The sequence below is a fragment of the Candidatus Thiosymbion oneisti genome, from assembly GCF_004359955.1.
Classification (GTDB): Bacteria; Pseudomonadota; Gammaproteobacteria; order Chromatiales; family Chromatiaceae; genus Thiosymbion; species Thiosymbion oneisti.
Genome location: NZ_SMSC01000015.1, coordinates 1 through 56,867, shown reverse-complemented (window position 1 = coordinate 56,867; position 56,867 = coordinate 1). Strand labels below are relative to the sequence as shown.

The window sequence follows — 56,867 nt, the reverse complement described above, 5'->3', positions numbered from 1 at the left end:
TTTGTTACCATCCGCTGGATTCAAGGACTTTTCGTGCTTCCCAAGATGCTTCAGATCTACAACAGCCGGACCGGAAAGAAAGCGGAGTTCGTACCTATCGACCCCGGTCGGGTACGCATGTATGTATGCGGCATGACCGTCTACGACCTGTGCCATCTGGGCCACGCCCGGGTCATGGTGGTGTTCGACCTGGTCTACCGTTATCTGCGCGCGCGCGGGTACGAGGTCGAGTACGTTCGCAATATCACCGACATCGACGACAAGATCATCGACCGGGCTAACGAGCGGGGGGAGTCCTGCGGCGCGCTCACGGAGCGCTTTATTGCCGCTATGCATGAGGATGCGGACGCCTTGGGCATCCTGCCGCCGACCCAGGAGCCCAGGGCCACCGCCCATATGGAGGAGATCCTGGCCATGATCCGGGTCCTGGTGGACAAGGGCCATGCCTATGTGGCCGCTAACGGCGATGTCTACTATGCGGTGGCCAGCTTTGACGGCTACGGCAGGCTCTCGGGCAAGGACCCGCGGGAGCTGCGCGCGGGGGCCCGGGTCGAGGTGGGCGAGGCCAAGCGTGATCCGCTGGATTTCGCCCTGTGGAAGGCATCCAAGCCGGGGGAGCCGACCTGGGACTCCCCCTGGGGCGCGGGCCGGCCCGGCTGGCATATCGAATGCTCGGCCATGTCCACGGCCTGCCTCGGCAACCACTTCGATATCCACGGCGGCGGCGCGGACTTGCAGTTTCCCCATCATGAGAACGAGATCGCCCAGTCCGAGGGCGCCACCGGCGAGCCCTTTGTCAATTGCTGGATGCACAATGGCTTCGTGCGGGTGAACGAGGAGAAGATGTCCAAATCCTTGGGCAACTTCTTTACGGTGCGCGAGATCCTGTCCCGCTACCGCCCCGAGGAGGTGCGTTACTTTATCCTCACCAGCCATTACCGCAGCCCGCTCAACTATGACGACGAGCACTTGGACCATGCCCGCGCTGCACTCACCCGCTTCTATACGGCGCTGCGGGGCCTGCCGGAGGCAGCTCCCGCCGGTGGCGGGGGCTTCCGCGCGCGTTTCTACGCCGCCATGGACGACGATTTCAACACCCCGGAGGCCCTGGCGGTGCTGTTCGACCTGGCGCGGGAGATCAATCGGGTGCGGACCAAGGACGTGCAATCGGCCGCAGCCTTGGGCGCAGAACTCAGGGCCTTAGGCGGGGTTTTGGGTATCCTCCAGGACGACCCGGAGGCCTACTTGCGCGGGGAGAATTCCGACGCAGGTCTGACCGATGGACAGATCCAAGCGCTGATCGACCGGCGCGTCGCGGCCCGCCAGGCGAAGGATTGGACCACGGCCGATCGCATTCGCGACGAGCTCCAGGCCGCCGGCATCTTGCTGGAGGATGGGGCAGATGGAACCATCTGGCGGCGGGCCTGATTCCGCATCGATACCTAAAGGTAGTGGTAAATTTTTAAACCACTTGAAAAATTACCACTACCTAGCGTCTCGAAAGGCTCCCAACCATGAATCCCACGCACACGAAATTTCCCTATGGCATCGCCGATTTCCAGGCCATTCGAGAGGAAGGCTACCTGTATATCGACCGGACCGACCGCATCCCGCTCTTAGAGGAAATCGGCAAGCAGATCCTTTTCCTTCGCCCCCGTCGCTTCGGCAAGAGCCTGTGGTTATCGACCCTGGAAAACTACTATGATCTGGCGCGTAGCGAGCGCTTCGACGGAATCTTCGGGGGACTGAAGATCGGCCCAAACCCCACGCCCCGACGTAACGGCTATATCGTCATGGTCTGGGATTTCTCCACCGTGGATACCCAGGGGGATATCGATTACATCCGGGGTGCACTCTACCGTCATATCAATGTTTGCATCAGCCGGGTTCTTGGTCGTTACCCCGAGCTCGAACGGTTCTCCCTGAGCGACGATGCCATCGCCAACTTCCAGGCCCTGGTGAGCGCGATAGACCGGACCGGACACAAGCTCTATCTCTTTATCGACGAATATGACAGTTTCGCCAATGAGGTATTGGTGAGCCGGTTGCGGGGGGCCGATCGGTATCGGGACCTGGTTTCCGGGGAAGGGGTACTGAAGAGTCTGTTCAAGGCCATCAAGAGCGTCGCCCGCGGCCAGGGGCTGGATCGGGTGTTCATGACCGGCGTCTCGCCGGTGGTGATGAGCGACATCAGCAGCGGTTATAACACCATAAAGACCATTTCCGATCACCCGGAATACAATGATCTGTGTGGCTTCACCACCGACGAGCTGCGCGGCATCCTCGACCGGGTGGCCGCTGAATGCGGGTTGTCCCCGGAGCAGGCCGATGAGGCCATGGAGACCATGCGCACCTTTTATAACGGTTATCGCTTCTCGTCGAAGAAGGCTTCCTCGACGCACGATTCCCTGATCTACAACCCGACCCTGGCCATCTATTTCCTCGAAGAGTTAGCGAAATATTGCGAGTACCCGGCCAGGATCCTGGACAGCAACCTGGCCATGGACCGCAACCGCATCCAGTTCGTCGCAGGATTGCCCCACGGCGAGCGGCTGGTCACCCAAGCCCTGGCCGCCAATGAGGCCAACCCGGACCAGAGTATCTTTATCGACCGACCGGCCGACCGCTTCGGGGTCGAGGATATGTTAAATGCCCCCCGCGACGACACCTTCCTGGCCTCGCTGCTCTATTACCTGGGGGTGCTCACCCTGGCCGGGCGCGATGAGCAAGGCAGATTGCGCCTGACCATCCCAAATCTGGTAGTGCGCAGCCTCTACGCCGAGCGCCTGTACGATGCCCTGGTGCCCGAGTACGAGGACCGAGAGACGCGGCGGGCGGCGGCGGATCGCTTCTACGCCTACGCCGATCCGGAACCCCTGTGCGATTTCATCGAACAGCGGTTCTTCAAGGTATTCGACAACCGGGATCTCCGCTGGAGCAATGAGCTCACCGTCAAGACCGCCTTTCTTACCCTGCTCTTCAACGATACCTTCTACATTATGGACTCGGAAACGGCTATCGACCGAGGTTACAGCGATTTGAGCCTCATCCTCCGCCCGGACATGCGCAAATACAAGCTCCTCGATCACCTGCTGGAATTCAAGTATCTCCCATGGAAGGCATTGGGAAGGAACAGCGAGGCGGTGCGGGGTATGACCCGCGAGGAATTGCGGGAACTGCCGCCCGTGACGGAACAGCTGAATCGTGCCGGGGCGCAACTGGCCCGCTATCGGGAGACCCTGGAACGGGTCTATGGTAAAAAACTGAGACTACACACCCATGCGGTGGTCTGCATCGGATTGGAGCGGTTGGTGTGGTAAAAGTCCTTTCGAACCACAGAGGACACAGAGAACACCGAGAAGGGCACAGGCCAATTCTCTGCGTTCTCTGTGGTTTAGGGGCGTTCTCAATTAACAAATTGTCTAAGTGCTGTAGGCTGGGTTGAGGAACGAACCCCGGCTTTTCCGGTCCGCAATGCTGGGTGCTGGGTTTAGCCGTCCCTGGCCGCAACCCAGCCTACGGGCTTGTGAACAGGACCGGTTCACAGAATGACTATCGGCAAACCTACTCGGATACTCCTGCATCTGTTTACGGGCGGGATAGTGTCGCTTACGGCCATCCTGATAATGCTGAGGCAAATTCCTGGTTGGGAACCAGTGCAAACGCTGGTTCTGGCGGCTGGATCAGGGATCATTGCATTGGGCTTCGTACCTAACTTAGGGTTTGTCTCTCGTGCTTCAACGGATATCTGCCTGTCAATACTGAGCCTATTCACAATCCTTACACTCTGTGAAGGATTCTTTAGAATCATCGAGTTCGACTTTGCTCCTAGTCGGGAACGCGCCTGGCGAAAGACTCCTACCTATTACCGGAAGCCAACCGTACCAACTGGAGAGGTCTTCTTCAGGCGCCCTGGTCCACAAACCTGGACCGGTCAGGTTCGAAATACAGTCCTGATTCAAAATAACATCGAACCTAATCCCTACAACAATGAGCCCGTGATAACCGTCAAATACAATAAACTAGGATTCAGAAACCCGGATGACCTTTCGGACTGGGAGATTGCTGTAGCGGGTGACTCATTTGTTGAATTGGGTTATCTGCGATACGAAGAATTGTTCACAACGATACTCGGCAACATCCTCAATAAGAGAGTTTTGAACCTGGGCACAAGCTACACCGGCCCTCTCACTCAGTTGAGCTACCTCCGAGATTATGGTATCTCCTCAAGTACAAAGCATACTGTTATCGTTTTTTTTGAAGGTAATGATTTAGGTGGGCTTGCTAGAGAATATGCAGCGCTAACCGGCCGGCAAGCGAGTGGTCAACGTAGCTATCGTGAGTTCAAAAGACAAACTTCCTTAGCGAAAGCGTTTTATGAACTACTCAGAAACTCGGTTAGATCCTGGCCCGGACCAATCGATCTTGCGAATGCTCACTTCAAATCCCCACACGGCGATATACCAGTCACACTGACGTACACGCCGCCGGCTAAATCCGAAATATCCGCAGAGAACATTCAACAGCTCAACTATTTTTTTAGCGGATACGCCAGCTTTGGAATAGAACGGCAAACTATCGGCTGGATTGCGTACATGCCAAGCAAGCGGAGAATTCTTGATGGGCAGCTTCGCTTTAATCGTCTAACAGACGAAAGGTTCAGGAGCTGGCAGCCAAGTGACCTTCCTGAATTGATCTCCGAGTTGTGTGATCAATATGGAATTAGATTCATTGACTTGACGCCGGACCTGGTTGAGGAAACCAGAAACAAGGGACATCTTGTTTATAACTCAATCTACGACACTCACCTTAACTCGGTCGGCTCTCTAGTCGTCGCGCGAGTGATGGCAAAACATCTGGCAACGCAGGGTCCACGGTCACCGAACAAGGCCCTGCAGCCGACACGGTAACCCGCGCGGCTAATCGCTACCGTTCGGAGAATTTGCTTACTGCATACCGCGGATCAGCCGCATTGGCATAGATGCCACCACTCGGAGCCACGCTTTAGCCAATGGAACATGCTAATCTACGCAGGCCGTAATGCAGGCATCTTCTCTCATTTCAACCTAATGGCAATGGCCTGCAAGCCATTGCTGCTCAACAAGGTGCGAGTCTTGTTCACTTCCTGCCTGCCCCGGTACGGACCGGCGCGCACCCGATGGTAGTCCTTACCCTTTACCGTCACCTGCTGGATGCTGGAGCGGATGCCGAGCAGGGCAAGCCTGGCCTTGAGTTGTTCCGCATCGGACGCCTTGCGTAAAGAGGCGACCTGCACCAGATAGGAGGCGCCGTCTCCGGTAGACCTTTTCGGTTTCTCCGTTTTGGCCGTCTTCCGAGGTTTGGGGGGCGTTGCCGCTCGCGATGATTCTTTTTGCTGCCGAGATTTCGGTGCGGGCCGCGGCGGGGGTGATGCGGTGCCACCCACCTCCTCGTTGGGGACTTGCACCTTCAGCTCCGGGAGGAGCCGGTGGAAGACGAAGCGGGGTTTAGTAGGCGGTTTCGCTTGAGCCTGGGCTTGGGCTCGGGGGCTCGCGGCGGCCGGCGGAGGCCTCTGGTCCTGCAGGGTCCAGGCCAGACCGACCCCGAAGGCGCCGACCACCGCGCCGGTGACGAACCAGAAGAACCCGGAGCCTCCGCGCCGGGCGGGGCGGGGCCTGAGTCTCTCCTTGGTCTTGTAGTCTCTCGTTGCCATGTCACATACTCTCCGGGGCCGATACCCCGATCAGATCGAGCCCGTTGCGCAGCACCTGTCGCACGGCCAGGATCAGTTTAATACGGGCGTCACGTAGGCCCTCATCCTCCACCAAAAACTGGTGAGCGTTGTAGTAGGTATGGAAGTCGTTGGCCAGCTCCCGTAGGTAATGAGCAAGTTGGTGGGGTTCCAGGGCGAGCGCCGCCGCCTCCACTACCTCCGGATAACGGGACAGGACCTTGAGCAGGGCCTGCTCATGGGCCGCCGTAAGCCGCTCCAGGTTGACCTCCCCCGGGCTCGGGTCCACTGCCATACCCCGTTCCGCCGCCTGGCGCAGCACGCTACAGATCCGGGCATGGGCATACTGGACATAGTAGACCGGATTATCCGCGGACTGGGACTTGGCGAGATCCAGGTCGAAATCCAGGTGCTGCTCGCAACGGCGCATGATGTAGAAGAAGCGGGCCGCGTCCCGCCCCACCTCCTTGCGCAGCTGGTGCAGGGTAACGAACTTCCCGGAACGGGTAGACATCTGGGCCCGCTCGCCCCCACGATAGAGGATAGCGAACTGCACCAGCAGCACGTCCAACCGATCGGGGTCGTCTCCCAGGGCCGCCAGGGCCGCCTTGACCCGGGGCACATAGCCGTGATGGTCTGCCCCCCAGATATCGACCACCCGCTCGAAGCCACGTTCCAGCTTGTCCAGGTGATAGGCGATGTCCGAGGTGAAATAGGTCGTCTGGCCGTTGTCGCGTACCACCACCCGGTCTTTCTGGTCCCCGAAGGCGCTGGAGCGGAACCAGAGCGCGCCGTCCCGTTCGTAGAGATGCCCGGCCGCGCGCAGGCGCTCGATGGCCCGCTCGATAGCACCGCGCTCGGTCAGGGAACGCTCGGAGAACCACTCGTCATAGTCCACCCCGAACCGGGACAGGTCGTCGCGGATATCATCCAAGATATGCTTGAGTCCTCGGTCGAACACCAGCCGGTAACGATCGTCACCCAGTAAGCGGCGGGCACGTGCGATCAAGGCATCGATGTGGACCTCCTTGTCGCCCCCGGCCGGCTCGTCGGGGGGCAGACCGGCGCAGACCTGGTCGCTGGCATAACGGTAGTCGTCCCCGTGCTCCCGATGCAGAGAGGCCGCGATGTCCCAAACATAGTCGCCGCGGTAGCCGTTACTCGGGAAGGGGAGGTCCTCCCCACACAGCTCCAGATAGCGCAGCCACACGGAGATGGTCAAGATATCCATCTGCCGGCCGGCATCGTTGACATAATACTCGCGGTGGACCCGGAAACCTACGGCCGCCAACAGATCCGCCACCACTGCGCCGTAGGCGGCACCACGGCCATGGCCCACATGCAGGGGACCGGTGGGGTTGGCGGAGACGAACTCCACCTGGACCCGTTTGCCGGCGCCGACATCGCTGCGCCCGTAGGCCGAGCCGGTCGCCAGGATTTCGGGGACCCGGGCCTGGTAGGCGGCAGGGGCGAGGAAGATATTGACAAAACCGGGGCCGGCGATCTCCACCCGCTCGATCAAGGGGGACGGGGGTAGCACCTCTACCAGGCGTGCGGCCAGGTCCCGCGGCTTGGTACGGGCTTGCCTGGCCAGGACCATTGCCGCATTGGAGGAGAAATCACCATGGCGCTGGTCGCGGGTGCGCTCCACCTGGACATCCGGGAGTCCGTCTCCCGGAAGGAGGCCGTCAGCAGTGAGCCGCGCCAAGGCGCCAGCGAAAAGATCCTCGACCTGTTGCTTCATGGGTTTCTAAAGAGAGCCGAAAAACCGATGCAGAATACCAGGAAATCCCGGTTCAGAGCATTTCCTGATGATTCGCGTCCAAGGACCAGCGCATCTTTCGAGTCGCCCTTGAGGACCCGCACCCTGGCCAGCCAAGCCGTCAGGAACGCTCGCAGTCGGGTAGGTCAGGCAGAGGTGCGTACTACTTCCCTTGCGGATCGGACTAACGGAGGTCTCCATTATCCATGTTGCGCTTGCGGTATGCAGCGAGATCATCTTCGTCGATCTCTTCAGGCGGGACAAGGCGGTAATGCTTCTCCGAAGCAATCACAACGCTGTCTTTGCCGTCCTCGAACTCAAACAGGACAATCAACTGATCCGGCATGAACTGAGCAGCAATCGGCCTGCATATCAACTTTGGAAATTTATGCTTACACATCGCTACATCCTGCTCGATCTGGACGATGCTCAGTCGGTCCGTTTTGCCTTTGGCTTGTACTGGAAACACATAGTGCACCCCGCGCCGGTCGACACCGATGTAAATCTCATCGGTCTCGACCTGACCCAGTGACGGTACAGACGTGCGCAGATGACTCTGCAACGGATAACAGGTTACTCGAGTAAAGATGTCCACAAGCCGGTTGTAGCGCAGTTTAGCCAGCAGCGCCTGTTCGTCATTGAGGGCATACATCGAGGTCATTGAGGGCATACATCGAGATCACACCCGGCGTGGCATCCGGCACTTTTGTCTCTGCCATCCAATGCGTCGGTTCAATCTTTGCTACTTTCGTGGCCACGAAGCAATACTTGCTTCTGCCGGCAGGACGAATGATCCATTCTTCGCCCTTCGGCGCATGCCGTTGAATCGTCTCCGGTAGGGGAACGCGATAACGGAAGCTGTAAATCACATCGCCCAGGTTCTTCGGCAATGTGATGCCCAGTTCCCCGGCTACCTGTTCGATATCAGCTCTGTCGAACTGGACTTCTCGGGAGCCCTGCTTGTATCCCGACAGGAATAGCTTCTCTATGATCTTCGTGTACCTGTTTGCTTCCGCCATCCGTTCAATCCTTGCGCGAGATTGTTACTTCCCAGGCCATCGCAGCCGGACGACTTCTTCTCTTAGTTGTTCTTTCGTTGCCGTTGCCAGCCGTGTGCGAAACAGGTCGATATCATCGACCTCGTATCCCAGCGATTCGGCAATGTCCGCCAGCAATTGGCCGGTCCGAATCATTACCCGTAAATAGGATGCCTGGTCGCCCACTACATAAGCAAGTTGTGCTCCCGGTCGCAATGCTTTTCGCAACACGGCCAGATGCCGCGCCATACCGCCGAAATACAACTTGGTTACCCTGTGATACAAACGTTCAAAACCCGATGTCTTGCCGAGCTCAATGCGACGTTCTTCGATCTCCCCGGCAATCCGTTGAATCTCCGCATGGTTCTCGATCCATGCGTCATCGTCATCGGCCTTGTACACACTTCGCGTGTTCGATCTGACTAGAGACTTTTTCAAAGCCCGCAGGTCCACCTTGTCTTTTACAAAGCCCAACAGCACCGTCTCAAGCCGCGTGGTACGTGTATAGTCCTTTTCATTCGGATAAGGAGGAGACGTGAACACTGCATCAATCGAGTTCGGCTTCAATAGTTCGATGACATCGCGGGCATCGCCGCGATGCACCATTGTGCTTGCGCCATTTACCTCCGGCAAATGTTCCAGGTCTTCCGCTATCGCCTGGATCCTGCTCAGCCATGGCGCAACCACCGGGGCATCCTCTTTCTTCTTGCCAACGCCGATCTCCGGGCCGAAACGCAGGTTGCTTATGTCATCCACCAAGGCATTGGCGAGTGCAAGACGCTCGTGTTCATAGTAGCGTTTATCCCGGTTTTCTTCGATAGTCTCCATGAGCACGAGCGTCTTGTGCATCGGTAGCGGGCTCACCGAACCTTTTAGAAGAAGCGTCCCTATGTCTTCCGGCAACCGTCTCAACTTCTCAGTCTCGTCGGGTTGTTCCGCAAAGAAGGGGATGTCCTGAATGCCGCTTGCTTCAAGCTTAGCAATCGTCTTTTCGGCTATCTTCTTTGCGTGGTCGAGAAGACGCCGAGGCATTGGTGACCAGTCCGTCTTAACCTGACTTGCGAAATGGGCCATCGGCAGGGCTTCGATCCCGATACTGGAAATGCCCATCTTCTGGCATTCGACAATCGTTGTGCCGGTTCCGCAGAATGGATCAAGAACGATTTTCCCATTCTCGATCCCGAAGTCTTCCAAGTAATCACGGACCAGGTGGGGTGGGAACGACAGCACAAAGCGGTACCATCGATGCGCTGCGCTGTCATCATCCTGCAGCCTGTTGGCAACCTCGTTTCGGTAAACTACCGGAGCTTCCTTGCATACCGTCTCCACTACTCGTGTCATTGCTTCACAACCCGGTTCTGATTTCTGATCAGCGATATCCGCCGCCGCACGCGTGGCCCACTCTGGAAACGCCAGGGCCGCCTTCGTCTCGCCCGGTTTTTGGTTCTTATCTGTCAAGTCCCGCCAGATTATAGACACGTTTTTTGAACAGATTGGGTTGTTTTTGGTACCAGCTTTTCATGGCCTGGAGGGGAAGCATGTGGCCCAAGGCCTTTTGTGGAAGGTGTTGATTATAGACCTGGACGTAGCGTTTGATGGTGTCGGTCAAGTGCTGGGCTGAGTCGAAGCGGGTGGTGGCCAAGACGTCAGCGATGCGGCCGTTGAAGCGCTCGATCATGCCGTTGGTTTGGGGGGTTCTAGGTTTGATCAAGCGGTGTTCGACGTGGTTGGCAGCGCAGACCTGATCGAAGGCATGGGCACCGGTGGGCTGGCGTTCACCGGTGGCACAGAAGCGGTCGGTGAATTCCTTGCCATTGTCGGTGAGAACCTTGGTGATGGTGAACGGCGCCTGCTCGATCAAGCGCTTGAGAAAACCGCTGGCGGAGGCGGCTGACTTGTCCTTGAGGAGTTCCACGTAAACCCAGCGCGTGGCGCGGTCGATGGCGGCGAAGAGATACTGCCGCTGGTCCTCATCCGGCATTTGGGGCAGGTACTTCACGTCCACGTGCACAAAGCCGGGCGCGTAATCCTTGAAGCTCTTCACCGGCGGCTTGGCGCCGTCCTCCTGGGGCATCAGCGCCTTGAGGTTCGACACGCCATGGCGGCGCAGACAGCGGTCCAGGCCCGAGCGCGAGACCTCGCCGTGGATGAACTCGCGGGTCACCGCCAGCAGGTCATCCAGGGGCAACAGCAGGCTCTCACGCAAGGCCACGACCACCGCTTCCTGGGCCGCGCTGAGGGTCGCCTGGAGCCGGTGCGGGCGGTGGGAGGCATCATCTGTCCCTTCGCGTCGGCGCCATTTCGCAACCGTGTGGCGATTGAGGTGGTAGACTGCTGCCAATTCCCGGTTGCTCACTGACGCGGGCTGAGCCTGGAGTTCCAGACGGATGGCCGGGGTGGTGCGGGCGTGCTGGTGCACGTGGATGTTCATCAGGGTAATCGCTCGACTCAGGATTCGGGTGATGTGAGGATCAGATCAGGCGCTCCTGATCAGCCCCGCGGCTACCTTGCCGGTTCCTTCCGCTCCCTCTCCCGCAAGCAGCTGTAAGACTGCTCTTGCCTGCAACAAACGGATAGCTCCTCCTTGGTATATAATCACACGGGACCTGACAGTTCTTCTGGCCGGGCCATTAGCAACTCGTTGATAGAGATATTCATAAGTTCGACGAAGAAGTGATCGTTATGGTATAGAAGGCGTTTCGACGTATTTAAACACGGCGACTCGCCGTCTACTACCTGTTAGAAGCCTAAATTTACAGGAGAACGAAATGTATATATCTGAGTTAGGGAAAGCCGCTATTGAAGGAATCATATCGATACCAATGGATTTGGCATACGGGGTAAGGAGAACGTATGAAGATGTTGCTGGTGGAAAAGCTGTCCAAGCAGAGAATCGCGCTGAGCGAGAAAGAGGTATGCGTGCAATAAAGATGGCAATTAATTTCGGTTCTTCGGAAGCAGGCCCTATTAGTAAGATGGTAAAAATAATTCTTACGGAATTTTACGACTTACTACCAGATTCCACTGTTGAAGCAATTGCCAAAAAGGCCGGGGTTGGCGTGAGTTTCATGATAAGCAGAGTATCTACACAAGTTGCTTTGACAACTCTTGTATCCCAAAAACTAGCCAAAGAAATTGCCGCTAAAGCTGTTGCTCGTCGCGCGATCAAATTCGGAGTAGGCGTGGCAGCGTCCGCACTGTTGATTCAAGGCTTTATAGAAAAAGTATCGGAAGCAAGCAAACGATTGCAACGGATGCATCCTAAAATTTACAGCTTATTCAAGAAAAATAATTTAGACATGGCTTATATAATAGTTGAGGATAGCATGGCGCCAATCCTAAAAGCTATTCAAGTTCATGATCAAAATATTGATGAGTTTACTCAACCACTATGCACTAAAGTGCATAGGTTGCCCCCTGGACTGAAAGTCCTAAATCATTCCAGGATCATGTTTCCTGTATCCATGTTGGGTGGGTGACGGTGAGGCTCCAAGTATTCTTGAACCATTTCGTCTGTTACATTCCCTGTTGTCCAGGCAACATATCCTATCGCCTAAAAACACTTTCCCCAATATCGTTTTTTTAGCTCGGGGAATTCGCTTTGAAGAAACGCTATGGTTACTGCATCTTTGATCGCTCATTAGCTCATTATAGAATACCTGTGTAGCAGCTAAAGCCTTGCACTAAAGTGCATAGTTTTGGACTAGCGTGCTGGGACAATAAATTAATTGAGAACATTATCAATGATTACTAAAAAAATAATCTCACTGTTGTTTGATTCAATATTTTTTTTCTTAACGGCAGCAATTAGTATATTTTTGTTCTTTTTTGTAAGTGAAGGGCTGGCTAAGGACACTTCTTCACCAGCTATATACGGAGGGATATCTGCTATTACAGCGTTGGTATCAATGTATTTAGTTTATTCTTTTATCTCTAAGATACTAGAGAAATAGTAAGCGGGCTTCTAACAAAGCCATAAACTCGGATCGCAAAAAGCGCCGCTCGTTCCTCGCTCTGCTTTTTGCTCCCGGTTATGGCTGGCGTTAGGCGGTTTGACACTGTTGCGCAACATGCTACACTTACTGAATGATCAAGTCCTTCAAGCACAAGGGCCTAGAGAAATTCTATGTTTCTGGCAGTACTAAAGGCATTCAGGCAAAACAAGCAAATAAGCTTCGTATGCAGCTTGCTGCCTTAGATACTGCCCACCACATTGAAGACCTTGATATCCCTGGCTATCGGCTACACCAGCTCAAAGGCAGCCTCAAAGGACTATGGTCTATTACTGTAAATGCCAACTGGCGCATCACTTTCGAGTTCTCCGATGGTAATGTATATATTGTTAATTATGAGGATTATCACTAATGGCTATGCACAACCCTCCGCACCCCGGCGAGTTCATTCAGGCCACTTATATGCAGCCATTTAATTTAAGTTGCCGCTATTTAGCTGAACAACTGAACGTAGCCGCTTCCACCCTTAACAGGGTATTAAAAACTCAGAGTAGTATTAGCCCTGAAATGGCAATACGCCTTTCAAAAGCTTTAGGCCGTAGCCCTGAAAGCTGGCTTGCCATGCAGGATGCATATGATCTTTGGCAGGCAAAAAAGCGGGTCAAGCTTGGCAGTGTCCACAAAGTTAAAGTAAACGCCGCATAATAAGCCATTTCAGCTGACTGGCTATGCCGGCGGCTGAATTCAGTCGTTAGCGTTTCAATCACTCAATACCAGTTGATCATTTGATTATTTCTACTGAAGGCTACTACAGTTATGTAAAAAACGGATTGTTTGAGAAAATTCATGGTAGCAAAAAATTTATGATTCGCGCAATTGCTGAAGAAATATATCGGAATGAAGGCAAAAAAGAGGGTAAAGAAGAGGGGTTAAATGAAGGGATTCAACTAGGACGAAGAGAGGAAAAAATTGAAATGGCAAAGGTAATGAAGCAAGAAAAAGTCAGTATAACGATTATTGCTAAAGCTTCAGGGCTTTCAATCGAAGAGATTAAAAAACTATAAGGCCGAGAGAGAAAAGGAGCTAGGCTCAATTGATAGGTCGTTTTTCACAGCTCATTCGCCTAACATTCGGCTGCAAGCGACCCAATGCCGCGGTCCGGCTCCTCAGCAACTTTCAAGCTCAGTGCCAATGCCATTTGGGCTTAGAATAGCTCAAATCAGGCCAGTAATGCCATTACGAAGGGGGAGACCAAATCAATGTCTAATCACAGCGGTAGCTATATGCTAAACGATGTACTTAACACGCTCCAACGATATTCGGTATTCGATGCCTTGGGCAAAGAAAAAACACAAAAAACCGCCTTAGTTGAAAGGATAATTAAAGATATGCAACAATACTGGTTTACAACCCAGGAGAAATATTGGAAAATATGGATGTGACGAAAATCGTATTTCTCAAGGCAACAGTGTCCGGTTCCAACTTGTTGATATGCATGGATTTCTTTCTCATAGTGTCATGCGGGTGCCATTAAGCAAAAAAAGTCAACTAAAAATTCAACATCATCAATAGGTTAGAACTGGACACCGTTGTTCTCAAGGTGCCCATATTTATAATTGTTCAGCCCCCTACTGTTTTGCCATCCCCTTTCTTGCCATCAAGGGCGCCTGGATTCCGGCAACACTTACCGGAATCACGAGGTGGGGGCTGAACGGTTACGATGCGGTTCGCTACGGGCGTCCTTGCCAGCTTAGCTCACCGCATCCTACGGCTCTGCCCAGTCTACTCGCTTCTTCTTTTCCCGGTAGGCCCGTTTACCAGGAACTACTCATAGGCTGACCTCTTCCATCATTCATCATTCATCACAGAGGCATCGGCTCACATCCCCCACACCCCGATCCGGTGTTCCCCATACTGCTCTTGCCGAACGAAGCTCTTCTCTTCCCACGGCAGCTCCGGGGTGCGATCAAAGACGACCAGATAGCCCTCGTCGGTGCCGACCCGGTCCATATAGTCGGCGGTCTGCGCCAGGCCCTCTGCAATCGTTGTCGCCAGGGATTTGTGTAGGATCTTGAGCTCGATGACCGCCCGTTGGACTGGGCCATGGAAGCCCTGAGTCTCATCCAGAGGCCACTGCACCAACAGATCGGTGCGGCGACGTCCTAGCCCATACTCCCGATCGATGCGCCCGCCGCTGTTGACGATGCGCTGCAGGAACGACTGCATCAAGAGCTGCGGTCCGGCCTCTTTGTAGTCGAAACGATTGGCCCAGCTATCACCGTTCTCCCGGAAGAACTGTTGGAAGGCATCGAGCAGCTTGGGGAGGTCGAGCCGCCTGCCTTCCTTGAGATACCAAGCGGTCTCCTGCGGGATCAGGACCTGGGTGGTCCAGGTCAGGGTACGGGGGATCACCTCCCGGTAGATGGGGTTGGCGACGGCAAGTTGGGGGCGAACCCGGATGAGGCCGAGGTCTTCCACATATTGCAGGTCGTCCTCCGGAATCACGGCGTCTGCTGCCAACGTATCGGCCAGCAACCTGCCGATGACTCGCTGGACCCGTGCCTCTTTGAGTTTGTCCCCTAACTGATCGAGATGGGTATCCCGCCGCTCGATGAGCCGCTCCCGGGCATCGAGCATGTCTGTCAGGGTGATGGGACAACTGCGATCCCGTGCCGCTTTGGCCCTGAAACAGGCCTCGTAGCCCATGGCATTGACCAGCCAAGGCTGACCGGTTGTCTGCTCGAAGACATAATCGATCACCCCGGCTTCGAACAGCTGTCCGGTCGCCTCGGTATGTTGGGTGTAGAGAAGGGCAACCTCCTCGTGACTGAAGTTCCCCAACCGAAGCGACTCGGATTTGATGTTGAAGGCGCTGCCGCCGGTGATGATCTGGTGGTCGCCGTCATGGATACGATAATCCCGCACATCCCGCACCCCGCACAAGAGCACTGTCTGCGGGAAGGAGCGAGGACGATCCGGATAGCCGGCGCGGATCTGGCGCAGCAGGGAGATCAGGGTATCTCCCACCAGGCTATCCACCTCGTCCAGGAGTAAAACCAGGGGGTTTTCGAGCCGTCGACACCAGCGACGCAGCCCTTCCCGAAGCAGACTGCCGGCGGCCTGAGTGGTAAGGATTTCCCGGGCAATTTCCGGCAGAAGCCGATCGGCCAGGTATTCATCGGCACCGGCCACCAAAGCGTCCAGGATGATCCGCATTCCCGACGCCATGTCTCCCCGCGCCGCTTGGGCCGGCTCCAGGTTTACATAGAGGGCCCTGTAATCCGCTTCCGCGTTGAGCTGCTCCATCAAGGCCAACAGGCAACTGGTCTTGCCGGTCTGGCGCGGGGCGTGGAGGACGAAATAACGCTTCTCCCCGATCAAACGCCGAATATCATCCATATCCCAACGTGATAATGCAGGGATCGTGTAATGTTCGTCCGACCTTGTAGGGCCTGCGGTATTGAAGGTCTTCATGGAGCCTCCTGCGGGTACGACTTCTGACGGTCAGGAACCGGCAATCCACTCATGGTATTCCTGCTCGATATTGATGCTCCACAGGTCGTGGTGTTCACCGAACAGGAGCATGCGGACGGCATACATCCCGGTCAGCATGGAATGGTCCATGTTGTTGTAACGATGGAGACCGTTGCGGCCCACGGTGCGCAGGTTTTCCAGTCCGTCACAGAAGTTTCGCACCTGGGCAAGATTGGCCGTATAGTTGTTGTCGTAGACAGGATAGGCATCGGCGATGCGATAGACCTGACCGTCGATTACCTGGCCGGGCGGTAGCAGGCCGATGGTCTCGAGCTCGCGACCAGCCAGGGCGATCAGCTCGGTATCGTCCATGCACCAAAGTTCATCACCCTCATTGCAGAAGTACTCGAGACCCAGGCCGGACTTGGTCTCGTCTGCTACCATAGCCTTGCTCCAGTTCGTGTAATTTTGGATGCGGGCCACCCGGACCCCAGGTTCGTGCACATAGATCCAGTTGTCGGGAAACAGGTCAGTCGCGTCCACGATCAGGCAGACAGTAAGAAACCCCCGGTGCCTGAGGTTCCCGGCAGCCGCCAGCACCGGCGGCGGTGGCAGCGGGTCTAGTTTTCCTACCAGCTCGGACAGCGGCATGCTGGATACGAACAGCTCGGCGGCGATCGAATACTCACGTTCCCCTTCGCGCACCACAATCCTGTCGATGTGCATCCTGTTCCTATGCACACGAATCACATCCGCATTCATGCGCACCTCTCCGCCCCCGCCGTGGATCCGCCGACGTGCCGCCTCCCACATCATGCCCGGACCGAAGCGCGGATAGTGAAACCGGTCGATGAGCGTAGTGACCCTGGTGCCGGTCTTGCGGACCAGGTTTTTCATCATCACCCCCAGCGACAGATCCTGGATCCGTTGCGCCGCCCATTCGGCGCGCAGATCGCTACAGGGGATACCCCAGACCTTTTCCGTATAGGTCTTGAAAAAGTGCTCGAACAGACGCTTGCCGAAGGCATTGGTCACCCACTGCTCGAAGGTCGTCACCTGTCGGTAGGGTAGCAACTGCCAGCGCAGGTAGCTGGCCAGGACCCGGATACTCTCCCGCGGCCCCAAGCCTATCAGAGCATCCCACAACCGCGGTGGATAGGCGAAGAATTTATGTCGGTAGAAGATCCTCGAAAGTCGCGGTCGCAACAGGAAATCCTCGCCGAGCAGGTCTTGCCACAGCCGGTTGACAGCATCCGACTTGGTGAAGAAACGGTGTCCTCCCATGTCGAAACTGAATCCCCGGTAGGATTCGGTGCGGGCGATCCCGCCGACGATCGAGTCCTTTTCCAGCACCAGGGGGACGTGACCGTGCCGGAGGAACTCCAGGGCCGCCGCCAGTCCCGCCGGCCCGGCGCCGATGACGATGCAGTCGGGTGACCGGCCGGTGTCCGGGACTGGTTTATCTTCGGCCTTGTCTACCATTGGCTCACACGGACACACCGCCGTTACCGGGGCGACGGCCGTACCCGGAGACGGGTCTTCAATCTCTGCCATCCACAGCCGATGACGCCGAGGATAAAACCCAAACCACTGTTGAAGTGATAAAACCAGTGCAGGGGAACAGCGGCCAGTGCCCGCGCCCAACCCAGTCGGACATGCAGGAAGCGGAAGAAATCGAGATTGACCCCCACGAACAGACCCAACGCCGCCAACATCACCAGCAAGGCCTCAGGCCACACAAGCGCCGCCAGCAATGCCGACGGCAACAGCCAAGCCATGGCCACGGAGGCCCGTTGCCCCCAGCCCAGGCTGAAATCACTCGGCATTTCCGCACGAGCAAGAACCAGCCAGGTCCAGGGGATGGCGCGCACGAACAAATCGGTGCGGGCCATGGAGCCGAACGACCAGCGCCTGAGATGTTTGCCCTGCACCCTGCGGTCGAGCCGGATCGAGTAGCCCGCATCGCGTAGCCGGTAGCCCAATTCGACATCCTCTATGACCCGATTGAACTCGGCCGTGTCGAATCCTCCAAACGCATCGAAGGTGGATTTCCTGATGGCACCGAGTCCGGTCCAGAAGTGCGACGCCTGCTCCGAGGCGTGCTGGTGCACATAATAATGCAACAGGTTGCGGTACTGGCTGACCGGATTGTGCGCCTCCGGCTCACTGTCGTAGGAGCCGATTACGGCGGTACAGTCCGCATCCGCGGCAAAATGCCGCGCCAACTGGCCCAGGGCGTCCGGCGCCACTGCCACATCGGCATCGACAAAGACCAAAATATCACCGCCGGCGCGGGCGGCGCCCAGATTCCGGGTCACGCCGGGCCCCGCGTTGATTTTGGCGGTAATCAGCTCGACCCCTGGGCGAGAGGCCACCGCTACCGACCGATCCTGCGAGGCATCGTCGACCACGATGATTTCGTTCGGGAGGACCTGGCTGTGTTCCAACAGGGCATCGAGACAAGCACCCAAGGTCTCCGCCGCATTGAAACAAGGCACGATCACCGACAGGCTGACGCCGGATGGAGGGGTAACCTCAGGCATGGTCGAAGAGGAGCTGTTTGAAATATCCGATGGTCCTGCGCAATCCCTCCTCCAGCGTCATCTTCGGCTCCCATCCCAAGCGTTCCCGAGCACGGGAGATATCCGGCCGGCGCCGGATCGGGTCGTCGGCAGGCAAGGGATGGAACACTAGCTTGGAGCCGGAATTGGTGAGCCGGATGATCTGCTCCGCCAACTGACCGATCGTGAGCTCGTCGGGATTGCCGAGATTGATCGGACCCGGAAAACCGGGTGAGCCGTCTTCACCCGAAGGCGTATCCATGAAACGCAGGACGCCGTCCACCAGGTCATCGATATAGCAGAAGCTACGGGTCTGCCGACCGTTCCCATGCAAGGTGATGTCACGGCCCTGCAATGCCTGCACGATAAAGTTGCTCACCACCCGGCCGTCGTTCGGGTGCATCCGCGGGCCATAGGTGTTGAAGATGCGTGCCACTCTGATGTCAAGCCCGTGCTGGCGGTGGTAATCGAAGAACAGGGTCTCGGCACAGCGTTTGCCTTCATCGTAGCAGCTTCTGGTCCCCACCGGATTCACATTGCCCCAGTAGGCTTCGGGCTGCGGGTGTACGGCCGGGTCGCCATAGACCTCGCTGGTGCTGGCCTGGAAGATCCGCGCACCTAACCGCTTTGCCAGACCGAGCATGTTGATTGCACCGTGCACGCTGGTCTTAGTGGTCTGCACCGGATCATGCTGGTAATGGATGGGGCTGGCCGGACAGGCCAGATTGTAGATCAGGTCCACCTCCACATAGAGCGGAAAAGTAATGTCGTGCCGCAGAAACTCGAAGCGGGGATGAGAATGCAAGTGTTCGAGGTTGCGCTTGGAGCCGGTAAACAGGTTGTCCGCGCAGATCACCTCGTCCCCGCGTTCCAGCAGCCGGTCGATGAGATGGGAACCCAGGAATCCCGCACCCCCGGTAACCAGGACTCGCTTCCGTTCAATGTAATTCCGCATTGTATTCTCTTGCAATAGAGTTGTCCCGTTTGTTTAATTTGTTTGTTAACTTTTTGATTTCAAATACATTTTCATATTCCATGGGCTGGCTGAAAGCAAAAAAACCAGTTCTTTACCTCATGAAAAGTTATCTGAACTCAACCAAGCTCTACGGGCTGCGTTAGAGTTTGGGGGCGCCTAACCAGGCGTTCGGGAGGGACTGAGGTGGAAAGCGCAGCACCTTTTTGGCGTACCGCGTGGATGAAAGATGTTGGGGTTCGTTCCTCACCCCAACCTACGCGCTTCACGCGGATAGTTGAGGTCAATACTGGGCAGGTCTGGGTTGAACCAGAGTGCGGCCTCCCCCACGTGCGAGGCGCATTTGAGCAGGAAGTCGCAGCGGGCCAGCAATAACACGTCGATGAGTACCTGGGCGCCCTTGGCATAGCCGGAATGGGAAGTAGCCTGAAAAGGGGCGAACCCGCTGGTGGACCGGTAGCAGTCGCTCGACAGGATGCGCCCGGCGTACCGTTCTTCTAGGGATCGGAGGTATTGTGCCTGGTCGGTGGCGACGAAAAGCTTCGCCTTCGGGTGTACCGCAAGGTATCGGTCCACCTCCGGGAAATAGGCCTCCGGCTTGACCTTCTGCCGAGTATTTTTCGCGCCCCTTGCGGCTCCCTTGTCGGTTCCCCGCAGGTGTATTCCCAATACCAGGTGGCCCTGCATCTGTTCCCTGTAGAAAGCATCGACCTGGTTGCTGATTGCGTCCTTGACCTGCACGTATTTGCCGATAACCTCGTGCGCCCGAGCGCGCTGAAAGTCGTACCAGCGCGCATCGTAGCTTGTCTTCAGCAAATAGCGCCCGTAAGGGTATGCATAGATGCTCCCTTTTTCGTACAGATGCAGGTACCAGAGATCCCGGTCTGTCAGGGTCACCACGTCTCCCGGTTGTAGGGGATGTCCCGGATCTTTCAGCCACTGCTGCACCTGCTCGTAACCGGATCCGGCGACGGGTTCGAAAAAGTACTCCCACATGTTTTCGCCGCGGCTGGGATCATAGTAGGCATTGTCGCCATCGGCAGAGGATTTGCCGAAAAACACCACGGGCAGGCACCGGTTTCGCTCGCAGAACAGGAGCTGGTTGAGGGCAAAGGTGAAGTAGGCGAAAAAGCCGGCGTAGGAATGGTTGATCCGGATAATGAGGATCTTCCGATACTGTCCCAGCACCGGCTGATCCGGTCCGTCAAACCGATAACGTCCCCGTTTGTATCTGCGCATTCTGTACAGACCCCACTCCAGGGACTCTACTGCCCAGACCACTGCGCTGCCTACCCCGCTTTCGAGCAGCCAGTTCTTCAGCAAGGTTTTCAGAAAGTGCAGCTTGGACAGCAGGCTCAGGTGTTGCCGCGCCGCAGCCATGTCGGCAATGGTTGGTGCCCGTTCGAGGTGCGGCACGTCGTGAACATAGTGGTAGCGGCTCTCGTCGTTTACCCGCAGATCGATATGCGGGTACCTGCGCTCGAATGGGGTGGCATTGACCGGCGGCACCGGCGCGTGGATTTCCTCCGCTTTGGAAAGGAAGCCTGCCCACCAGGCGAAGGTGCTCTGGGACTGGATGATGCGGTTGAAACCGATCATGAACCGGAAATCGTCGATGGGCGAGCCTTCGATGTAGATAGGGCCGAATTTGCTGAAGCTGGCTTTGACCTCCTCGTCCAGGCCGAAACCGCAGATGTACAGCCGGGCGAAGTCCAGTTTCTCCAGGAGATCCAGGTAGAAAGAGAGGCTGATGGCGCGGCCGAAGACGATGAAATCCCCGCGGCGGATGTGGATGACGATGTCGTCCGGGGCGATGTGGTAGCCGAGATCAATGGGGTCGACCGCGAACCAGGAGCGAATACGTGATTTGTGGGTGCGGAAGATCTCGTAGCGCTCGAAAAATCCCTTGATCAGGATCTTCCGGTCCTGCCTGCAGTTTCGCATTCCCTCCAGGTCGATGCGAAAGCCGTCGAAGCCGTTGTGGCCTATCAGCGCCGTCCGATCCACGGGTTTGCTGAAGCGTTTGCCGTCAATTGCCAGGGGCGCGTCGCGAAAATGGGAGAGCAGGTCCTCCAGCTGGGGAATGTTCTTGCCAGGCTTGTAGGAGGAGTGCTTCACCTCCAATGCGTAGCCCAAGTCTTCGGCGAGTATGCGTGCAAAGGCGTACTGGAACAGGTTGTTCCCGATCAGACCCTGCATCCGGAGTTGTATCATGGTGTGACCGTCAGCTCCGGGTCCACCTCCCGCCGGGTCAGCTGCGACTCCAGGTTGGCGAGTCTCTCTGCGGTGGCGAGCGGGCGATACCACTGGATGGTTCTTCGTAACCCTTCCCGCAGACCGGTGTTTGGGGACCAGTTGAGCATCCGGGTGATTTTCGTATTGTCCGATGCCCGGCTCTTTACACCGACGGGTCTGTCCAGCTGATAGTCGAGCCGGTCCGGGTGCCAACCCAGCAGGTGAAATATCTCCTCGATCAGCTCGTTGATCGTGTGGTGTCGATCCGTACCCAGGTTGATCGCTCTGAAACCGCTCAGGTGAGCTCCCGCAAGCGCCAAGCCATACACAGTGTCGCCCACATAGGTGAAGTTGCGGGTCTGAGTTCCGTCCCCCCACACGGGATAGGGGTCGTAGCGGGCCAGGGCCTTTGCCACCAAGGCGATGACGGCGTGGGTTTCGTTCTCGCGCTCGCCGTAGGCGGTGAATATCCGGGCCACGATCCCATCGACCCCATGCTGCCGGTGAAACGCACGGAGCTGCAGTTCGCCCATCAGCTTGGCCCAACCGTATTCCCCGTCTGCGAAGGCTCTACCCGCCCGGTCGAAGCCTGCATCCGTCTCCCGGAGCAGTATCCTCTCGATTGTATCCTGCTGGAGATTCGTGGGATAGACACAGGCTGAGCTGGCGTAGACGATTCTCAGTGCGCCGGCTGCAGTGACAGCGTCGAACACGATATGATCCAACAGCATGTTATTGGTGCATTCCACGGGGTGGGAATCGATATAGCCGCGGCCACCATGTGCGGCTGCAAGGTGAAACACGATCTGCTGGTTCCTCGCCGCGCAGGCGGCGAAGCCCGGGTCTCTCAGATCGCCTTTCAACAAACAGATTTTGTCTCTCACGTCCTGGAGGTTGTCGAGCGTACCGGACGACAGGTTATCCGCGACGGTGATCTTGGCGCCACGCGCAACGAGCAGCTCGACCAGGGCGCTACCTATGAAGGACGCCCCGCCCGTGACCAACGTCGGGACGCCTTGGTAATAGTTGTCCAGCAGCTTGTCGGACGTACTCATTTTTTTTAATTTATTCATAAGCGTTTCAATTTGATTTATAAGGACATGCGCTCGCCCTGGGATATATGGGAAGAAACATGTGATCATATGGGGTGTAAAGAGGGGCACGAATTTTTATCGGGTATCAAGTGAACAGATGGATGATAATATCAGATCACTGTTCCAGGCTTCTTCCCTGATGAACATCGCGCAGGCGTTCCGCAATGAAACCCGCCACGACCGCGACCTGGGACAATCCCAGTAGGGCCATGCGTAGAAATGGCCGTGGCCGTCTTTTGCGAAATGGATAGCTCACCATGAGGGCATAGAATCGGATACTTTCGAAGGGAATCTTTTTACTCTCTCGCGTCGCCGCCCGCGCTCGTAAGTGACTGGCGCCACGACCGTAGCGGAGGTGCAGCCGCCAGAATTGACCGAAGTTGTCGAACCTATGTGCATGGCCTATAACGGCATCGGGCACATAGACCAGCGGCCAGCCCATGTCCATCCAACGCAGGCTATAGTCTCGGTCCTCACCCGCCGCTAACGGGAAGCGCTCATCGAAACCGCCGATTGCCGTATGATACCGGGCGGAACAGGCCAAATTGTTGGAGGCGAAGAAGTGTAGCCCTCCACCTCGCTCAGCGGCGTATTCGTAGAAGAAGCTCACCAAATCCTGGCTCGTCTCGGAGAAGATATTGTGTTCCAAGCTGTTGTACGTTCGGCCTCCGGCAAGGGCGTGCGGATTCCTCCGCACCGCTTCCGCGATCCTGCTCAGCCAATCGGGTTCGGGCCGACAATCGTCATCCGTAAAGGCGAGGATAGGCGCCCGCGCCACCCGCGCACCTACGTTGCGCGCACTGGCAGGCCCGGCATTCTTCCGGCGCAGGCAGCTAATGTCGAGCCGATCCGCGAAGGCATATACAGTAGTCTCTATCGGTTCAGGTGAACCGTCGTCTACGACAATGACCTCGAACGTTTCGCCCCGCGTCGCACTGAGCGCCTCGAGGCACTGTGTCAACTGCCGCGGGCGATTATAGGTCGGAATGATGACACTGATGTTCGGTTTGTCCATCGGGTACAACTCTATTCAAGATAATAGGTCGTTTCAATCGAGATCACGATGACAATACACATTTAGGATACCAATAGGGAGTGCCGTGAGGCGAGGAAATTTCCGAGAAAAATTCTTGACAATATGAACAATTTTTTCTTTCATAATCCTATGCTCATCTCATAATCGGTTTTCCATTCATCGGTAACGAAGGTGATTCACGATGCGAACTATCGTTAACAATTCAAAGCTTCAAATCGGACTGCTGCTCAGTGTGAGTTGCGTATTGATTTATGGCCTTTTAACCGACATCCATAATTGGGGAGGAGATTTTTCCGGATACATAATGCAGGCAAAAAGTATTGTGGAGCAGGATATTTCAGGATATATAGCAAGCAGCAATTCTGTAATATATCCTTGGGGCTTTCCCATTCTCCTTGCGCCCTTTTATAAGGTATTCGGGCTCGACATCCTCTGGCTGAAAATGGTTGGTGTGATCTGTTATGTCCTATTTCTATTGGTCATTTATCATGGATTCACAAAATATCACTCCCGGGCCGGAATTCTTGGAGTGACCGCGGTATTTGCATTGAATCCCCATATGCTTACTTTCCTCAACCAGATATTATCTGATATTCCTTTTCTTCTCTTCTCTACACTATGCGTCTTTCTCGTCGGCCGAGTTATCGTGCAGCGCCGCCCGATCATTTCGTTTCCCATCGACTATATGTTGATTGGCATCATTCTAGGCATTGCCTTTCTTATAAGAAACAATGGGGCATTGCTCATCATTCTCGTGGCGCTGACCCAGTTGGTTTCCGCCGCATCCGGCAACCATAACAGGGAACTCGATTTTTCCCTCGCAAAGCGGCTGGTAAGAATAGGTGATGCATTGAAAACGACACCCGTATCCTTGGTGATAGGATTGATTCCCTACACGACTTTTTTCTGCCTACTAGGCTTGGTAGCCCTCTGGCATCCGCAGCTCCTTTTCGGTGGTGCATTACACCTCGGTGTACTGGATAGGGCTCTGGACAACACTTTACCAAACTTAATTGTACTCAATGCTGCTTATTATGCTGCCATTCCGGTGAAATTCTTCGGAAGTTTTTTGCTATATGCCATGAGTGTTCCCTTTGTATTAATTGGAATAACCCGCAGATATAAAAGCGATTATCATATCTTACTCTATGTGGCGTTGGTGGTTTTTTTCCATCTCATTTGGCCTGGAAGGCAAGGCTTGCGGTATCTATTTCCCTTGCTTCCATTCTATGTGTCTTTCATGGTTACGGGCATCGAAGTATCGCACCGGTCAGCGGCGATCTTCGGGAAACGGATTAAGCCCAGTTATCTCGTTGTGGCCGTCATGATGACTTTGTTATTCTTCACAGAAGAAATAGGGTATCGTATCTATGAAAATGTAACCAATGGTAGAACCGTGTTGTGGGGTCCGTTTAGACCGGATAGAACGTGGTTATGGGGTCCATTTTCACCGCAGGCCCGTGAGATGTTCCACTTCATAAGGGACAATACCGACACCGAAGATATTATCGTTTTCTTCAAGCCACGAGTGATGCGATTAATGACTGACCGGATGTCGATAGCTCATAGAAGGGGCAAAGATATCAATATGGGCGATTACTTAGTTGTACTCAAAAACCCTGAGGCCATTTATTATAGGGGTAACCTCTACGGTGATGTGTTGAAAAGCATTCCTCATCGGAAAACCCTATTCGACAATGCGCGATTCACGGTTATCAAGCTGTAGTAATCGTTCAGCCCCCACCTCAGGGCAAACGCATGTCCTTATAGATCAATAAGTTATAATTCATGTTTTTTGCCATATTCTTCCTGTAACAACTTGAATTCATTGATTTTAAAAAATTCCATATGCGACTGCCCTGGCCCCCACCTCGTCATTCCGGCAGGGATTGCCGGAATCCGGGGTGCCATGGATGGCAGAAACAGTAGGTGGCTGAATGACTACCGAATATGCAAAAAATGCCATGAACGGCTAGTAGCTAAACATGGGCACCTTGAAAAATAGGTGTTTCCACCAACCAAGAGCCCCTAAGCCACTGATTATTCATGTGCTCCGTTCCGGAATCACGAGGTGGAGGCTGAACGGTTACGATGCGGTTCGCTACGGGCGTCCTTGCCCGCTTAGCTCACCGCATCCTACGGCTCTGCCCAGTCTACTCGCTTCTTCTTTTCCCGGTAGGCCTGTTTACCAGGAACTACTCATAGGCTGACTTCTTCCATCATTCCGCATTCATCATTTATCACTCATCACAGAGGCATCGGCTCACATCCCCCATATCCCGATCCGGTATTTCTCATACTGCTCTTGCCGAACTAGGACCTTCTCTTCCCACGGCACCTTCGGGGTGCGATCGAATACAATCAGATAGCCCTCGTCGGTGCCGACCCGGTCCATATAATCGGCGGTCTGGGCCAGGCCCTCTTTGATCGTTGCCTCCAGGGATTTGTGCAGGATCTTGAGCTCGATGACTGCCCGTTGGACTGGGCCATGGAAGCCCTGAGCCTCATCCAGAGGCCACTGGACCAACAGATCGGTGCGGCGACGTCCTAGCCCGTACTCTCGGTCGATGCGCCCGCCGCTGTTGACGATGCGCTGCAGGAACGACTGCATCAAGAGCTGGGGTCCGGCCTCCTTGTAGTCGAACCGTTCGATCCAGATCTCGCTGTTTTCCCGAAAGAAGTGCTGGAAACCATCCAGTAGCTTGGGGAAATCCAGGCGTCCATCCTGGCCCACATACCAGGCGGTTTCCTGCGGGATTCGGGTCTGGGTAATCCAGGTCAAAGCACGTGGGATGATCTCCCGGTAGATGGGATTGGCGATCTCAACTTGCGGGCGGGTGCGAATGAGTCCCAGGTCTTGCACATAGAGCTGATCGTCCTCGCTGGGCGGGGCGAGTCCGGGCTCGATAGCGCCGCTCAATAGCTCGCTGATAATCCGATGTACCCGCGGCTCTCGCAACTTGTCGACCAACTGATCGAGATGGGTATCCCGCCGCTCGATGAGTTTTTCACGGGCATCGGCCATGATCGTTAGGCTGATCGGCTGGGTGCGGTCGCGACCTGCTTTCATTTCAAAACAGGCCTCATAGCCCATGGCATTGACCAGCCAGGGCTGACCGCCGGTCTGCTCGAAGACATAATCGATCACCCCGGCTTCGAATCGCTGTCCGGTCGCCTCAGTATGTTGGATATAGAGGGTAGCGACATCTTCGTGGCTGAAGTTGCCCAAGCGTAGGGATTTGGATTTGATGTTGAAGGCGCTGCCGCCGGTGATGATCTGGTGGTCACCGTCATGGATACGATAATCCCGCACATCCCGCACGCCGCACAACAGAACCGTCTGAGGAAAGGCCTGGGGACGATCCGGGTAACTGGCCCGGATTTGGCGCAGCAGCGAGATCAGGGTATCTCCCACCAGGCTATCCACCTCATCCAGTAACAGCACGATGGGTCGGTCGTTCTCCTCCGACCAGCGGGAGAGCAGCCCCCGCAGGGCACCATAGGGACCAAATTCGTGCAGCGTCTCATCGACCCACGCCCGCGGTCTCTGATCGCCCAGGTAACGGCGGGCGTCTTCGGCAACACTACTGACAATCGTGCGCATGCCCGCTGCCACATCCCCCCGCGCCGCCTGGGCCGGCTCCAGGTTGACATAGAGGGCCCTGTAATCCTCTTCCGCATTGAGCTGCGCCATCAAGGCCAGCAGGCAGCTGGTCTTGCCGGTCTGACGCGGGGCGTGGAGTACGAAATAACGTTTCTCCCGGATCAAACGCCGGATTTCGTCCATATCCCAACGCGACAATGGAGGGACCCTGTAATGTTCGTCCGGTCTCGTAGGACCTGCGGTATTGAAGGTTTTCATAAATCTTCCTTCGGGTGCAATTTCTTCCCCTAAACGGTTGATTTTTCAGGAAGGCTACAGACTTGGCGTCACCCCTGCAAGTGCGGGCATGACTGCCGCCACCGGGATCCGACTGCCACGCCTTCCGTGCCGGAAGCTCCCGCATGGTGGTAAAAATCCGGGGACTTGGATGCTGCCGGCCCGCATCTCTCACCAGGGTGACCGGGAGACTCCGATTTTCAATTTGTTCAAAGGGACTTCCTGATCTATCTATTAGCCTAGTTAATTCTCGCATCGAAACATACTGTTGTTGCGACGCACAAATATTGCAGTAAGATAACAAAGGTCGAATATCGCCGTCGGAGCCTGAGCAGTTCCCCAGACGCAAGGTCGGAGAGGCGGCATCAGAAACCGGAGAGAACGATGATTATTGAAGGTAAAACAGCAGTCATTACGGGTGCCGCCAGCGGTATCGGCCTAGCCACCGCGGAGGAGCTGGCCAAGCGGGGGGCCAAAGCGGTTGCGATGGTCGATATGAGCGACAAGGTGGTCGACGTCACAGCAAAGATGAATAAGAAGCTCGGCAAGGAGGTGGGAAAATCCTTCCAAGGGGATGTTACGGACGAGACCTTCCGCAAGAAAGTCTACGATACCATGTGCGCCGAGCACGAGGTCGTAAACATCTGCGTACCTTCGGCCGGCATCTTCCGCGACCGGCTGTCGGTCACCATCGACAAAGCGACCGGCAAGGCCGACATCTATCCCACCGAGTTGTTCCATAAGGTGCTGGAAGTCAATCTGGTACACCCCGTGTATTGGGCGCTGGAGCTGGTCGCCCGCATGGCCGAGCACCGGAAGCAGGAAGGTAAGAAGAAGTGGCATCCGGACGAGACCGTCCAGGGCACCATCGTCTTCATCGGCTCCGTCGCCTCCCAGGGTAACAAGGGGCAGATATCTTACTCGTCGACCAAGGCCGGTCTGGAGGGTGCCGCCCAAACCTTGATGAAAGAGTCCATGTTTCACGGCGTTCGCACCGCCGTAATCCATCCCGGTTTCGTCGATACCCCGATTCTGCAAGGCATGCCCGAAGGCTATCTGGAGAAGTACGTCCTGCCCGATGTCCAACTGGGCCGTTTGATCCGGCCGGAAGAGATTGCCGACGCGATCTGCTTCCTCGTCTCCAACTCCGCGGTCAGCGGCGAGCTCTGGGCCGACGCCGGATGGCACCCGCCGGCAGGGACTTGATACGCCGTTCAGGTTGAGAGGACCAAAGAAAAATCCCCGCCACGGGATGGTGCGGGCTGGTGCTCGCCAAAAGGCGGTTTCCGATCGCCTCCGTTTCCAAGCGCTTACGCGCACGAACATGACAGGGCATCCCTACCCTACCCCATAGGGCCACCTTGAAGTTTTCAAGGTGGCCTTTTGATCAATCAACGCGATTTGAAGAACATATCCGCTTGCTTGCCCTTTCGTCTGACATCAAAGTGGCGCCGGTAGCTGCCCAACCCCTGCTGTCGTGCCTTGAATACGAACCAATCCCCTAGGCAGCCGGATATATTCTTTCCCGCCAATCGCCTCAATCTTCACGGTGAATGACCATGTACGGATCAATGCGAGATGTCTTGAAAGACCTACCCGACGTCGGCACCAGCTGGATGCGTTACATGATGGCGCTGACCCGTTCCTTCAACCGCGAGCAGACCGAGTTTCTCGACAGCTATCTGATCGCGGCCCAGATCGCGCTGCAGGCGGCCAAGGACAACCCCATGACCTTGCGTGATACCTTGGAGATCATGCAGCACAAATCGACCCTGGTGGGGAAAGGGATGTTAGCCACGCATGAGAAAATGGTGGACTTCGCGTTCGACCAATTGAAGGAGGCCAACGAGGCCTTCTTCAACACCATCCTCAATAACGAGGGAGAGAATCTGGCGGGCTATCTGAAGCGCGAAGCGGAAGTCATGGAGGCGGTCGCCAATTTCCCGGAGCAGATCGAGAAAGTCAAAGACGACTTCGGGTTCCACTTCAACACCTCGGCGTACCGGTTGATCCATGACACCGGTTCCTTCCTCATGTATCAGGTGCTACCGATCAAGGAAGGCGTGCAAGTGCGGGACGATCTGAAACCGGTGCTCCTGATACCGCCCTATATGCTCGGTGAGCATATCCTCTCGTTCCTTCCCTACGAAAACAAGAGCTATGCCCACAGCTTCGCCAACGAAGGCATCCCCACCTACGTGCGCGTGACCAAGGATATCGACCAGAACGATATCGTGCAGAACATGACGCCGGACGACGATTGTACCCAGACCCGGGAGCTGTGCGCCGTGCTCAAGGAGAAACACGGGAAAAAGGTCACCCTGAACGGTACCTGCCAGGGGGGCTACATCATCCTCATGAACACCCTTTCCGGTACCCTCACGGAGGTCAGCGATACGCTCATCACCAATGTGTCCCCCATCGACGGCACTTACAGCAACGCCATCAGCGGCATGCCCAACATGCCCCACGATTTCATCACCACCACCCTGCCCAATGGCCATAAAGTCGCCAACGGGTATATGCTGAGCTTAGGCATGCGGTTTGTCGCCATCGACCGCGAGACACCTTTGATCAAGGTGCTGGACCAGGCCTCGCTGCATAAGGCAACCGACCTCAATCCTGGCAAGACTGCGGCGGCTCTGTTCCGGTGGCTCCTCAAGGAACGCGTGCACCTGCCGCTGGAAATCGCCAAGATGAGCACCTGCACCTTCCATCAACCCATCTCCGAGGATGGCCTGTTACCGGTCAAGCTGTACGACAAGCCCCTAAAGGTGGGTGATCTGAAGGACCTGGACGTGAAGTGGTATCAGAACTATGCCATGAAAGACGACCTGGTGACCCCGAAGTGCGCGACGGCGGCCAATCGGTTCCTGGAAGGGACAGATGTCATCGAGTCCGTACCCTTTCCGGGCGGTCACGTGGCAATCCTCACCAGCCCCTACAACAAGCGGTCTCCGGTAAACGATTACTTCAAGGCAAAAGACGGCAAGGAATACCGTGGACCGGTCAAATTCCAGCTCGAAATCTCCAATTAAAACCAACTCCACCGGCAATAATAAGAAAGGCGCCCAAAAGGCGCCTTTCTTGTTTCCCCGACCCGAGGAAAGCGGGTACCGGGTACTGTGGGGAAACTCGATATCAGTTGAGGCAAGCGTGGCCCCATGCCTGACCGACAGGTCAGGTTGAATTTCTTGTTAGGTGCATAACTACCGCTGAAGGTATATTTGGACTATCGGGATTAACAGTAACTTCTTGAGACCTTGGATTTATAACCAGATCCATATCCTCCAAGGGTACGGATCCCAATAAAACCGAATTACCGAGCACCAAGGCACCGGTAAAACAATTTCTGTTTTCAAACCTGATTTGGAGTGGACCTACATAGGGAATAAGACATGATCTTCCATCTGCGGTTTTGACTGCTCTTTTTTCCAACTCATCCAATTTCAGTTGGACAGCAACATGTTCTGGTATACAGAGAGTAACTGCTCCCGTATCAACAAGGGCCTTGACTGTTACCGGCTTAAGAGAGGAATCTCTCGGATTTTTCAAATCAATGCTTGTATAAATAAGTCCCATTCCAATTACCCTCTAGTGCAGCGTAGTAGAAATCCTAATGCCATTTGTTAATTGGACTTGTACCAGAACGAACCGCACCGAAGAACCACGGATAAACACGGATAAACACAGATCATAATCCGTGTTTATCTGTGTCCATCCGTGGTTCTAATGCAAGAAATGGTCTCCGTATTTTTACTATGCTGCACTAGTCCATAGTTTCGATCGATTCTGCTAGTTTTGGCGCCGGAGCGTGAAAGCCAAGCGTGTGAGCCAGCAGATACTATGAACTTGCAATATCTGTCGAAACTAGGTACTAGGCTGCGGCGGAAACGGCGGGCGATCCAGTAGTCGATGCTGGTGTATCTACCGGCACCGATGAAAAAGAGGATCAGGACCATGACGAAATAGCAGGATAGCACCGATCACTTCGGTAATGTCTGACAAACATTTAAGTAATCGGCGCAATCCGATATGCCGTTTTCCGCCAATCGTCTTAACTTGTTATCGGCTCAGGGGTTTTATCCTGAAACTCGCACAGATCCCGGATGAGGCATGCCTGACACCGGGGACGGCGAGCGGTGCATAGGTAGCGGCCATGGAGGATCAACCAATGGTGGGCATCCTTCAGGAACGGATGGGGCACGCATCGCAGCAGCTTCTGCTCTACCTCCAGGGGGGTCTTGCCGGGGGCGATGCGGGTACGGTTACAGACGCGGAAGATATGGGTATCCACCGCTATTGTGGGTTGTCCAAAGGCAGTATTGAGCACCACATTGGCGGTTTTGCGTCCGACGCCGGGCAGCCTCTCCAGGGACTTACGGTCCGCAGGAACCCGGCCCTGATACTCTTCAACTAGGATGGCACAGGTCTTGATGATGTTTCCAGCCTTGCTGTTGAACAGCCCGATGGTTCGGATGTGGTGCTTGAGACCCTCCTCTCCCAGGGCGAGGATGGCCTCCGGGGTATTGGCCAGAGGGAAGAGCTCGGCGGTGACTCGGTTCACCATCTTGTCGGTAGCCTGGGCGGAGAGGATGACCGCCACCAGGAGCTCGAACGGAGTGGAGTACCCGAGCTCGGTGGTAGGCGCCGGGTTGGCGGCTTGCAGACGCTCGAAGACGGCATGTCTTGTTTCCTTGTTCATGGGATCGCTGAGGGCGGAAGTGGCGGGTAATTACACCGAGTTTGCATAACCGGCTTGAGTGGCATTAAGCAATCCTGAATTATTTGGCGTTGTCCGGAGGGATCTTTTCCCACAACCAACGCCAAATAACCCCGGACCGCGCCCGGACCGGCACGGCGTCGAACACGGCGTAACGCGACTAGGATCTAAGTTTAGTCGCTACCGGCATCGCTTGTCGTCGGGATGAAGGCCAATGCCATGCATCGAACCCCCCAACAACGCCAAATAATTCAGGATTGCTAATACCGCCGTTCCTTGTCCACCCAACCCCAGACCGCGAGCCAGCCCAGACCCGCGGCTGGGGCGGACAGGACAAAGGTGAATCCGGCACCGGCATTGCTCCAGAGCACCCCGCTCAACAGACTGCCGACGGCGACACCGGCGCCGAAGCTCAGACTACTGTAGAGGGCCTGTCCGCGACCCTGGATACGGCCGCTGAAGTAGTGATGCACGAGATGGATTGCGGCGGCATGAAAGGCGCCGAAGGTCGCCGCATGCAGGGTCTGGGCGAAGAGCTGAAGCACCGGGTTGGCGGCGAAGCCGCCGGTCAACAGCCAGCGCAATACGGCCAGGCCCAAGCTGACCAGCAGTATCCTACGGGCGCCGAAACGCGCCAGCAGGTGGTGCATGCGCCAAAACACCAGCACCTCCAGGACCACGCCCCAGGCCCACAGGGCACCGACCGTGGTGCTCGAGTAGCCTGCCTCCGTGAGGTAGAGGGAATAGAAGACGTAGAAGGCCCCATGGCTGACCTGCATGAAAAAACAGGCCGTGAGAAAGGCGGCGATCTCCGGCTGCCTCATGAGACCGGACAGGGAGCCGGATGACTGCTCTACCGGAGGTCGCCCAGGGTCGGGGATGGCCAGGCTGCTGAGCCAGATTCCCGCGTAGAACACGAGCACCAATTCCGGAACGACCTGGGTCCCGGTCCGCTCCACCGCGGCACCCAGGGTGGGCACGGCGATAATGAAGCCGATCGAGCCCCAAAGTCGAATGGTGGCATAGTGGCGGGCCCGGGGCCCAAGGTGATTGAAGGTGATCACTTCGATCTGCGGCAGGGATGCGTTCCAGAAGAAGCCGAACAGGGCCATCACCAGGGCGATGCCCCAAAACCCATCCACCGCGAAAATCCCGGAGAAGGTGAGCAAGGTCAACAGCGAGGCCAGGCGCACCATGGACAGACGTGCCCCTGTGCGATCCGCGATCCAGCCCCAGAGGTTGGGGGCGACGATCTTGGTGGCCATGAGGATTGCCATCAGCTCGCCGATGGCCAGGGGCGTAAAACCGCGGTCCTTGAGATACAGGCCCCAAAACGGAATCAGGGCCCCTAGGGCGGCGAAGTAAAAGAAGTAAAAGGACGAGAGACGCCAATAGGGCATGGGGAAACGGCCGGTCGGCAAAAAAGACGAGCCCGCAAGGCAAGTCGCCTTCCTCCGCGGACGGGGGGAACGATCGGTAACGATATCCTTTATCCGCAGATTACGCAGATTTTCACAGATTTCGTTTTAATCTGTGTAATCTGCGGATTGAAAGGGGATATCAGCGGCCGTCGGCCGTGGCCGGTATGCGCGGAGTCTGTGGAGTTACATGCGCATTCTGGCCCCGGTGACGCAGCAGGTGATCCATGATCACCATGGCCAGCATGGCCTCGGCGATAGGCGTGGCGCGGATCCCTACGCACGGGTCGTGCCGCCCGGTGGTGATGATTTCGGTGGCTGCCCCCGAGCGGTCGATGGTCCGCCCCGGCAGGCGCAGGCTGGAGGTCGGCTTCAGGGCAATCCGGGCGATGATGTCCTGACCGCTGGAGATCCCTCCCAGCACGCCGCCGGCGTTGTTGCTCAGGAACCCCTCCGGCGTGATTTCATCCCTGTGCTCTGTGCCCTTCTGGGTCACACATGCGAAGCCGGCACCGATCTCCACGCCCTTGACTGCGTTGATGCTCATCAGCGCGTGAGCGATGTCCGCGTCTAGCCGATCGAAGACCGGCTCGCCGAGTCCCGCCGGGACAGCCTCGGCCACGACCGTCACCTGGGCACCCACCGAATCTCCCTCCTTGCGCAGGGCATCCATATAGGCCTCGAGCGCCGGCACGGTGGAGGCATCCGGACAAAAGAAGGGATTTTTCTCCACCTGCTCCCAATCGAAGCCCGCAGGACGGATGGGACCGAGCTGGGATAGATAGCCGCGTACCCGAATCCCAAGCCGGTCATACAGGTATTTCTTAGCGATCCCCCCCGCTGCGACCCGGATTGCCGTCTCCCGGGCCGAGGAGCGGCCACCACCCCGATAGTCCCGCACCCCGTACTTCATCTCGTAGCTGTAGTCCGCGTGGCCGGGGCGGAACTTCGCGGCGATCTCGGTGTAGTCCCTGGAGCGCTGATCCTGGTTGTGGATGACCAATCCAATGGGAGTGCCCGTGGTCTGACCCGCGAAGACACCGGACAGGATCCGCACCCGGTCGGACTCGCACCGCTGGGTCGTATGGCGGGAGCGTCCGGGCCTACGGCGATCCAGATCTACCTGCAGGTCCGCCGCGGTGAGCGCCAGGCCGGGAGGACAGCCGTCCACGATACCGCCGATGGCGGGCCCGTGGCTCTCGCCGAATGTAGTCACCACGAAGAGCTTACCGAAGCTGTTTCCGGACATGTGCGTACAGGTCCCGTTCCCACCGGACTCAATAGGAGGGCGGTGGGACCCTGTCCTCCGGATTCAGCCAAGCATTGCTTTTCACCAGCACATCCCGGGACAGGGTACTGGTAGCCTGATGCAGCAGCACACCATTGACGATGTAGTCGTAGCGGGCACTCAGGTAGTCGAACTCCGCCTGGAACAGGAGCTGCTGCGCATTGAGCACGTCGACTTGGGTGCGGGTGCCGACCTCGAGACCGGCCTGGGTGGACTCCAACGCGCTGTGGGCGGAGACGACGGCGGCGTGGCGCGCCTGCACGTCGCTGATGCTGGAGATAATGCCGCGGAAGGCATCCTTTGCCGCGTTCAGGACCTGGCGTCGGGCCTGGTCGAGCCGGTCCTGCGCCGCGCGGAGATCGTAACCCGCCTGGCGTGTGCGGGAGGTCACGGAACCGCCCTGATACAGGGGTAAGCGCATGGTGAGGGCGACGAATCCGGTATCGCGGTCGGTACCGGATTCCGCCCCGGTCCTGGCCAGATCGTACCCCGCTTGCAGGCCGAATGTGGGGAAGTGGCCGGAACGCTCGATCTCGATCTGTTTCTTTGCGGACCGAGACGCCTCCAGGGCTGCGATCACACCATAGTTGTTCTTGACCGCGGCATCGGCCCAGGCGTCGATATCGTTGGGCTGGGGCAGCTTCAGCGGTAGCCGCGCGCCGAGCCGCGCCAGGGGGATGCTCACCGGTCCGATGATGCGCCGCAAGGTCTCCCACTGGTTATTCAGCCTGTGCTCCGCACCGATCAGGTCGGCCCGCGAGCGGTCGTAAGCGGCCTGGGATTCGTTGACATCGGTGATGGCGACCAGGCCCACCTCGAAACGCTGCCTGGATTGCTCGAGCTGGCGCTCGTTGGCACGCTGCAGGGCCGCCTGGACACCAACCGCATCGGCGGCGCGCAGCACATCGAAATAGGCTCTGGTGGTGCGGACCATCAGATCGATCCGGGCATTTCTGTATTCCGCTTCCGCCGCCGCAATGGTGTTGTCGGACTGCTCGAGGCGTATCCAATCCGCTCGATTGTAGACCGATTGAGTGACGGAAGCCGTCAAGCTCTGTGAATCGTAAGTATCGTTCCGACGGCGATTGGTGCCGAAGACACTGGGGCCGGAGGTCTCGTCCCGCTGGTACTGGGCCTTGGCGGTGAGGTCAAGGCTCGGCAGCAGGAGCGCCCGGGTCTGGGGCTTGACCTCGCGCCTGGAGTACAGGGTCTGCTCCGCTTCCTTGAGGGTCGGATCGCTGCGGACCGCCAGATCGTAGATCTGGATCAGGTCTTCGCCCCAGGCCGAAGCGGCGAAACCGAGCCCGATGGCGGCAGAGATGGCGTAGAAAACCGTGCGCATTTGCTTTGGACCCAGGTTGAGGCGTTCGCGAGTCCCCGGATTATAGGCGACCGGGCGACCGGCGCCCAAGCCATTCCTTCCCGAGCCAGGGCGGGCGCGTATAAATCTCCCTGAAAACACGACCTTGGCGGATCGGTTTTCCCGGTACCTGATCAGGTATCGATGCGGTTCAAACTATCCTTAGGTCATGAGTAGAGCTACGCAACGGCATCGTCACTCGGCGACAATGGTCTTCCCCAAAAGCGCCGCCGGTGCCAGATCCGCATGATCATCCAGAAATGCAGCGCCAACAGACCAAGAAAGCCGAAAAACATCCAGTGCTCCGAGACCCCGAGAAAGTGCCCGGCCAGCCCCACGCAGGCGGCAGCAAGCGCAAGCAACACCATCAGGCTGAGCGCTTGTCTCGGGCTGAAACCTGCCGCGAGTAAGATGTGGTGAAAGTGCTCCTGATCGGCCAGGAAGGGTGAGCGCCTAAGCAGCACCCGGCGCACCATCAGTGCAATCGTATCGATCAGCGGCAACGCGAACAACCACAGCGCCGTGACCGGCGCCAAGAGCCGTTGCTCCCCCTGTGAAAGCGCGACCAGGAACCACACCAGAACAAACCCGAGAAACAGGCTGCCTGCGTCGCCCATGAACACCAACGCCCGCCCGCGGAGGCGCAGATTGAACAGCAGAAAGGCAAGGATCGTCGCGCCGAGCAACCCCATTATGGCGATCTCCTGAACATCGCCGCCAAACCAGGCGATGACGCCAAGGGTGATGATGGCAATGAGCACAAGCGACGCCGCGAGGCCATCCAGGCCATCCACCATGTTCACTGCGTTGATCAGGCCAACCGTGGCAATAACCGTGAGCGGGACGGCAAGGGGCCCCAAGGACAGCAGGTTATCCGGCATCACCAGATAACCGAAATCCACGAGCACCACGCCTCCCCCCAGGGTCATCAGAAGACTCGCCGCGATCTGAGCAATAAAGCGGCGCGACGCGGACAGCTCATACAGATCGTCGATTGCACCCACGACTACGAGGAGCAGCGATCCGGCGAACAGCATCCGGTAGCTCGATAACGAGATGTCGAGCATGAGTGCGGAGAAGGCGAACGCGACGAACATCGCGATGCCGCCGATCAAGGGCGTGGTATGATAGTGAGTCTTGCGACCGCCGGGATGGTCGACCAGACCGACGTGATGGGCGACAGGCACCAAAACCCACAGAAGAACCGCGGTTAAGGCAAATGCGAGTAGACCACCTGCGAACAGCTCCCGGCTCATTCCATTTCCCAGCATGGTTCAGCTCCATTAAGAAAGGGCCACCTCAAGGCTCACCAATCGGCAGAAGTGGTGAATAGGCCCCTACCGACAGTCTAGCCTAACAGAGACTAATCGGCCCAACCCCGCCATTGGTAGAACCAGAATCCCAGGTATTCTCTCAAAGCAAATGAACCAATCTTCAAGGCCCTAGCATCCGGCAGAAAATCGAGTAGGGTCAATTCCCGCCCCTCTAACACCTCGTAGTCCGTGGCCGCCGGAATCGTCTGGATTCCCGCCGCGCGAAACATCGCCTGCGCGCGCCGCATGTGGTAGGCGGATGTCACCAACAGCACTTGATCCATACCCCTGTCGGCGAGCAGGCGCTGCGTCTCACGCGCATTCTCATAGGTATTTCGACTGTGCCTCTCTAACAGCACCTTGCCCCCGGGCACCCCGAGATCGATCAGAAACCGCAACATGGCGTCTGCTTCGCGACCCCGGTTTGTGTGCCACGGTAAACGACCTCCGACCAGTATCACAATAGGTGCTTTCCCCTTATGGAACAAGCGCGCCGCGTGCCAGATCCTGTCCGCTGAGGTCCTCAAATCGGGGAACAACCGCGGAGCGGCGGCGCCTTCGACGCCTCCACCCAGCACCAGGATCGCATCGGCGCTCGGCAATGCATCGATGGCGATCGGTCCGTACTGCCGCTCCAGAGACAGGCGTACCCAGTCGGAAAACACAGGCGTTGCCCACAGCCAGACCCACAGCAATCCGCACAGCGACAGCCCGGCACCGAGGCCCCGCCGCCGCAATACCGACGCCAGAATCCCGACCAGTATCAGCATACCGCCGCTGCCAAGCGGCATGGCCATTTGAGTCAATAGCTTGTGAAATAGATAATCCATCGTCCAGGACCCGATCCGCCGGCCGCTCACCGACCGCCGGTTTCAGAACCACCGATCCGCAAGACCTCGCCCATATCCTGAAGATGCTGACCCGGATATCCTATACTCACCGCGACTTCCGAACACCACACCATGGATTGCTGACTCCGATGTCCGATACCTATCACCCGAGCGTATTGCTGTTGGCGAGGGCACTTTCCGGCCGGCCCATACAGGTTCCCCGCCCCTCCCGAAAGGTCGCAACCCGGCTGCTGAAAACGGCCACAAGCCACGGCGTCACGGCAATGCTCGACTACCGCGTCCGGCAAGGAATCGTACATGGTCTGGCCGATGAGGACCAAAAGGCGCTGCGCGCGGCAAATCACAAGCAGGTCGTCTACGACCTGATGCTGATCGCCGCCACCCGGAAAACGATCGACCTGCTGGCCACGGCGGACATCCCCGTGCTGCTCCTGAAAGGTACGCCGATCGCGTTGCGATACTATCAGGCCCCCTATCTTAGAATCCGCTGCGATACCGATCTCTTCATTCAAGCAGCGGACACGGACCTGGCTGCCGAGGTCCTGGCATCAAACGGCTATCGGTTATCGGGCCTGGATCAAGGATCCTATGCCTCCAAACAATTCGTCGCCCTCTCCCCGTCTCGGCAGGATTTCGCCGTGTCGTTCGATATTCACTGGCGACTCAGCAACCGCGTTATCTTCAACAACATCCTGCAATTCGAGCAATGCTGGAGAACGCGTCAGCCGCTGCCCGAGCTCGGCGGCAGCGCCTATATGCTGTCTCCCCCCCAACTGCTGTTGCATGCCTGCATCCACCGCATCGCGCACGGCAGAAACACCATGCGCAACCGGCTGATTTGGCTCTACGACATCCACCTTATCACCAGCGGGTTCTCGGCAGAGGATTTCGACCGGTTTCAGCGCCTGGCGATTGAAAAGCAGGTCGGTACGCTCTGTCTGGACGCACTCGTCATATGCCAATACTACTTCCACACGACCTACCCGAAAGGCTATCTGACCGCAATGACCCGCAACTATCGCCAAGAGCCCAGCGCGCACCTCCTGCACGCCTCGAAACCAAGATGGGCGCTTGCGGACCTCCTGGCGTTGAATACGCTGCATGAAAGGCTTGCTTTCGCGGACGAGTTGCTGTTTCCGCCCCACCTGGCCGAAGCGACCGGCTGGTTACCAAGGATGAAGGCCTGGATAGCCCGCCTGCTGGCCAAGATCGGATAGCGGCGCCAGAAAAAACACGATGATCTTGCCTGTCTCCATCATGATCTCCCGTAAGGTGGCCTCGTGTCGGGTCCCGGATGATTACATAGGAAGTAAAATTGGGTCATTGTTGCGTGCCCGAGAGGTCATCGAGTTGTTGGTAGCCACGTCTGTACCGGAGAATGCGCCTTTGATTGCGCTATTTGAGATCAGGATCCGGAGGTGGGGGTTGAACGGCTACATGATATGTAACGCATCCCCCAATCATGTTTGTGCGCCACCCGCAGTTCTTCAACGGTAAAGGAAAGACCGATTTTATCGCCAAGTCTGACTAAGCTTTCCAGCTCAGGAACCCCCTCGGAGAAAACAAGTTGCTTGCTGAGTTCTTCATCAGCGCGCAGTTGGACGATGAATTGTAAAGCGTTTTTCACGGACATTGTTCGCTTTCCAGATATTGTCTCTTGATCTCACGTTTGAGTGTTTTTCCGGCTACATTCCTCGGGAAATTCGCCATGATATAGACCGCCTTGAGCTTGTGAAAGCGGGCATCCACGCGATCATTGACCCAGGATTTGAGCTCATCGCTCCGTGCGCCACTCGGTGGTTTCAATACAACGGCCGCGACGAGCGCTTCTCCCCAGGATTCATCCGGCACGCCGAATACCGCCACTTCCTGCACATCAGGATGCTCGATCACGACTTCCTCTATGTCCTTGGGATAGATGTTCACCCCGCCGCTGATGATCATATCTTTCTTTCGATCCACCAGAAAGAGATAGCCGTCCTCATCCACATAGCCCAGATCACCGGAATGCAACCAGCCATCCTTTATGGCATCCCGCGTGCGCATGGGGTCCTTGTAGTATCCCGCCATCAGGATCGGTCCCCTGCCCACGATCTCTCCCACCTCTGCCGGCGGTAAATCCCGGCCCTCGTCATCGACGATTCGCATGTCGAAGAACTGTGGTGGACAACCAACCGACCCCGGCTTCTTATGGAAATCCGTCTTGTCAAGTATGGTCACAAACCCTTCCGTCAATCCGTACAGCTCATAAAATGCACCGGGAATACGGCGGTTGATTTCCTCTTTGTACTTCTGATGCAAGGGGGCCCCAACGGACAGTATCATCTCCAATGACGCGATGTGCTCTCCGGTGAAATCGGCATGTTCAAGGGCCGCCGCGATCTGCGACGGGACCAACATGGTATGGGTTACACCTTCTTCCTTGATCGTGCGTACTAGATTTTCAACATCGAAGTTTTCATGCAGAATGAAGGTGCCGCCGAGAAACATCACCGGCATGGTGGTGAGAAAGGAGCCGTTGAATATAATGGAACCCGAGTGTAGGACCACACACTCGGGAGTCATACGGTAATAACTGCTGAACAGTGTCATATAGGCTGCCCGAACGCGATGGGTGTGCATGATGCCCTTGGGTTCACCCGTGGTGCCGCTACTATAGATGATATTGTAGAGATCATCAGAATGGATATCGGCCTCCGGGGGCTCCTCATCCGATGCTCGATGCTTATGGCGATAAAAGGAGTCATAGCAATGGTGCTCCTCCGCATCGGTGAGCCAGACGTCGTTATGACGGAGGCGTAAAGTATCGAATATCGGATCGAGGTAAGTAGCTACCGATTCAGTGGTAACCAGGAGGGCCGTATCCGCATTGTTGAGCTGATTGCGCAGGCCATTGCCTCTCAGGAGCGGACTTAGCGGCACGGAGACGGCGCCCAGCTTGGCAATGGCCCAATAAAGCTCCCACAGCTCCCTACAATTGGGAAGGAGCATGGCTATCTTGTCGCCCTTGCGGATACCCGATGTGCGGATGGCATTGGCGATCTGATTCACACTCTGGTTCAGCTCGCTGTATGTAAGCCGCTGATCGCCGCAGATCAATGCCGTACGATCGGGTCGGAAGCGGGCATGATGGGGGAGTATATTTCCGATATTCATGGCATTATTCTTCCAGTAGAAAGACGGCATACCTGGCGGATGCCCACATAGCCTGTTCAAGGAAATGAAAATATGCGTGCAAAAAGCGACTGTCGTTGGAGGGTGCGATCTGACGCCAGTGTGGGCCTTTACTGATGTTCGACAGCACAAAGATCAATGCCATTAAGTTAGCTGCTGGCCGCTTATCGTGGTCGGTCGGGATGCGGAAGAAAAAACTACGAAGCGCGCGAATCGGCGCGAATCCATTCGCGAGAATTCGCGTGATTCGTAGTTTTTCCCCCTTTTTGCCAACGAGTAATGCTTAACTTAATGGCATTGGCACAAAGGTCGCGTATTGGTCGTCCTTTAAACGGGAATAATGCACCGTGCCAACAAGCGCGCGATCTGCTCAGCCAATCCGGTGCCGACCGGTCCAATCTTGGCCGGTGCGTCCAGCTGGGCGATTGCAGTCACCGCCAGTCCTGGATAACCACAGGGATCGATCCGCGAGAAGGGCGCCAAATCCAGGTTAACGTTGAGGGCCAATCCGTGAAAGCTGCAACCACGGCGGACCCGCAACCCGACGGCTGCGATCTTGGCGCCCTCTACATAAACGCCGGGGGCATGGGAGCGGGTGGAGGACGCGATCCCGTAGCCCCTCAGTAGAGCGACGACGGATTGTTCCAGGAGCTGCACGAGGCGTTTCACGCCGATTCCGGCGCGGGGCAGGTCGAGCAAAATGTAGGCGACGAGCTGTCCCGGACCATGATAAGTAACCTGGCCGCCACGGTCGGTTGCGATGACGGGGATACCGCCCGGATCGATGACATGCTTCGGACGACCGGCCTTACCCAGGGTGTAGACAGGTGGATGCTCCAGCAGCCAGAGCTCGTCGGCGGTGTCTGCGCCACGCCGGTCGGTGAAGGACTGCATGGCTCGCCAGGTGGATTCGTAGTCGCGAAGACCCAGGCGACGTACGATCAGGACCTCACGAGGATCGGTCATGCCCGGTAACAGCAATGCCCTTGGAATGAAACAGCAAACGTGGGAGCAATCGGATCAGTAACCCAAGGGACTCGAATACTGCCACTTTGGCGGACGAAAATCCATCCGCTGCGCCGGCAGAGGTTATTCCAAGCGAGAAACGAAAAAAGCGCCGGTGTCGGCGCTTTCTCGTGAGTTCCCAGGGGCTCGAAAACTCGGTGCTGGCGGCCACTGAAGAATTGGCCCAACTCTTTCATCTTCCTGAATCCCAATGGAGGCTTCCCGAGTTTTGTAAGTGGATTGCTGAGGGATTGAGTGCATCCTCAGACTTTTATCCATCCGCGACCGGAGCCACGGAGCCAGTCTGCCGGGGCTTGCGGAGGGAGTCTGGCGGCCCCGAATCCTGGTACGGCGCAGCGCGGTGCTTGCTGCGTAGCTTGCAAGCGGCGTGACGGGCGGACCGGGTGTCTCCGGTCTCCGGATAGACAAAAGACCCTGCACCTTGCGATGCAGGGCCTTGGATCAGAGGCCCCAGTCAGTTTGTCATCACCGGCTGGGGTCTGCTACCCGGAGGTAGTCTTGCAAGCCCGATTTATCGGGAATGTACCTATTATGGTTCCTGGACCTTATGGGATCAAGATGGATTTACCAACCCGAGGGCAATCATCACGCCCCGGCGGATCGCCCTCAGGTCATCGGCAATCACCCGTTCCGCAACATAAATGCGCTTTCCGTGCGGCCTCTTCCGGCCATCACCCGGTCAAAACGCCCTAAAGAAACGGTGGCCAACATATCGCACTTCGCCCAGGTCTCCTTCTTACTCAGCTTGCCAGGTAACGAGCGCGGATCCATCCGATGGTGGAAAGGCTCTACCGGGTTCGGCGCGGTGGTGCTCAGCGGCACGATGGTGCAAAGCAGGTTCGAGCGCCGGGGCCGTGGTGAGATCACCACTACCGACCGCCGTTTGATCATCTCCGGGGCCTTGAAACCGGTATTGAAGTCACACATCAGCACCATGCCGGGATGGAGATGAAATGTCAGCGGCATCTTTAGCGGACCACTGCTTCAGCGTCGAAAACCTGGTCGAGCCCTGAAGTATCCCCACAAATCAGCCTCTGGCTCCCACGCTGGAGAGACTGTGAAAGAATTCGCCCGTGCTTGCGGGCCTTGGGTTGCAGCACCTCGGAAGCCCGGAAAGCGGTGCCCAGGCGCTAAATCGGCGGTGTCTAGCCGCTGAGTGCCAGCTCCTGGATTTGTGGTGGGCAAGCCCATAAATAGCTAATAAAGTTTGAGCAGCAGGGCCAGCTCGAACGCCGGCTGACCCGCGGTGAGATCATCCTCGGTATTGGTAAAGCCCAACGCCTGCAGGTCGAGTGTGTTCACGTAAGCGTCGATCGCCCGAACCAGGTTGGTCTCGCTGACATAATCTTCGACCCGGGGCGGCAACAGGGCTCCCTGAGCTCGGGCTGTGCCTTGCTTGTATCGTCTCGCCATAATTGTCAGCCGATTGGATCTGGCTCGACCGCTGGTCTACCCTTTACTACCACCAACGGCGAATTCTTTCACAATCTCTGGAGCGTGGGAACGAGCCATTAGGGCATCGTGGCAGCTCATTCGCTCCATAACTCGTTGTTTTAGATTGCAATAATGTGGGGATACCTCAGGGTCGAGCCGGCTATTGGTGGTCACCGCCAAGACCTTTTTCCGAACGGCATCGGGTAGTGGTTAATATTTAAATGATTTGTTGGGCACGCCGCCGTCCCTGGCGGTTTTGCCCAACCTACGAGCTTCGCCCCTCTCCCACCGGGAGGGTGTCGCAAAAGGGTAGCGCAGGTGGGTAAACTACGACGAGCCAAGCTAACGCGTGGGTAGCAAGCAGCGATGCGAATTCGACAATCTGGGGCGGGCCTTGGCGCTGAGGCCCGCACGGACGCTGGTTGCTGCTCTTTGGCGCTGGATTCGGCGGCTCAGCCGGTGGGTGCGGGTTCAACTGGCTATTCCATCTCGGGTGCCGCGCTCAGGCCACCCGGCCTCTCGGTTGGCCCCTGTTGTCCTCGGTGGTCAGCGCTGATCGCGAGAAAGCCCTTTTACAACACCCTCTCCGGGAGAGGGGCGGGGTGAGGGGATCCAAAAAGAAACCGGGAGTGGTCGATGAACCGCTCCACGCGGTTCTATCCTCCATCCCGGCACGACCCTCGCGTGTGGTGAGCACCTGTCTGCGTGCAGGGACGCACCGGCAGGCGACGAACCGGAGCGGTCCAGCGGAAACTTTGGAGTGCGGCGGCGACTTTATCCCAGCATTAGTAGAAACCCGCGGTACCTGGTGTAACCGGGGCTGCCGGCATGTACACTGCAAACCCGCCGCCGCTTTGGATTTGGCGACGCCTCTATCCCCGGCAAAGGCGCTGCGGCCAGGGGAAAGCGCCGTCGCCGCGGCGCGTGTGGAGCTCGATGCCCAGGTTCTTGGCAAGTGCCGCTGGTATCCCCCGTCGCTGAGGTTCGATTCGGTCGCGCCGCTTTGCCGGCGCACTCCAAAGCAGGGCCGCAGGATGCGGTGAGCGCGGTAGAACCTTCAGGACGGCGCCATAGAGGAGACGCGAACCGCATCGATGGACTAATGGACTAACCGTATCGAAACGGAAGCCGTTGGTCTCCCCTCACCCGTTAGCACACTAGCCGGTAAGCTCTCCCCCTGCGGTGGAGATGGCAAATGACAACCAGAAAAATTAGTATGATTCGCCAGGGGACACATGGAGATCGGTGTAATGCTGGATCGGCTCGACCGCGGTGCAATCTCCGGCCGGCTGCGATCCGGTCGGGCATCCCGTCCCCACGCCCAGGAGCTGCCGGGGGCACCGCGCCGGGAACCCCGGCCAGCGGCGGTTCTGGTGCCTATGTTTCGATATCTGGAGGCCTGGCATCTGCTCTTCATCCGCCGTACCGAGTATCCGGGGGACCATCACAGCGGCCAGGTCGCCTTTCCCGGCGGTCAATGGGAGCCGGGGGATGCGGATGCCGCCGCGACGGCGCTGCGCGAGGCACGGGAAGAAATCGGGCTGGATCCCCGGCGGGTGGTGGTGCTGGGTGAGCTGCAACCGCTGCATACGGTGAGCAACTACCTGGTCACCCCGGTCGTAGGCGAGATCCCATGGCCGCTGGCGCTGAGGCCGGATCCGAGCGAGGTCGCGCGGGTGTTCGGTATCCCCCTGGCCTGGCTCGGGGATGCCGCTCACCGACGGGTGCTCACCTGGCCGGCGCCGGATCACCCCGAGGCCCGGGATGTGGTCTTCTACGACGAGTTCGACCAGGAGCTGCTGTGGGGAGTGAGCGCACACATCACCGTGGATTTTCTGGCTAGGCTTACTCGGGCTTGAGCACCAAACCCATACTGCCCGCAGAGAAGATCACGAGTACCTCAGTGCCAAAGTACCGATAACATCGGTTCGGTTCTATCATTGAGAATTCTGTTTTGCCGCAAATGAACGCAAATGGACGCAAAGAGAACCACGGATGAACACGGATGGAGACAAATCCGTGTTGATCCGTGTCGATCCGTGGTTCGATATAGTAAGGATTAGGTAGTTTATTAATCGAGAACGCCCCCTAGGCTTTCCGGTTTCAACCCTCTGTATGGCAAATGATATGACCGATTGTCCCGATCACCGCAGGCCGGCGTCGATTGCGCCCCTGGATGCCTGGTACGGCTCGACCCTGGGCCGGGAGCTGGCCGATCAGGAGGCCCGGTGCCTGGAACGCATGCTGCGGGACACCTTCGGCTATTATCTGCTCCAGGTGGGCGGGGGCACCGCCCTCTCGGAGGCGATCCAGGTCAGCCGCGTCCGCCGCCGCATTTTGCTCTTGCCGACTGCTGCCCCCTACTCCCTCGGATTACAAACGGTTGCCGTCCCTGAGCGGCTCCCCATTGCCGCCGATAGTGTGGATCTGGTGGTGCTTCCCCATACGCTGGAGTTCGCGGACGACGCCCGCCAGGTGCTGCGGGAGGCGGAGCGGGTACTGATCCCCGAGGGTCGGTTGGTGGTGTTCGGCTTCAACGCCTTGAGCCTGTGGGGTCTCTGGCGTCTGGTGCGACGCGGACAAGGCGGCCTACCCTGGTGCGGCAGGTTTCTGACCTCCTTCCGCATTTGTGACTGGCTGTCGCTGCTCGGCTTCAATATCGAGCTGCAGGAGACGATGATGTTCCGTCCCCCCTGGCGCCGTGCCTTGCTGCAGCAGTTCTCGTTTCTGGACACCCTGGGGCGGCGTTTCTGGCCGGTGTTCGGCGGTGTCTATGCCCTGCGGGCCGTCAAACGGGTATCCACCCTGACGCCGCTGCGGACCTCCTGGAAGAGCCGGCGGCCGGTGCTTGCCGCTGGGGCCGTGGAGCCCACCACGCGGGAGACCGCTACCCGCAGCGTCGGACTCGGTAAAACGGCGGAAGGGACCCGTGTCTGAGCCCGTATCTGAACCAGTAGAGGTCTTCAGCGACGGGGCCTGCCAGGGCAATCCGGGCCCCGGTGGTTGGGGTGCGCTGCTGTGCTACGGTGCGCATGAGAAGGAGCTCTGGGGGGGAGAGGCCGGCACCACCAACAACCGCATGGAGCTGATGGCCGTGATCCGGGCCCTGGAAACCCTGCAGCGTCCCAGCCGGGTACGGGTCACTACTGACTCCCAATATGTGAAGCAAGGCGTTACGGCCTGGATGGCCCGCTGGAAGCGCAACGGCTGGCGCACCGCGGACCGCAAGCCGGTCAAGAACCGGGATCTGTGGGAGCGCCTGGATCAGGCGGTCGCGCGGCACCAGCTCGAGTGGCGCTGGGTACGGGGTCACGCCGGACATCCCCAAAACGAGCGGGCGGACCGGCTCGCCAAGCGCGGGATTCCCAAGGGTTGATGTGTCGTTCTTTATCGCAGATTACGGCGGGTTTCACAGCTAAGAAGCTGCCTGGTTAAAAGCAATCCTGAATGATTCGGCGCGGTTTGGGGGACCGGACGTGTTGCGTTTCGACGCCCAACGGCTCATTGAGCGACGGCCAGGTCCGTACCAGCGTCTCAACGCAACCTACACCCAGATTACCCCCGCGCTGCCGGCCCGCGCGGCCTCGCGTTAAGTGTTGGTTGGGTTAGGCGCGCGGTTCGATCCCGAAACCCAGTGACAGGGCTGAACGCGCCCTAACCCAACACGCCGGACTGGTCCCAACGCAGGAGGGATCTTTTCCCACAACCAACGCCAAATAACCCAGGACTGCGCCCGGACCGGCACGGCGCCGAACGCGGCGTAACGCAACCCGACGCGAGGATCCGTTTTAACCAGACAGCTTCTTAAAATCCAACCACTACCGTGAAGGGAAACAAACTGCATCGCCGAAACCGACAGCCAGCTGCGGGACAGCCCGGATCGGATTGAGTATGGGAAAATCGACCTGGGGCAATCACTCCCGGCAGAAACGCTCCAGCCGGCGGGAACCGGTTTGGACCTCTTCGCCGGAGGGGAGGCGCCCGTCCGGTCTTCGCAGCCAGGCCGTGATGTCGGCCATCACACGCTCACCCTGCAGGTCGCGGGTCAACATATGCCAGCCCTCCCGATAGAGCAGGATGCGGATGTCCCGCCGATCCGCCGGTATCAGGTCCAACAGGGTGCAGAAAGCACCGTCCGGGATGATCTCGTCATGCTCCCCATAAAGTACCAGGGTCGGCCCAGGCAGTCGCCCGGCCCTGGTCATCGCCAGATCCATGAGGTTCGTGACCCCCCACAGGGCATCGACTCGAGTCCCCCTGATGACGAGCGGATCGGCGCGGTAGGCGCGGAGCATGTCGGTATTGTCCGACGGCCGAATCCCGAGTCCGCTGCCGGTCAGCTCGAGGAAGGGAAGCGTGTAGGCTACCAGCTTGAGCGCCCAGCGCTGAATCGGGTGCATGGTAGCGCGGGACCAGATTGCCGGTGCCATTAGCACGATGCCATCCACTCCCGTATCTGCCTGCGCCGCAGCGGCCATGATCACCGCGCCGCCCATGCTCTCCCCGAGCAGAAACAAGGGGAGCCCCGGATAGCGCTCCCGCAGCAGCTTGGTCAGCGTCTTCAGGTCGGCGATCAAGCGTTCCTCTCCACCCCAGCGCCCGCGCTGGGCAGTGGCGCCGAAGCCGCGTTGGTCGTAGGCGAAGGTCAGTACGCCCTGGGTTGCCAGGTAGGGACCCAGGGTCGCGAAGGCGTTGCTGTAGTCGTTAAAGCCGTGGAGCGCGAGCACCAGGGCCTGCGGCCGTTCGACGGCGTCCCAACGCCGCAAGGGTAGGCGGTAGCCGTCGGCCATGATCGCCGCCTTGACGCCGAGGCGGGCCTGGCCTGATACGCCGGCGGATTCCTGCTGCTGCGGCGAGGTGCAGCCGGTAATCAAGGCGGCGATAATGAGGTAGATGATCGGATGCCCCATCCAGCATAATCGTGATGCGGCTTTTGCCTTTGGCCTCCTCCTGTAATCTGGCAAGGTGCGGGATCTCCTTAGCGCGCTTTGCTTGTGAGAAGTCGTACTCGTCACGCATAGTGCTTGGCCTCTTTCCGAGTTGATTTGCGGGCGGAGATGAGGCGGATGCACGCTTCGCCCTGCAGTGTATACACGACTTCCTGGAATTCGGGCTCTCCGATGGGCGTATGCGGATTCGGTTCGCTTGCAAGACGACTATGGCACCATCAAGAAGCTCACGATGATACCGTTCGAGTACCAGCAAGCAATATTTCCCCTGCTCCCTGGCGCGAATGTCTACCAGGCGGACGATGCCGTTGTGCAGCTGCCCCTTGACGATGGCCAACTCTCCGAAGTCCTTGTCCAAAGTAATCAAGATCCGTTGTCTCGGCAAGCAAGGGCTATGATCTCCTCATCTCTCATGCGTTGTTTCCTCATATCCCCGAACCCTTGCCATGCTGGTGCAATCCTCGACATCCTTTTCGGGCCGCGGGATCAAGGGCCCTACCCGACCGCCGGAATCAAGTTTTCAGCGGCGTAGTTGAGGAACAACAGTATGCCGAGCAGCAGAAAGAAATAGAGGATCAGCAGGCTGTAGGCCGGCCGCCACAGAGGCCCGCGCTCGAACAAGCCGCTGCCGCCCAGGGTATACCTGCGGATGGTCTGTGCGTCTCCGTCCGGGTTGCTCCCACCGGAGCGAACGGAGAAGCGGAACCCCGTTGAACCGCCGGCGCTTCCGGCACGGATCCGCACCAGGCTGATGGCGAAGGTCACCGCGACCGCAACCAGTAAGCCGGTGAAGTTCCACCACATCCAGAACACATCCGGGAGAAAAATCCACAGGTAGAGATTAAAGGCGACGCCGCTGATGATACCTGCGAACATGCCCACCGCCGTCGCCTTGCGCGAGAGTACGCCCACCAGAAAGGCAGCCAGGATGGGCCCGTAGAAGGCCGAGCCGATCTTATTGATACTCTCGATGATGGTATCCGAGATGCCGCCGACCACGAATGCAAAGCCGGTGATGACCAGGCCCCAGAAGACGGTCGTGACCTTGCTGAGCAACAGGATGCGTCGCTCGGCGAGGGTGCGGCCCCGCTCGACGAAATCGCGCATGGTGGCGGCGGACAGGGAGTTCAGTGCCGAGTCGAGGCTGGACATGGAGGCGGCCAGCAGAGCGGAGATGAGCAGCCCGCGAATGCCGACGGGGAGCTCGTGGAGGACGAATGCCGGAACCAGAAAATCGTATTTCTGCCCCTCCAGAGACTGCTGGAGATCCGGTGAGACCATAAAGGCCGCCCCCAGCGTGAGCCCCATGATGACGTAGCCGAGGGTCAGGGGAAAGCGGGCGAAGCCGTTGAGATAGAGGGAGCGGCGGGTGTCGGCGACACTCGATGCCGAGAGCTCGCGTTGAACCTGGCTCTGATCGGCGCCGTAGTAAGACATGTAGAGAAAAAACCCGCCCACCAGAAAGCCCCAGAAAGGCGCCGCGGACTCCCCGGACAGACCCCAGGTCAGATCCAGGGCCTGCCAGCGGTCCGCGGGTATGAGCGAGAACACCGAGTCCATGCCGTCCAGGTGCTCCAATGCGAAGCCGATGATGATGAATACCCCGGCAAGCAGGATAAGGCTCTGGACCACGTCGGAGTAGATGACCCCCTTGATACCGCCGATGGTGTCGTAGATCAGGGTGATCAGCCCCATGGTCAGGATGGTGATCCACAGCTCCAGATCCAGAATCACGGCCAGCACCAGGCCGCTGGCGTACAGACCCACACCGGTGCCGAGGGCGCGGCTGAGGAGGAAGACGGCACTGAGGAGATAGCGGACGGAGGGCCCGAAGCGATGCTCCAGATATTCATAGACACTGATCAGCCCGAGTTGGCGGAAGAAGGGGAGCAACAACATGGCCACGCCGATCATGGCCAGGGGTACCGCGAGCTCATACTGTAGCCAGGTGAGCCCGCCGCCGGGCTTTAGGGCGACGAAGGCCGGGATCGAGATGAAGCTGATGGCCGAGGTCTGGGTCGCCATGGTGGACAACCCGATGGCCCACCAGGGTAGGTTGCGCCCGCCCACATAGTAGTCTGCTTGGGACTTCTGGCCCCTGGCCAGGAATAGGCTCAGACCGATCATGGCGGCGGCATAGAAGGTGACGATTGTCCAGTCGAGTGAAGTCATGCTGGATATCCTGTCGCCCGGTCAGGACCGGATGGCGGTTGCTGAGGCTCTTCGCGCATTATAGCCAGCCCGGGCGAGTGCCCGGTCGCCCTGAACTCCCGATGCAGCCACCGGAGAGAGATTGCGGATCCATGGAACCGAGTGATAGAAAGGGACTAAATTTCTTCTATATATTCTTCCTTGCGCTTCCCCAAGTGTCGCCCGGGGATGTCATGACGGCACACAAGCTTGTCACCTACTTCAACAGTTTTTGCATCAACCATATTCTCCTTACCAAAGAATCGCACGCTATCAGAAAATTGCACCGTACTTGAAAGCACCTGATTACCGCATGTGCACTGGACCTGGAGCAACTCCCGGCGTTCAATTTTAACCCTTCCTACCGAGATAACCCGCATCCCTTCACGAGAATAGACGGGAATTTTATCACCTGCTTTCAATTCACTCAAATAGCATGTTTTGCCTTCCTCCAGTAATAAATATTGATGGAATGCTCCTGCATTAACTCTAAATGGTCTGGCAGGATAGGTAGTAGTAGGCACACTTTCGGATAAGGATAACAAATAGCCGTATCCGGTATCACCGACGAACACGCCCTCCGTTGGGGCGAGCGCATCAACAAAATCGATGCAGACCCTTAACCCTTCTCCCATTGGTTTAATGTGAGTTACATCACAGTATTCTATGGTTTCCATCATTTTTATACCCATAATCTGAACGACTCTACATATTCTTTCATAGCTCTTTTCTCGTGTACCGCTGCCACTCGGGCAGAAATAAGTCGTATCGCTGAATCTCTATCCTTATGGACTGCAACGCAATGCCATCCGGTCGACAAACAAGAGGAGAAACGACGAATCACGCGAATCCGCGCGAATGGATGCGCGCCGATTCGCGCGCTTCGTCATTTTCTCTTCCGCATCCTGATCGACCACGACCAGCGGTCAGCAGCTAACTTAATGGCATTGGACTGCAACGAGAAGGTGTTGTTTTTCAGATAAGCCAATTGTTACGTACCTCTCTTCCATTTCCGCGTTCAACGGATCCGGAACAGAAAGAGGATCCGATAGAAGAGTACTGGCTTCCTCAAAAATTATATCAGCCATCTCCGAAAATATAGTTTAAATCAATCTCGACTTCTTCAAATGGTGGTATTCTTGCTTTGTCAAAAGGTTTTTCAACCCTATACTCTACAGAAAGGGTAACACGATATTTTTCGTCAACAAGTTCATAAGCGATCAGCGCCTTATCTTCTGGAGAAATGACCCAATAATACGAAACTTTGTTACGTTGCAATAACATAAAGTTATGAAATAAATCTTTCCTTTCATGTCCCGGTGAAGTAATCTCACAAACCCAATCCGGTGTCATCCGCCTGATTGCCGTTTTCAGTACTATCGGGTAACCCTCGCGTTTCGCCCGTAGCAAGATTCCCAGCGAGCCAGTCAGCTTCAGTCCGCACAGGCGCGCAACCCGCCTGCCGGCTATCTCGTCGATGCAAACCGTGGGGATTTTATGGTCCAGTGCATACTGGATGACCGATGCCTCACCAAGATCCAGGTTGTTGCGCAGCAACGGTGGAATCGTTGCAACGGGAGCGTCTAGGATCATCAGCCCACGCGCAGCATTGAACTGCTCGACCGCAAAGGTTGCGGCACCCTTCGCGCGGATCTCCACGGCAACTTCATATGGAACGTGCACAGTTCCATACAGACTGTCCAGCAGATGAAGATCATTCAGCGCGGCTGCCAATGCAATGATCGGCCCCGTGTTCATGACGATCTCCTTCTCGTTATGCATCTTCGGCATCGAGTGCGAGCTCTTCATCGCTGATGTCGATCATCGGCACGCCGTAGCGGTGGAGCTCCAACAGAAACGCCGCCCGATCCATACCGGCCAGTTGAGCCGCTATGCCGGAGGAGAGCCGCTTGCACTCGAACAGCTTCGCTGCCATTGCCATCCGGGCCTCGCGCTCGAATTCCTCAGGCGTCTCCTGCAGGAGATCAGGCAGGTTGTCGGGCAACGAGATGACTAGATTCATTTGACTTCGAAGTTTCGGATCACCGCATCCTAGATCTGCTCCGTGGACTCGAATCCCGCTCGATCCAGATCGGCAGTGTAACGATTTATCCGCTCAATGGCTTCCAAGATGTGCCCAAGATAGTCACCTGGACAGGGGTCGGCATGATTAGTCATACGGGTACTGCCTCGCTCAGCACCTTCTCACGGAAACTATCGGGAAGGGCGTTCGGAGTAAGCACATCTACCTCGACGCCGAGCAACTCCCCCAACTCGTAGTGGATCGCCCCAATATCGAAGAGCGTCATGTGTCCGTTGGGATCGATCAGAAGAGCAAGATCACTGCCCTCGTCATCCTTGCCATACAGCACGGATCCAAACACCCTGGCATTCCCTGCGCGGTGGCTTGCGATGATACGCCTGATCTCAGCCCAATGCCGTATCAGGGCTTGTGATGATTTCATGCTCTTTCATATCTTCTATGTAAAATTGCCGGAACCGTGGCCAAGCATATAGTGCCTCTGGATTAAAATCTTGCCCATCAGGCCACTCTAGGTTCCCTCCATCATTTAGCTTCACCCGACGAAAATATGCTGGATCTTTAAGCTGCTTCATCCATCCTTCGCCTATTACAGGCTCAAAATCGATAGTCTCTGTTTTTCCATCCTTAAAGGTAATATCAATTACATAGTCTTCTTTGATTTTAAAGCTCACTATTACCCATTTTTCTAAATCTGCCATGATTTTCTCCTAACTCAGAGGATCGATTTTTGAAAAGCTTGGAGTCGTTGTTGATGTGTTAAGCATACTCCAGTTTCGCCTTAGTTCATTCTTTCTAAGCTCAATCCATGCTTCTACGAGCTTTCTTTCCTTGTTTGGAAATCTGCCTTCTATCAACTCTGCTGTTTCTATATTGAACACCGCTTTTTGGCCGGCATAGTCAGCGTGTATATGGGGATAGTGATGCTTTCCACCTATTTCCCTATACATGTAAATTATGATTCCAAAGAACCTACATAATTCCGGCATGTCTATCTCTCTTAAGTTTCAGGTTGATCCGGTTAAGCTGAAGGAACCTTGAAAAATTCGGTAGTGTTTTAACTTCGTTTTTTCTGGTTTATAGGGTGTATCAAAAAACCCTGTAACAGGGAGTTTCTAAGATTAGACTTCTGACTGCATGTCGAGTTCAGTTGGGGTTCGTTCCTCACCTCAACCTACGCGGACTTTACTTGGCTAGCGCCACTGGATAGTTCGGATGCTTTGGATTGGCGATGAGTTGTCGTCGCCGAGGATCGACGACCAAATCCATTGCTTCCAAAGGCAATGCGCCCAATAAGGATTCATCACCAATCACAACCGCTTCCGTGACATAACTACGGTTTCCAAAGGCAACTTCGATTGGTGCGATTTTCGGTACTTTGTATTGATGACCATCGGCCAAAGTAACTACCTGCCGGCGCGCTTCGGTAAGCTCGAAGCCCAGCTGTAAAGCGACCTCCTCCGTGACGCAAAGAAAGGTTGCACCAGTATCCACTAATGCATTGATTTCCATACTCTGATAGTTGAAGAGATTAGTCAGATGAACGGTAGCATAGGTTAATCCCATAGCACCTACCCCTTTAGCAACACCTATGGCAAAAAAGTTTTGGCCTTGTCTTAAGGGCACCTTTTATCTTTTAAGAATTCGAAGCGCCGCCTCTCCATCAGGCGATGATTTCGTTGATGCCGATTTGTTACGCACTAATTGCCACCAGCGGCCCAACCTGATTCTTTGGTTCATGGACCGACAAATCGTAAGTAATGTAGGTTGGGGTGAGGAACGAACCCCAACATTCGATTCATCACCGCGTAGGCGGTCACATCAATGGCGGATAAGGAGACAAGCTGCCGAATGCGCTCGACAATCCAGCCGCGGCGGTGGTTGAAATTCAACCCGTAGGCTGGGTTGAGGAACGAAACCCAGCTTCTATGGGCGCGCTTGGTTTGCCGAGTCTCGTCCCTCGACCCAGCCTACGGGCTCAACTTGATTCTTTGGTTTATGAACTGATAAATCGTGAGTTGCCTGAAGGTTGAGCCAAAACTCCGGTGATGTATTAAAAGCCTGAGCAAGTAGCCAAGCAGTGTCAGGGGACACTCCCCGCTTACCCCTGATAATTTCATTAATCCGCTGCACGGGAATACCGATATGTGCTGCAATCGCTTTTTGTGACAATCCCATTGGTTCAAGAAACTCCTTGAGTAATATGATCCCCGGATGGGTTGCTAGTCTATGAGATGGTATCATATCGCTGTCTCCAATGATTCATTAATGATAGTCGATGATTCGGACTTCATGGGCGTTCGAGTCTTGCCACCGGAATACGATGCGCCATTGAGCATTAACGCGAATGCTATGGAAACCTTTGAAGTCTCCTTTCAGTGCTTCCAATCTGTTTCCAGGCGGTGATCTGAGATCATCCAACGACTGAACTGCATTGAGTACGTCCAGCTTGTAAAGCGCGGATGCAATGAGCTGCGAAGGTAGTTGCCTGACGCGAGCACTTGATATGCTGTGGTACAAATCCGATGTTGCTTGATTTCCAAATGACACGATCATGCGCAGAGATTAACGCTTTCACGGAATCCATGCAAGGGTTTCCGGCTTACGGTCTCGGTTTTCCATGGCCTACACGTTTCCCTTACAACTTCATGTAAGAATTCGCGCAAAAGAAATGAAGCCAGGGAATCGATCACTACTCGTGCGCTCAAGATAGTCCGTCTCGCAGTTCCCTTACCTGCTTTGCAAACCCCGGTAGGTCGGTTTCAATCGTGTCCCAGGCGATACCCAGGTCCACTTTGAAATAGCCATGTGCGAGGGCATTGCGCATTCGTATGCAAATCTCCAAGGCACATTCGTGTGTTCACGGGCGAATTCAGGATATCGCCGCTCGATATTGCGCGCAGCCTCGCCGATGATCTCGAAATTTCGGATCACCGCATCCTGAATCCGCTCTGTGGACTCGAATCCCGCTCGATCCAGATCGGCAGTGTAACGATTTATCCGCTCAATGGCTTCCAGGATGTGCCCGAGATAGTCACCTAGACGGAGGTCGGCAGTATTAGTCATACAGGTACTGCCTCATTCAGTACCTTCTCACGGAAACTGTCGGGAAGGGCGTTGGAGGTGAGTACGTCCACCTCGACACCGAGCAATTCCCCCAGCTCCAATATCGAAGAGCGTCATGTGTCCGTTCGGATCGATCAGAAGATCAAGATCACTGTCTTCGTTATCCTCGCCATGCAGCACAGATCCAAACACCCTGGCATTCCCTGCGCGGTGGCTTGCGATGATGCGCCTGATCTCAGCCCAATGCCGTATCAGGGCTTGTGATGATTTCGTGCGCTGTTTCTCGCAAATAGCACCTACCCCTTTAGCAACACCTATA

56 protein-coding genes and 2 pseudogenes are annotated in these 56,867 nt (G+C 56.7%); 15 read left to right on the top strand and 43 right to left on the bottom strand.

The genetic code is table 11. The features are described from left to right. Positions 1-45: 45 nt before the first annotated feature. The 3 genes from cysS to E1958_RS10310 all read left to right on the top strand — a co-directional run bounded on the left by cysS (position 46) and on the right by E1958_RS10310 (position 4,910). Positions 46-1,428 (top strand): cysteine--tRNA ligase, encoded by a 1,383-nt coding sequence (cysS, locus tag E1958_RS10320; RefSeq protein ID WP_133511811.1) that lies wholly within the window; start codon positions 46-48, stop codon positions 1,426-1,428. A gap of 86 nt (positions 1,429-1,514) precedes the next feature. Further along, entirely contained in the window at positions 1,515-3,320 is a 1,806-nt protein-coding gene (locus E1958_RS10315) for an AAA family ATPase (protein ID WP_133511810.1), read from the top strand. A gap of 228 nt (positions 3,321-3,548) precedes the next feature. After that, the gene (locus E1958_RS10310; RefSeq protein ID WP_133511809.1) at positions 3,549-4,910 is read left to right on the top strand and encodes an alginate O-acetyltransferase AlgX-related protein; all 1,362 of its coding nucleotides are present in this window, start codon (positions 3,549-3,551) and stop codon (positions 4,908-4,910) included. A 146-nt stretch (positions 4,911-5,056) separates the two neighbouring features. Here the strand turns inward: E1958_RS10310 and E1958_RS10305 are convergent, their stop codons facing one another. From E1958_RS10305 to E1958_RS10285, 6 genes are all read right to left on the bottom strand, one after another. Next, a complete protein-coding gene (locus tag E1958_RS10305) occupies positions 5,057-5,692 on the bottom strand; it encodes an SPOR domain-containing protein (RefSeq protein WP_133511808.1) in 636 nt (211 codons plus the stop codon). 1 nt (position 5,693) lies between these two features. Next, entirely contained in the window at positions 5,694-7,454 is a 1,761-nt protein-coding gene (argS, locus tag E1958_RS10300) for an arginine--tRNA ligase (protein ID WP_133511807.1), read from the bottom strand. Positions 7,455-7,656: 202 nt separating this feature from the next. After that, positions 7,657-8,133: a hypothetical protein gene (locus E1958_RS20865; RefSeq protein WP_208108590.1), complete on the bottom strand. Its 477-nt coding sequence runs from the start codon at positions 8,131-8,133 to the stop codon at positions 7,657-7,659. Next, positions 8,108-8,491 carry a hypothetical protein gene (locus tag E1958_RS20860; RefSeq protein ID WP_207787805.1) on the bottom strand — a complete coding sequence of 128 codons (384 nt, stop codon included), beginning with the start codon at positions 8,489-8,491 and terminating at the stop codon, positions 8,108-8,110. The genes E1958_RS20865 and E1958_RS20860 overlap by 26 nt, the downstream gene beginning before the upstream one ends. 24 nt (positions 8,492-8,515) lie before the next feature. Continuing rightward, positions 8,516-9,967 carry a DNA methyltransferase gene (locus E1958_RS10290; RefSeq protein ID WP_207787806.1) on the bottom strand — a complete coding sequence of 484 codons (1,452 nt, stop codon included), beginning with the start codon at positions 9,965-9,967 and terminating at the stop codon, positions 8,516-8,518. Further along, positions 9,957-10,940 carry an IS481 family transposase gene (locus tag E1958_RS10285; protein ID WP_133511806.1) on the bottom strand — a complete coding sequence of 328 codons (984 nt, stop codon included), beginning with the start codon at positions 10,938-10,940 and terminating at the stop codon, positions 9,957-9,959. The genes E1958_RS10290 and E1958_RS10285 overlap by 11 nt, the downstream gene beginning before the upstream one ends. A gap of 337 nt (positions 10,941-11,277) precedes the next feature. Here E1958_RS10285 and E1958_RS10280 point away from each other — a divergent pair, with 337 nt between their 5' ends. Continuing rightward, positions 11,278-11,988 carry a hypothetical protein gene (locus E1958_RS10280; RefSeq protein WP_133511805.1) on the top strand — a complete coding sequence of 237 codons (711 nt, stop codon included), beginning with the start codon at positions 11,278-11,280 and terminating at the stop codon, positions 11,986-11,988. On the opposite strand, the pseudogene E1958_RS21280 reads toward E1958_RS10280, so the two are convergent. Then, positions 11,946-12,116, bottom strand: a pseudogene (locus tag E1958_RS21280) (transposase); the annotation flags it as partial. The gene E1958_RS10280 and the pseudogene E1958_RS21280 overlap by 43 nt on opposite strands. 479 nt (positions 12,117-12,595) lie before the next feature. Between E1958_RS21280 and E1958_RS10270 the strand changes: the two are divergent. The 4 genes from E1958_RS10270 to E1958_RS10255 all read left to right on the top strand — a co-directional run bounded on the left by E1958_RS10270 (position 12,596) and on the right by E1958_RS10255 (position 13,904). Further along, positions 12,596-12,874, top strand: coding sequence for a type II toxin-antitoxin system RelE/ParE family toxin (locus tag E1958_RS10270; protein WP_133511804.1), 279 nt, complete (start codon positions 12,596-12,598; stop codon positions 12,872-12,874). After that, positions 12,874-13,167, top strand: a complete 294-nt coding sequence (locus E1958_RS10265; RefSeq protein ID WP_089724721.1) for a HigA family addiction module antitoxin — start codon at positions 12,874-12,876, stop codon at positions 13,165-13,167. The genes E1958_RS10270 and E1958_RS10265 overlap by 1 nt, the downstream gene beginning before the upstream one ends. An 80-nt stretch (positions 13,168-13,247) precedes the next feature. Then, positions 13,248-13,526 (top strand): RpnC/YadD family protein, encoded by a 279-nt coding sequence (locus E1958_RS10260; RefSeq protein WP_133511803.1) that lies wholly within the window; start codon positions 13,248-13,250, stop codon positions 13,524-13,526. A 195-nt stretch (positions 13,527-13,721) separates the two neighbouring features. Then, the gene (locus E1958_RS10255; RefSeq protein WP_133511802.1) at positions 13,722-13,904 is read left to right on the top strand and encodes a hypothetical protein; all 183 of its coding nucleotides are present in this window, start codon (positions 13,722-13,724) and stop codon (positions 13,902-13,904) included. 436 nt (positions 13,905-14,340) lie between these two features. Here E1958_RS10255 and E1958_RS10250 read toward each other — a convergent pair whose 3' ends face one another. The 7 genes from E1958_RS10250 to E1958_RS10220 form a co-directional block, all read right to left on the bottom strand. Next, the gene (locus E1958_RS10250) at positions 14,341-15,936 is read right to left on the bottom strand and encodes an ATP-binding protein (RefSeq protein ID WP_133511801.1); all 1,596 of its coding nucleotides are present in this window, start codon (positions 15,934-15,936) and stop codon (positions 14,341-14,343) included. A 30-nt stretch (positions 15,937-15,966) separates the two neighbouring features. Then, complete coding sequence (locus E1958_RS10245; protein ID WP_207787716.1) at positions 15,967-17,490, bottom strand: NAD(P)/FAD-dependent oxidoreductase; 1,524 nt, start codon at positions 17,488-17,490, stop codon at positions 15,967-15,969. Next, entirely contained in the window at positions 17,442-18,479 is a 1,038-nt protein-coding gene (locus E1958_RS10240; RefSeq protein ID WP_133511800.1) for a glycosyltransferase family 2 protein, read from the bottom strand. The genes E1958_RS10245 and E1958_RS10240 overlap by 49 nt, the downstream gene beginning before the upstream one ends. Next, positions 18,472-19,452, bottom strand: a complete 981-nt coding sequence (locus tag E1958_RS10235; protein WP_133511799.1) for a UDP-glucuronic acid decarboxylase family protein — start codon at positions 19,450-19,452, stop codon at positions 18,472-18,474. The genes E1958_RS10240 and E1958_RS10235 overlap by 8 nt, the downstream gene beginning before the upstream one ends. 264 nt (positions 19,453-19,716) lie before the next feature. Then, positions 19,717-21,684 (bottom strand): nodulation protein NodZ, encoded by a 1,968-nt coding sequence (locus E1958_RS10230; protein ID WP_133511798.1) that lies wholly within the window; start codon positions 21,682-21,684, stop codon positions 19,717-19,719. Next, entirely contained in the window at positions 21,681-22,778 is a 1,098-nt protein-coding gene (locus E1958_RS10225; protein ID WP_207787717.1) for an NAD-dependent epimerase/dehydratase family protein, read from the bottom strand. Before E1958_RS10225 ends, E1958_RS10230 begins: the two co-directional genes overlap by 4 nt. A 136-nt stretch (positions 22,779-22,914) precedes the next feature. Next, entirely contained in the window at positions 22,915-23,814 is a 900-nt protein-coding gene (locus tag E1958_RS10220; RefSeq protein ID WP_133511797.1) for a glycosyltransferase family 2 protein, read from the bottom strand. Between the two features lie 202 nt (positions 23,815-24,016). On the opposite strand from E1958_RS10220, the gene E1958_RS10215 reads away from it, so the two are divergent. Then, the gene (locus E1958_RS10215) at positions 24,017-25,561 is read left to right on the top strand and encodes an ArnT family glycosyltransferase (protein WP_133511796.1); all 1,545 of its coding nucleotides are present in this window, start codon (positions 24,017-24,019) and stop codon (positions 25,559-25,561) included. Between the two features lie 537 nt (positions 25,562-26,098). Here the strand turns inward: E1958_RS10215 and E1958_RS10210 are convergent. Then, a complete protein-coding gene (locus tag E1958_RS10210) occupies positions 26,099-27,697 on the bottom strand; it encodes an AAA family ATPase (RefSeq protein ID WP_133511795.1) in 1,599 nt (532 codons plus the stop codon). A gap of 402 nt (positions 27,698-28,099) precedes the next feature. Here E1958_RS10210 and E1958_RS10205 point away from each other — a divergent pair, with 402 nt between their 5' ends. Together E1958_RS10205 and E1958_RS10200 are read left to right on the top strand one after the other, a co-directional pair. Continuing rightward, positions 28,100-28,921 (top strand): SDR family NAD(P)-dependent oxidoreductase, encoded by an 822-nt coding sequence (locus tag E1958_RS10205; protein ID WP_133511794.1) that lies wholly within the window; start codon positions 28,100-28,102, stop codon positions 28,919-28,921. A gap of 353 nt (positions 28,922-29,274) precedes the next feature. Next, entirely contained in the window at positions 29,275-30,753 is a 1,479-nt protein-coding gene (locus E1958_RS10200) for a hypothetical protein (protein WP_165741809.1), read from the top strand. 142 nt (positions 30,754-30,895) lie between these two features. Here E1958_RS10200 and E1958_RS10195 read toward each other — a convergent pair whose 3' ends face one another. From E1958_RS10195 to E1958_RS10160, 7 genes are all read right to left on the bottom strand, one after another. After that, complete coding sequence (locus E1958_RS10195) at positions 30,896-31,297, bottom strand: clan AA aspartic protease (RefSeq protein ID WP_133511792.1); 402 nt, start codon at positions 31,295-31,297, stop codon at positions 30,896-30,898. A 475-nt stretch (positions 31,298-31,772) separates the two neighbouring features. Further along, entirely contained in the window at positions 31,773-32,420 is a 648-nt protein-coding gene (gene nth, locus E1958_RS10185) for an endonuclease III (RefSeq protein ID WP_133511790.1), read from the bottom strand. A gap of 278 nt (positions 32,421-32,698) precedes the next feature. Continuing rightward, the gene (locus E1958_RS10180; RefSeq protein WP_133511789.1) at positions 32,699-33,838 is read right to left on the bottom strand and encodes an MFS transporter; all 1,140 of its coding nucleotides are present in this window, start codon (positions 33,836-33,838) and stop codon (positions 32,699-32,701) included. Between the two features lie 160 nt (positions 33,839-33,998). Next, positions 33,999-35,105 (bottom strand): chorismate synthase, encoded by a 1,107-nt coding sequence (gene aroC / locus E1958_RS10175; protein ID WP_133511788.1) that lies wholly within the window; start codon positions 35,103-35,105, stop codon positions 33,999-34,001. A gap of 28 nt (positions 35,106-35,133) precedes the next feature. Continuing rightward, positions 35,134-36,486, bottom strand: a complete 1,353-nt coding sequence (locus E1958_RS10170; protein ID WP_133511864.1) for a TolC family outer membrane protein — start codon at positions 36,484-36,486, stop codon at positions 35,134-35,136. Between the two features lie 197 nt (positions 36,487-36,683). Then, a complete protein-coding gene (locus tag E1958_RS10165) occupies positions 36,684-37,775 on the bottom strand; it encodes an MraY family glycosyltransferase (protein ID WP_133511787.1) in 1,092 nt (363 codons plus the stop codon). A 92-nt stretch (positions 37,776-37,867) separates the two neighbouring features. After that, positions 37,868-38,647 (bottom strand): YdcF family protein, encoded by a 780-nt coding sequence (locus tag E1958_RS10160; RefSeq protein WP_133511786.1) that lies wholly within the window; start codon positions 38,645-38,647, stop codon positions 37,868-37,870. Between the two features lie 149 nt (positions 38,648-38,796). On the opposite strand from E1958_RS10160, the gene E1958_RS10155 reads away from it, so the two are divergent. Next, positions 38,797-39,885 carry a nucleotidyltransferase domain-containing protein gene (locus E1958_RS10155; protein WP_165741811.1) on the top strand — a complete coding sequence of 363 codons (1,089 nt, stop codon included), beginning with the start codon at positions 38,797-38,799 and terminating at the stop codon, positions 39,883-39,885. A 188-nt stretch (positions 39,886-40,073) separates the two neighbouring features. Here E1958_RS10155 and E1958_RS10150 read toward each other — a convergent pair whose 3' ends face one another. The 5 genes from E1958_RS10150 to E1958_RS10130 all read right to left on the bottom strand — a co-directional run bounded on the left by E1958_RS10150 (position 40,074) and on the right by E1958_RS10130 (position 44,281). After that, on the bottom strand, positions 40,074-40,301 hold the full coding sequence (locus E1958_RS10150; protein ID WP_133511785.1) for a Nif11-like leader peptide family natural product precursor: 228 nt from the start codon (positions 40,299-40,301) through the stop codon (positions 40,074-40,076). Beyond that, on the bottom strand, positions 40,292-41,824 hold the full coding sequence (locus tag E1958_RS10145; protein WP_133511784.1) for a class I adenylate-forming enzyme family protein: 1,533 nt from the start codon (positions 41,822-41,824) through the stop codon (positions 40,292-40,294). The genes E1958_RS10150 and E1958_RS10145 overlap by 10 nt, the downstream gene beginning before the upstream one ends. 345 nt (positions 41,825-42,169) lie before the next feature. Next, positions 42,170-42,808, bottom strand: coding sequence for a lipoyl(octanoyl) transferase LipB (gene lipB / locus E1958_RS10140; RefSeq protein ID WP_133511783.1), 639 nt, complete (start codon positions 42,806-42,808; stop codon positions 42,170-42,172). 681 nt (positions 42,809-43,489) lie between these two features. Further along, entirely contained in the window at positions 43,490-43,834 is a 345-nt protein-coding gene (locus tag E1958_RS10135; protein ID WP_133511782.1) for a type II toxin-antitoxin system PemK/MazF family toxin, read from the bottom strand. Positions 43,835-44,065: 231 nt separating this feature from the next. After that, entirely contained in the window at positions 44,066-44,281 is a 216-nt protein-coding gene (locus tag E1958_RS10130) for a hypothetical protein (protein WP_133511781.1), read from the bottom strand. Between the two features lie 1,256 nt (positions 44,282-45,537). Between E1958_RS10130 and E1958_RS10125 the strand changes: the two genes are divergently transcribed. The 3 genes from E1958_RS10125 to rnhA all read left to right on the top strand — a co-directional run bounded on the left by E1958_RS10125 (position 45,538) and on the right by rnhA (position 47,678). After that, positions 45,538-46,161 (top strand): NUDIX hydrolase, encoded by a 624-nt coding sequence (locus E1958_RS10125; RefSeq protein ID WP_133511780.1) that lies wholly within the window; start codon positions 45,538-45,540, stop codon positions 46,159-46,161. A gap of 256 nt (positions 46,162-46,417) precedes the next feature. Further along, positions 46,418-47,239, top strand: a complete 822-nt coding sequence (locus E1958_RS10120; RefSeq protein WP_243448512.1) for a class I SAM-dependent methyltransferase — start codon at positions 46,418-46,420, stop codon at positions 47,237-47,239. Continuing rightward, positions 47,232-47,678 carry a ribonuclease HI gene (gene rnhA, locus E1958_RS10115; RefSeq protein WP_133511778.1) on the top strand — a complete coding sequence of 149 codons (447 nt, stop codon included), beginning with the start codon at positions 47,232-47,234 and terminating at the stop codon, positions 47,676-47,678. The genes E1958_RS10120 and rnhA overlap by 8 nt, the downstream gene beginning before the upstream one ends. A gap of 538 nt (positions 47,679-48,216) precedes the next feature. Here the strand turns inward: rnhA and E1958_RS10110 are convergent. The 16 genes and pseudogenes from E1958_RS10110 to E1958_RS10040 all read right to left on the bottom strand — a co-directional run. After that, positions 48,217-49,092: an alpha/beta hydrolase gene (locus E1958_RS10110; protein WP_424945076.1), complete on the bottom strand. Its 876-nt coding sequence runs from the start codon at positions 49,090-49,092 to the stop codon at positions 48,217-48,219. After that, positions 49,007-49,618 (bottom strand): DUF5615 family PIN-like protein, encoded by a 612-nt coding sequence (locus E1958_RS22000; protein WP_424945075.1) that lies wholly within the window; start codon positions 49,616-49,618, stop codon positions 49,007-49,009. The genes E1958_RS10110 and E1958_RS22000 overlap by 86 nt, the downstream gene beginning before the upstream one ends. 128 nt (positions 49,619-49,746) lie before the next feature. Beyond that, positions 49,747-51,423, bottom strand: coding sequence for a sodium:solute symporter family transporter (locus E1958_RS10100; RefSeq protein WP_133511776.1), 1,677 nt, complete (start codon positions 51,421-51,423; stop codon positions 49,747-49,749). 155 nt (positions 51,424-51,578) lie between these two features. Next, entirely contained in the window at positions 51,579-52,133 is a 555-nt protein-coding gene (locus E1958_RS10095; RefSeq protein WP_165742205.1) for a 3-dehydroquinate synthase II domain-containing protein, read from the bottom strand. A gap of 388 nt (positions 52,134-52,521) precedes the next feature. Beyond that, complete coding sequence (locus E1958_RS10085; RefSeq protein WP_243725257.1) at positions 52,522-53,199, bottom strand: PIN domain-containing protein; 678 nt, start codon at positions 53,197-53,199, stop codon at positions 52,522-52,524. Between the two features lie 16 nt (positions 53,200-53,215). Beyond that, complete coding sequence (locus E1958_RS10080) at positions 53,216-53,464, bottom strand: UPF0175 family protein (protein ID WP_089724234.1); 249 nt, start codon at positions 53,462-53,464, stop codon at positions 53,216-53,218. Between the two features lie 29 nt (positions 53,465-53,493). Next, positions 53,494-53,619, bottom strand: coding sequence for a ribonuclease HepT family protein (locus tag E1958_RS21655; protein ID WP_279381420.1), 126 nt, complete (start codon positions 53,617-53,619; stop codon positions 53,494-53,496). Then, on the bottom strand, positions 53,616-53,906 hold the full coding sequence (locus E1958_RS10075) for a nucleotidyltransferase family protein (protein WP_089724235.1): 291 nt from the start codon (positions 53,904-53,906) through the stop codon (positions 53,616-53,618). The genes E1958_RS21655 and E1958_RS10075 overlap by 4 nt, the downstream gene beginning before the upstream one ends. Continuing rightward, positions 53,869-54,183, bottom strand: coding sequence for a DUF2442 domain-containing protein (locus E1958_RS10070; protein ID WP_133511774.1), 315 nt, complete (start codon positions 54,181-54,183; stop codon positions 53,869-53,871). The genes E1958_RS10075 and E1958_RS10070 overlap by 38 nt, the downstream gene beginning before the upstream one ends. A gap of 9 nt (positions 54,184-54,192) precedes the next feature. Beyond that, positions 54,193-54,471 carry a DUF4160 domain-containing protein gene (locus E1958_RS10065; protein ID WP_089724237.1) on the bottom strand — a complete coding sequence of 93 codons (279 nt, stop codon included), beginning with the start codon at positions 54,469-54,471 and terminating at the stop codon, positions 54,193-54,195. A 196-nt stretch (positions 54,472-54,667) separates the two neighbouring features. Next, positions 54,668-55,108 (bottom strand): clan AA aspartic protease, encoded by a 441-nt coding sequence (locus E1958_RS10060; protein WP_133511773.1) that lies wholly within the window; start codon positions 55,106-55,108, stop codon positions 54,668-54,670. Positions 55,109-55,408: 300 nt separating this feature from the next. Beyond that, positions 55,409-55,726, bottom strand: a complete 318-nt coding sequence (locus E1958_RS10055) for a HigA family addiction module antitoxin (protein WP_089724239.1) — start codon at positions 55,724-55,726, stop codon at positions 55,409-55,411. Between the two features lie 21 nt (positions 55,727-55,747). Then, entirely contained in the window at positions 55,748-56,038 is a 291-nt protein-coding gene (locus tag E1958_RS10050; protein WP_133511772.1) for a type II toxin-antitoxin system RelE/ParE family toxin, read from the bottom strand. A gap of 148 nt (positions 56,039-56,186) precedes the next feature. Beyond that, positions 56,187-56,309 carry a HepT-like ribonuclease domain-containing protein gene (locus tag E1958_RS21650; protein ID WP_256091456.1) on the bottom strand — a complete coding sequence of 41 codons (123 nt, stop codon included), beginning with the start codon at positions 56,307-56,309 and terminating at the stop codon, positions 56,187-56,189. 74 nt (positions 56,310-56,383) lie between these two features. Continuing rightward, a pseudogene (locus E1958_RS21645) lies at positions 56,384-56,548 on the bottom strand (HepT-like ribonuclease domain-containing protein); the annotation flags it as partial. A 27-nt stretch (positions 56,549-56,575) separates the two neighbouring features. Then, a partial coding sequence (locus E1958_RS10040; protein ID WP_481752901.1) for a nucleotidyltransferase family protein occupies positions 56,576-56,867 on the bottom strand: 292 nt, incomplete at its 5' end.

Excerpts from the sequence above, each read along its gene's own strand:
- cysS (WP_133511811.1), top strand. The coding sequence starts at position 46 with ATGCTTCAGATCTACAACAGCCGGACCGGAAAGAAAGCGGAGTTCGTA.
- E1958_RS10315 (WP_133511810.1), top strand. The coding sequence starts at position 1,515 with ATGAATCCCACGCACACGAAATTTCCCTATGGCATCGCCGATTTCCAG.
- E1958_RS10310 (WP_133511809.1), top strand. The coding sequence starts at position 3,549 with ATGACTATCGGCAAACCTACTCGGATACTCCTGCATCTGTTTACGGGC.
- E1958_RS10305 (WP_133511808.1), bottom strand. The coding sequence starts at position 5,692 with ATGGCAACGAGAGACTACAAGACCAAGGAGAGACTCAGGCCCCGCCCC.
- argS (WP_133511807.1), bottom strand. The coding sequence starts at position 7,454 with ATGAAGCAACAGGTCGAGGATCTTTTCGCTGGCGCCTTGGCGCGGCTC.
- E1958_RS20865 (WP_208108590.1), bottom strand. The coding sequence starts at position 8,133 with ATGACCTCGATGTATGCCCTCAATGACGAACAGGCGCTGCTGGCTAAA.
- E1958_RS20860 (WP_207787805.1), bottom strand. The coding sequence starts at position 8,491 with ATGGCGGAAGCAAACAGGTACACGAAGATCATAGAGAAGCTATTCCTG.
- E1958_RS10285 (WP_133511806.1), bottom strand. The coding sequence starts at position 10,940 with ATGAACATCCACGTGCACCAGCACGCCCGCACCACCCCGGCCATCCGT.
- E1958_RS10280 (WP_133511805.1), top strand. The coding sequence starts at position 11,278 with ATGTATATATCTGAGTTAGGGAAAGCCGCTATTGAAGGAATCATATCG.
- E1958_RS10270 (WP_133511804.1), top strand. The coding sequence starts at position 12,596 with ATGATCAAGTCCTTCAAGCACAAGGGCCTAGAGAAATTCTATGTTTCT.
- E1958_RS10265 (WP_089724721.1), top strand. The coding sequence starts at position 12,874 with ATGGCTATGCACAACCCTCCGCACCCCGGCGAGTTCATTCAGGCCACT.
- E1958_RS10255 (WP_133511802.1), top strand. The coding sequence starts at position 13,722 with ATGTCTAATCACAGCGGTAGCTATATGCTAAACGATGTACTTAACACG.
- E1958_RS10250 (WP_133511801.1), bottom strand. The coding sequence starts at position 15,936 with ATGAAGACCTTCAATACCGCAGGCCCTACAAGGTCGGACGAACATTAC.
- E1958_RS10245 (WP_207787716.1), bottom strand. The coding sequence starts at position 17,490 with ATGGCAGAGATTGAAGACCCGTCTCCGGGTACGGCCGTCGCCCCGGTA.
- E1958_RS10240 (WP_133511800.1), bottom strand. The coding sequence starts at position 18,479 with ATGCCTGAGGTTACCCCTCCATCCGGCGTCAGCCTGTCGGTGATCGTG.
- E1958_RS10235 (WP_133511799.1), bottom strand. The coding sequence starts at position 19,452 with ATGCGGAATTACATTGAACGGAAGCGAGTCCTGGTTACCGGGGGTGCG.
- E1958_RS10230 (WP_133511798.1), bottom strand. The coding sequence starts at position 21,684 with ATGATACAACTCCGGATGCAGGGTCTGATCGGGAACAACCTGTTCCAG.
- E1958_RS10225 (WP_207787717.1), bottom strand. The coding sequence starts at position 22,778 with ATGAATAAATTAAAAAAAATGAGTACGTCCGACAAGCTGCTGGACAAC.
- E1958_RS10220 (WP_133511797.1), bottom strand. The coding sequence starts at position 23,814 with ATGGACAAACCGAACATCAGTGTCATCATTCCGACCTATAATCGCCCG.
- E1958_RS10215 (WP_133511796.1), top strand. The coding sequence starts at position 24,017 with ATGCGAACTATCGTTAACAATTCAAAGCTTCAAATCGGACTGCTGCTC.
- E1958_RS10210 (WP_133511795.1), bottom strand. The coding sequence starts at position 27,697 with ATGAAAACCTTCAATACCGCAGGTCCTACGAGACCGGACGAACATTAC.
- E1958_RS10205 (WP_133511794.1), top strand. The coding sequence starts at position 28,100 with ATGATTATTGAAGGTAAAACAGCAGTCATTACGGGTGCCGCCAGCGGT.
- E1958_RS10200 (WP_165741809.1), top strand. The coding sequence starts at position 29,275 with ATGTACGGATCAATGCGAGATGTCTTGAAAGACCTACCCGACGTCGGC.
- E1958_RS10195 (WP_133511792.1), bottom strand. The coding sequence starts at position 31,297 with ATGGGACTTATTTATACAAGCATTGATTTGAAAAATCCGAGAGATTCC.
- nth (WP_133511790.1), bottom strand. The coding sequence starts at position 32,420 with ATGAACAAGGAAACAAGACATGCCGTCTTCGAGCGTCTGCAAGCCGCC.
- E1958_RS10180 (WP_133511789.1), bottom strand. The coding sequence starts at position 33,838 with ATGCCCTATTGGCGTCTCTCGTCCTTTTACTTCTTTTACTTCGCCGCC.
- aroC (WP_133511788.1), bottom strand. The coding sequence starts at position 35,105 with ATGTCCGGAAACAGCTTCGGTAAGCTCTTCGTGGTGACTACATTCGGC.
- E1958_RS10170 (WP_133511864.1), bottom strand. The coding sequence starts at position 36,486 with ATGCGCACGGTTTTCTACGCCATCTCTGCCGCCATCGGGCTCGGTTTC.
- E1958_RS10165 (WP_133511787.1), bottom strand. The coding sequence starts at position 37,775 with ATGCTGGGAAATGGAATGAGCCGGGAGCTGTTCGCAGGTGGTCTACTC.
- E1958_RS10160 (WP_133511786.1), bottom strand. The coding sequence starts at position 38,647 with ATGGATTATCTATTTCACAAGCTATTGACTCAAATGGCCATGCCGCTT.
- E1958_RS10155 (WP_165741811.1), top strand. The coding sequence starts at position 38,797 with ATGTCCGATACCTATCACCCGAGCGTATTGCTGTTGGCGAGGGCACTT.
- E1958_RS10150 (WP_133511785.1), bottom strand. The coding sequence starts at position 40,301 with ATGTCCGTGAAAAACGCTTTACAATTCATCGTCCAACTGCGCGCTGAT.
- E1958_RS10145 (WP_133511784.1), bottom strand. The coding sequence starts at position 41,824 with ATGAATATCGGAAATATACTCCCCCATCATGCCCGCTTCCGACCCGAT.
- lipB (WP_133511783.1), bottom strand. The coding sequence starts at position 42,808 with ATGACCGATCCTCGTGAGGTCCTGATCGTACGTCGCCTGGGTCTTCGC.
- E1958_RS10135 (WP_133511782.1), bottom strand. The coding sequence starts at position 43,834 with ATGCCGCTGACATTTCATCTCCATCCCGGCATGGTGCTGATGTGTGAC.
- E1958_RS10130 (WP_133511781.1), bottom strand. The coding sequence starts at position 44,281 with ATGGCGAGACGATACAAGCAAGGCACAGCCCGAGCTCAGGGAGCCCTG.
- E1958_RS10125 (WP_133511780.1), top strand. The coding sequence starts at position 45,538 with ATGGAGATCGGTGTAATGCTGGATCGGCTCGACCGCGGTGCAATCTCC.
- E1958_RS10120 (WP_243448512.1), top strand. The coding sequence starts at position 46,418 with ATGGCAAATGATATGACCGATTGTCCCGATCACCGCAGGCCGGCGTCG.
- E1958_RS10110 (WP_424945076.1), bottom strand. The coding sequence starts at position 49,092 with ATGGCCGACGGCTACCGCCTACCCTTGCGGCGTTGGGACGCCGTCGAA.
- E1958_RS10100 (WP_133511776.1), bottom strand. The coding sequence starts at position 51,423 with ATGACTTCACTCGACTGGACAATCGTCACCTTCTATGCCGCCGCCATG.
- E1958_RS10095 (WP_165742205.1), bottom strand. The coding sequence starts at position 52,133 with ATGGGTATAAAAATGATGGAAACCATAGAATACTGTGATGTAACTCAC.
- E1958_RS10085 (WP_243725257.1), bottom strand. The coding sequence starts at position 53,199 with ATGAACACGGGGCCGATCATTGCATTGGCAGCCGCGCTGAATGATCTT.
- E1958_RS10080 (WP_089724234.1), bottom strand. The coding sequence starts at position 53,464 with ATGAATCTAGTCATCTCGTTGCCCGACAACCTGCCTGATCTCCTGCAG.
- E1958_RS21655 (WP_279381420.1), bottom strand. The coding sequence starts at position 53,619 with ATGACTAATCATGCCGACCCCTGTCCAGGTGACTATCTTGGGCACATC.
- E1958_RS10075 (WP_089724235.1), bottom strand. The coding sequence starts at position 53,906 with ATGAAATCATCACAAGCCCTGATACGGCATTGGGCTGAGATCAGGCGT.
- E1958_RS10070 (WP_133511774.1), bottom strand. The coding sequence starts at position 54,183 with ATGGCAGATTTAGAAAAATGGGTAATAGTGAGCTTTAAAATCAAAGAA.
- E1958_RS10065 (WP_089724237.1), bottom strand. The coding sequence starts at position 54,471 with ATGCCGGAATTATGTAGGTTCTTTGGAATCATAATTTACATGTATAGG.
- E1958_RS10055 (WP_089724239.1), bottom strand. The coding sequence starts at position 55,726 with ATGATACCATCTCATAGACTAGCAACCCATCCGGGGATCATATTACTC.
- E1958_RS10050 (WP_133511772.1), bottom strand. The coding sequence starts at position 56,038 with ATGATCGTGTCATTTGGAAATCAAGCAACATCGGATTTGTACCACAGC.
- E1958_RS21650 (WP_256091456.1), bottom strand. The coding sequence starts at position 56,309 with ATGCGCAATGCCCTCGCACATGGCTATTTCAAAGTGGACCTGGGTATC.